General features: G+C 67.9%; 48 protein-coding genes, 1 tRNA gene and 1 riboswitch (2 of these 50 cut by a window edge). Of the genes, 18 read left to right on the top strand and 31 right to left on the bottom strand.

All coding sequences use genetic code 11. The annotated features are described in order from the left end of the window. A protein-coding gene (clpB, locus tag ACNKFW_RS01055; protein ID WP_418024475.1) for an ATP-dependent chaperone ClpB crosses the window boundary here: on the bottom strand, nt 1–2,009 show its 5' portion. 619 nt of this gene lie to the left of the window's left edge; 2,009 of the gene's 2,628 nt are visible here — the first part of the coding sequence; the start codon lies at nt 2,007–2,009; its stop codon lies off the left edge, out of view. Nucleotides 2,010–2,162: 153 nt separating this feature from the next. Here clpB and pyrF point away from each other — a divergent pair, with 153 nt between their 5' ends. Further along, complete coding sequence (pyrF, locus tag ACNKFW_RS01050; protein WP_418024473.1) at nt 2,163–2,855, top strand: orotidine-5'-phosphate decarboxylase; 693 nt, start codon at nt 2,163–2,165, stop codon at nt 2,853–2,855. On the opposite strand, the gene ACNKFW_RS01045 is transcribed toward pyrF, so the two are convergent. The 5 genes from ACNKFW_RS01045 to ACNKFW_RS01025 are packed head-to-tail and all read right to left on the bottom strand — an operon-like array spanning nt 2,856 to nt 5,992. Beyond that, nucleotides 2,856–3,485 (bottom strand): glutathione S-transferase family protein, encoded by a 630-nt coding sequence (locus ACNKFW_RS01045; RefSeq protein ID WP_418024471.1) that lies wholly within the window; start codon nt 3,483–3,485, stop codon nt 2,856–2,858. A 52-nt stretch (nt 3,486–3,537) separates the two neighbouring features. After that, nucleotides 3,538–3,933, bottom strand: a complete 396-nt coding sequence (locus ACNKFW_RS01040; RefSeq protein WP_418024470.1) for an NUDIX hydrolase — start codon at nt 3,931–3,933, stop codon at nt 3,538–3,540. Nucleotides 3,934–3,953: 20 nt separating this feature from the next. Further along, nucleotides 3,954–4,226, bottom strand: coding sequence for an NfeD family protein (locus ACNKFW_RS01035; RefSeq protein ID WP_024842879.1), 273 nt, complete (start codon nt 4,224–4,226; stop codon nt 3,954–3,956). After that, entirely contained in the window at nt 4,223–5,110 is an 888-nt protein-coding gene (locus tag ACNKFW_RS01030; protein WP_024842878.1) for an SPFH domain-containing protein, read from the bottom strand. The genes ACNKFW_RS01035 and ACNKFW_RS01030 overlap by 4 nt, the downstream gene beginning before the upstream one ends. A gap of 18 nt (nt 5,111–5,128) precedes the next feature. After that, a complete protein-coding gene (locus ACNKFW_RS01025; protein WP_024842877.1) occupies nt 5,129–5,992 on the bottom strand; it encodes an N-formylglutamate amidohydrolase in 864 nt (287 codons plus the stop codon). 183 nt (nt 5,993–6,175) lie between these two features. Between ACNKFW_RS01025 and ACNKFW_RS01020 the strand changes: the two genes are divergently transcribed. Both ACNKFW_RS01020 and ykgO read left to right on the top strand, forming a co-directional pair. Beyond that, nucleotides 6,176–6,250 (top strand) — tRNA-Val (locus tag ACNKFW_RS01020). Between the two features lie 84 nt (nt 6,251–6,334). Beyond that, the gene (gene ykgO / locus ACNKFW_RS01015) at nt 6,335–6,460 is read left to right on the top strand and encodes a type B 50S ribosomal protein L36 (RefSeq protein ID WP_024842876.1); all 126 of its coding nucleotides are present in this window, start codon (nt 6,335–6,337) and stop codon (nt 6,458–6,460) included. Between the two features lie 485 nt (nt 6,461–6,945). Here the strand turns inward: ykgO and ACNKFW_RS01010 are convergent, their stop codons facing one another. The 8 genes from ACNKFW_RS01010 to ACNKFW_RS00975 form a co-directional block, all read right to left on the bottom strand. Further along, on the bottom strand, nt 6,946–8,667 hold the full coding sequence (locus ACNKFW_RS01010; protein WP_418024467.1) for a peptidoglycan-binding protein: 1,722 nt from the start codon (nt 8,665–8,667) through the stop codon (nt 6,946–6,948). 28 nt (nt 8,668–8,695) lie between these two features. Further along, nucleotides 8,696–9,913 (bottom strand): phenylacetate--CoA ligase family protein, encoded by a 1,218-nt coding sequence (locus tag ACNKFW_RS01005; RefSeq protein WP_024842874.1) that lies wholly within the window; start codon nt 9,911–9,913, stop codon nt 8,696–8,698. Nucleotides 9,914–9,931: 18 nt separating this feature from the next. Then, the gene (locus ACNKFW_RS01000; protein WP_024842873.1) at nt 9,932–10,756 is read right to left on the bottom strand and encodes an ABC transporter ATP-binding protein; all 825 of its coding nucleotides are present in this window, start codon (nt 10,754–10,756) and stop codon (nt 9,932–9,934) included. Nucleotides 10,757–10,814: 58 nt separating this feature from the next. Further along, complete coding sequence (locus ACNKFW_RS00995) at nt 10,815–12,095, bottom strand: ABC transporter substrate-binding protein (RefSeq protein WP_024842872.1); 1,281 nt, start codon at nt 12,093–12,095, stop codon at nt 10,815–10,817. Nucleotides 12,096–12,142: 47 nt separating this feature from the next. After that, entirely contained in the window at nt 12,143–13,219 is a 1,077-nt protein-coding gene (locus ACNKFW_RS00990) for a branched-chain amino acid ABC transporter permease (protein ID WP_024842871.1), read from the bottom strand. Between the two features lie 143 nt (nt 13,220–13,362). After that, entirely contained in the window at nt 13,363–14,343 is a 981-nt protein-coding gene (locus tag ACNKFW_RS00985) for a branched-chain amino acid ABC transporter permease (protein ID WP_418024465.1), read from the bottom strand. Between the two features lie 10 nt (nt 14,344–14,353). Further along, nucleotides 14,354–15,163 carry an ABC transporter ATP-binding protein gene (locus tag ACNKFW_RS00980; RefSeq protein WP_177209323.1) on the bottom strand — a complete coding sequence of 270 codons (810 nt, stop codon included), beginning with the start codon at nt 15,161–15,163 and terminating at the stop codon, nt 14,354–14,356. 2 nt (nt 15,164–15,165) lie between these two features. Further along, the gene (locus ACNKFW_RS00975; protein ID WP_024842868.1) at nt 15,166–17,142 is read right to left on the bottom strand and encodes an AMP-binding protein; all 1,977 of its coding nucleotides are present in this window, start codon (nt 17,140–17,142) and stop codon (nt 15,166–15,168) included. 112 nt (nt 17,143–17,254) lie between these two features. Here ACNKFW_RS00975 and ACNKFW_RS00970 point away from each other — a divergent pair, with 112 nt between their 5' ends. Genes ACNKFW_RS00970 through aroQ form a run of 3 tightly spaced genes read left to right on the top strand, consistent with a single transcriptional unit; the run spans nt 17,255 to nt 20,291 of the window. Next, a complete protein-coding gene (locus ACNKFW_RS00970; protein WP_418024463.1) occupies nt 17,255–19,135 on the top strand; it encodes a PAS-domain containing protein in 1,881 nt (626 codons plus the stop codon). Next, nucleotides 19,128–19,829, top strand: coding sequence for a response regulator transcription factor (locus tag ACNKFW_RS00965; protein ID WP_024842866.1), 702 nt, complete (start codon nt 19,128–19,130; stop codon nt 19,827–19,829). The genes ACNKFW_RS00970 and ACNKFW_RS00965 overlap by 8 nt, the downstream gene beginning before the upstream one ends. Nucleotides 19,830–19,856: 27 nt before the next feature. After that, a complete protein-coding gene (gene aroQ / locus ACNKFW_RS00960) occupies nt 19,857–20,291 on the top strand; it encodes a type II 3-dehydroquinate dehydratase (RefSeq protein WP_024842865.1) in 435 nt (144 codons plus the stop codon). A gap of 31 nt (nt 20,292–20,322) precedes the next feature. Here the strand turns inward: aroQ and ACNKFW_RS00955 are convergent, their stop codons facing one another. Further along, a complete protein-coding gene (locus ACNKFW_RS00955; protein WP_024842864.1) occupies nt 20,323–21,195 on the bottom strand; it encodes a DMT family transporter in 873 nt (290 codons plus the stop codon). A gap of 242 nt (nt 21,196–21,437) precedes the next feature. Next, complete coding sequence (locus tag ACNKFW_RS00950; RefSeq protein WP_024842863.1) at nt 21,438–22,040, bottom strand: HAD family hydrolase; 603 nt, start codon at nt 22,038–22,040, stop codon at nt 21,438–21,440. 186 nt (nt 22,041–22,226) lie between these two features. Continuing rightward, nucleotides 22,227–22,330: riboswitch (TPP riboswitch) on the top strand. Nucleotides 22,331–22,397: 67 nt separating this feature from the next. On the opposite strand from ACNKFW_RS00950, the gene thiD reads away from it, so the two are divergent. From thiD to ACNKFW_RS00900, 10 genes are read left to right on the top strand one after another with little or no spacing between them, the layout of a single operon-like run. After that, nucleotides 22,398–23,225: a bifunctional hydroxymethylpyrimidine kinase/phosphomethylpyrimidine kinase gene (gene thiD, locus ACNKFW_RS00945; protein WP_024842862.1), complete on the top strand. Its 828-nt coding sequence runs from the start codon at nt 22,398–22,400 to the stop codon at nt 23,223–23,225. Beyond that, nucleotides 23,222–24,199 (top strand): FAD-dependent oxidoreductase, encoded by a 978-nt coding sequence (locus ACNKFW_RS00940; RefSeq protein WP_147427454.1) that lies wholly within the window; start codon nt 23,222–23,224, stop codon nt 24,197–24,199. The genes thiD and ACNKFW_RS00940 overlap by 4 nt, the downstream gene beginning before the upstream one ends. Then, complete coding sequence (gene thiS / locus ACNKFW_RS00935; protein ID WP_024842860.1) at nt 24,183–24,380, top strand: sulfur carrier protein ThiS; 198 nt, start codon at nt 24,183–24,185, stop codon at nt 24,378–24,380. The genes ACNKFW_RS00940 and thiS overlap by 17 nt, the downstream gene beginning before the upstream one ends. 1 nt (nt 24,381) lies before the next feature. Continuing rightward, nucleotides 24,382–25,146, top strand: coding sequence for a thiazole synthase (locus ACNKFW_RS00930; protein ID WP_024842859.1), 765 nt, complete (start codon nt 24,382–24,384; stop codon nt 25,144–25,146). Further along, complete coding sequence (locus tag ACNKFW_RS00925; protein WP_024842858.1) at nt 25,143–25,739, top strand: thiamine phosphate synthase; 597 nt, start codon at nt 25,143–25,145, stop codon at nt 25,737–25,739. Before ACNKFW_RS00930 ends, ACNKFW_RS00925 begins: the two co-directional genes overlap by 4 nt. Beyond that, on the top strand, nt 25,736–26,713 hold the full coding sequence (locus ACNKFW_RS00920; protein WP_418024458.1) for a ThiF family adenylyltransferase: 978 nt from the start codon (nt 25,736–25,738) through the stop codon (nt 26,711–26,713). Before ACNKFW_RS00925 ends, ACNKFW_RS00920 begins: the two co-directional genes overlap by 4 nt. Continuing rightward, the gene (locus ACNKFW_RS00915) at nt 26,710–27,666 is read left to right on the top strand and encodes an ABC transporter substrate-binding protein (RefSeq protein ID WP_418024456.1); all 957 of its coding nucleotides are present in this window, start codon (nt 26,710–26,712) and stop codon (nt 27,664–27,666) included. The genes ACNKFW_RS00920 and ACNKFW_RS00915 overlap by 4 nt, the downstream gene beginning before the upstream one ends. Continuing rightward, nucleotides 27,663–28,337: a thiaminase II gene (gene tenA / locus ACNKFW_RS00910; protein ID WP_418024454.1), complete on the top strand. Its 675-nt coding sequence runs from the start codon at nt 27,663–27,665 to the stop codon at nt 28,335–28,337. The genes ACNKFW_RS00915 and tenA overlap by 4 nt, the downstream gene beginning before the upstream one ends. Continuing rightward, nucleotides 28,334–29,128 carry an ABC transporter ATP-binding protein gene (locus ACNKFW_RS00905; RefSeq protein ID WP_024842854.1) on the top strand — a complete coding sequence of 265 codons (795 nt, stop codon included), beginning with the start codon at nt 28,334–28,336 and terminating at the stop codon, nt 29,126–29,128. Before tenA ends, ACNKFW_RS00905 begins: the two co-directional genes overlap by 4 nt. After that, nucleotides 29,125–29,856 (top strand): ABC transporter permease, encoded by a 732-nt coding sequence (locus tag ACNKFW_RS00900; RefSeq protein WP_418024452.1) that lies wholly within the window; start codon nt 29,125–29,127, stop codon nt 29,854–29,856. Before ACNKFW_RS00905 ends, ACNKFW_RS00900 begins: the two co-directional genes overlap by 4 nt. Here ACNKFW_RS00900 and mobA read toward each other — a convergent pair. The 7 genes from mobA to ACNKFW_RS00865 are packed head-to-tail and all read right to left on the bottom strand — an operon-like array spanning nt 29,853 to nt 35,368. After that, nucleotides 29,853–30,455: a molybdenum cofactor guanylyltransferase MobA gene (gene mobA, locus ACNKFW_RS00895; RefSeq protein ID WP_024842852.1), complete on the bottom strand. Its 603-nt coding sequence runs from the start codon at nt 30,453–30,455 to the stop codon at nt 29,853–29,855. The genes ACNKFW_RS00900 and mobA overlap by 4 nt on opposite strands. After that, the gene (locus tag ACNKFW_RS00890; protein ID WP_418024450.1) at nt 30,452–31,048 is read right to left on the bottom strand and encodes a hypothetical protein; all 597 of its coding nucleotides are present in this window, start codon (nt 31,046–31,048) and stop codon (nt 30,452–30,454) included. The genes mobA and ACNKFW_RS00890 overlap by 4 nt, the downstream gene beginning before the upstream one ends. Then, nucleotides 31,045–31,881: an ABC transporter permease gene (locus tag ACNKFW_RS00885; protein ID WP_028709799.1), complete on the bottom strand. Its 837-nt coding sequence runs from the start codon at nt 31,879–31,881 to the stop codon at nt 31,045–31,047. Before ACNKFW_RS00885 ends, ACNKFW_RS00890 begins: the two co-directional genes overlap by 4 nt. Beyond that, the gene (locus tag ACNKFW_RS00880) at nt 31,878–32,597 is read right to left on the bottom strand and encodes an ABC transporter ATP-binding protein (protein WP_024842849.1); all 720 of its coding nucleotides are present in this window, start codon (nt 32,595–32,597) and stop codon (nt 31,878–31,880) included. The genes ACNKFW_RS00885 and ACNKFW_RS00880 overlap by 4 nt, the downstream gene beginning before the upstream one ends. 37 nt (nt 32,598–32,634) lie before the next feature. After that, nucleotides 32,635–33,213 carry a hypothetical protein gene (locus ACNKFW_RS00875; RefSeq protein WP_147427450.1) on the bottom strand — a complete coding sequence of 193 codons (579 nt, stop codon included), beginning with the start codon at nt 33,211–33,213 and terminating at the stop codon, nt 32,635–32,637. 26 nt (nt 33,214–33,239) lie between these two features. Beyond that, nucleotides 33,240–34,211: a YVTN family beta-propeller repeat protein gene (locus ACNKFW_RS00870; RefSeq protein WP_024842847.1), complete on the bottom strand. Its 972-nt coding sequence runs from the start codon at nt 34,209–34,211 to the stop codon at nt 33,240–33,242. Nucleotides 34,212–34,219: 8 nt separating this feature from the next. Continuing rightward, the gene (locus ACNKFW_RS00865) at nt 34,220–35,368 is read right to left on the bottom strand and encodes an ABC transporter substrate-binding protein (RefSeq protein ID WP_244314562.1); all 1,149 of its coding nucleotides are present in this window, start codon (nt 35,366–35,368) and stop codon (nt 34,220–34,222) included. 190 nt (nt 35,369–35,558) lie between these two features. Between ACNKFW_RS00865 and ACNKFW_RS00860 the strand changes: the two genes are divergently transcribed. Continuing rightward, nucleotides 35,559–36,074, top strand: a complete 516-nt coding sequence (locus tag ACNKFW_RS00860; RefSeq protein WP_024842845.1) for a DUF3280 domain-containing protein — start codon at nt 35,559–35,561, stop codon at nt 36,072–36,074. Nucleotides 36,075–36,077: 3 nt separating this feature from the next. After that, nucleotides 36,078–36,629, top strand: coding sequence for an SRPBCC family protein (locus ACNKFW_RS00855; protein WP_147427447.1), 552 nt, complete (start codon nt 36,078–36,080; stop codon nt 36,627–36,629). Nucleotides 36,630–36,638: 9 nt separating this feature from the next. Here the strand turns inward: ACNKFW_RS00855 and ACNKFW_RS00850 are convergent, their stop codons facing one another. The 8 genes from ACNKFW_RS00850 to ACNKFW_RS00815 form a co-directional block, all read right to left on the bottom strand. Next, complete coding sequence (locus ACNKFW_RS00850) at nt 36,639–37,169, bottom strand: PQQ-dependent catabolism-associated CXXCW motif protein (protein ID WP_147427446.1); 531 nt, start codon at nt 37,167–37,169, stop codon at nt 36,639–36,641. Beyond that, nucleotides 37,166–37,978 carry a substrate-binding domain-containing protein gene (locus ACNKFW_RS00845; RefSeq protein ID WP_024842842.1) on the bottom strand — a complete coding sequence of 271 codons (813 nt, stop codon included), beginning with the start codon at nt 37,976–37,978 and terminating at the stop codon, nt 37,166–37,168. The genes ACNKFW_RS00850 and ACNKFW_RS00845 overlap by 4 nt, the downstream gene beginning before the upstream one ends. Beyond that, complete coding sequence (locus ACNKFW_RS00840; protein ID WP_024842841.1) at nt 37,975–38,655, bottom strand: c-type cytochrome, methanol metabolism-related; 681 nt, start codon at nt 38,653–38,655, stop codon at nt 37,975–37,977. Before ACNKFW_RS00840 ends, ACNKFW_RS00845 begins: the two co-directional genes overlap by 4 nt. Before the next feature lie 101 nt (nt 38,656–38,756). Beyond that, the gene (locus ACNKFW_RS00835; RefSeq protein WP_024842840.1) at nt 38,757–40,559 is read right to left on the bottom strand and encodes a methanol/ethanol family PQQ-dependent dehydrogenase; all 1,803 of its coding nucleotides are present in this window, start codon (nt 40,557–40,559) and stop codon (nt 38,757–38,759) included. 187 nt (nt 40,560–40,746) lie between these two features. Next, nucleotides 40,747–41,586, bottom strand: coding sequence for an S-formylglutathione hydrolase (gene fghA, locus ACNKFW_RS00830; protein WP_147427445.1), 840 nt, complete (start codon nt 41,584–41,586; stop codon nt 40,747–40,749). Continuing rightward, nucleotides 41,570–42,103 carry a GNAT family N-acetyltransferase gene (locus ACNKFW_RS00825; RefSeq protein ID WP_028709796.1) on the bottom strand — a complete coding sequence of 178 codons (534 nt, stop codon included), beginning with the start codon at nt 42,101–42,103 and terminating at the stop codon, nt 41,570–41,572. The genes fghA and ACNKFW_RS00825 overlap by 17 nt, the downstream gene beginning before the upstream one ends. 10 nt (nt 42,104–42,113) lie before the next feature. Further along, entirely contained in the window at nt 42,114–42,749 is a 636-nt protein-coding gene (locus ACNKFW_RS00820) for an ATP-dependent Clp protease proteolytic subunit (protein WP_024842837.1), read from the bottom strand. Nucleotides 42,750–42,824: 75 nt separating this feature from the next. Further along, on the bottom strand, nt 42,825–43,207 hold the end of the coding sequence (locus ACNKFW_RS00815; protein WP_024842836.1) for an S-(hydroxymethyl)glutathione dehydrogenase/class III alcohol dehydrogenase. The gene runs 745 nt beyond the window's last position; the window shows 383 of its 1,128 coding nt (coding positions 746–1,128); its start codon lies beyond the right edge, outside the window; its stop codon occupies nt 42,825–42,827.

Genomic DNA, 43,207 nt, shown 5'->3' with positions numbered 1-43,207 from the left:
TGATAGGGACGCCGCCGCACCGCCTCGGTCAGCACGCCGCCCTCGTCATAGCCGACATAGCCCGGAGGCGCGCCGATCAGCCGCGCGACCGAATGCTTCTCCATGAACTCGGACATGTCGATGCGGACCATGGCGCTGTCGTCGTCGAACAGGTATTCGGCGATCGCCTTGGTCAGCTCGGTCTTGCCGACGCCGGTCGGGCCCAGGAACAGGAAGCTGCCCAGCGGCCGCTTGGGATCGTTCAGCCCGGCCCGCGCCCGGCGCACGGCGTTCGACACCGCCGTCACCGCCTCGGACTGGCCGATGACGCGCTTGCTCAGCACGTCCTCCATCTTCAACAACTTCTCGCGCTCGCCCTCCAGCATCTTGCTGGTGGGAATGCCGGTCCAGCGTTCCACCACCTCGGCGATCTGCTCGGGGCGGACGGTCTCCTCGACCAGCAGGCCGTCGTTATGGCCCTCGGCCTCGGCCAGCTGCCGCTCGAGTCCGGGGATGATGCCATAGCTCAACTCACCCGCACGGGCCAGGTTGCCCTCGCGCTTGGCCTGGTCCAGTTCGGCGCGGGCACGGTCGAGCTGCTCCTTCAGCGTGCGCGAGCCTTCCAGCTTGTCGCGCTCGGCCTGCCAGCGGGCGGTCAGCGAGGCGGATTTCTCCTGCAGTTCCGACAGCTGCTTCTCCAGCTTCTCCAGCCGGTCCTTGGAGGCGGCGTCGTCCTCTTTCTTCAGCGCCTCGGCCTCGATCTGCATCTGCAGGATCTGCCGATCGAGCTGGTCCAGCTCCTCGGGCTTGCTGTCCACCTCCATGCGCAGCCGGCTCGCGGCCTCGTCCACCAGGTCGATGGCCTTGTCGGGCAGGAAGCGGTCGGTGATGTAGCGATGCGACAGGGTCGCCGCCGCCACCAGCGCGGCGTCGCTGATGCGCACGCCGTGATGCAGCTCATACTTCTCCTTGATGCCGCGCAGGATGCTGATCGTGTCCTCGACCGTCGGCTCCTCGACCATGACCGGCTGGAAGCGCCGGGCCAGCGCCGCGTCCTTTTCGATATACTTGCGGTATTCGTCCAGCGTGGTGGCACCGACGCAATGCAACTCGCCCCGCGCCAGCGCCGGCTTGATCAGGTTCGCGGCATCCATGGCGCCGTCGGTCTTGCCGGCGCCGACCAGCACATGCAGCTCGTCGATGAACAGCACGATCTCGCCGGCGGCATCCTCGATCTCCTTCAGCACCGCCTTCAGCCGCTCCTCGAACTCGCCGCGATATTTCGCGCCGGCGATCAGGGCACCCATGTCCAGCGCCCAGAGCTGCTTGTTGCGCAGGCTTTCCGGCACGTCGCCGTCGATGATGCGCAGCGCCAGCCCCTCGGCGATGGCGGTCTTGCCGACGCCGGGCTCGCCGATCAGAACCGGGTTGTTCTTGGTGCGGCGCGACAGCACCTGCATGGCGCGGCGGATTTCCTCGTCCCGGCCGATGATCGGGTCGATCTTGCCCTCGGCCGCGGCCTCGGTCAGGTTTCGGGCGTATTTCGACAGCGCCTCATAGCTGTCCTCGGCGCTGGCGGTGTCGGCCGTCCGGCCCTTGCGGACGTCGTTGATGGCGCCGTTCAGCGCCTGCGCCGTCACCTTGCCGGCCGCCAGCGCATCGCGGGCATTGGTGTTGACGATGGCAAGCGCGGTCAGCACCCGCTCGGCGGGCACGAAACTGTCGCCGGCCTTCTTGGCCAGCTTCTCGGCCTCGTCCAGCACCCGCACCATCGAGGGATCGACATAGACCTGCCCCTGCCCGCCGCTGACCTTGGGCTGCTTCGCCACCGCCTGGTCGACGGCCTGGCGCACGGCCTGGGCATCGCCGCCGGCCCGCGCGATCAGGTTGCTGGCAAAGCCCTGGTCGTCATCCATCAGCGCCTTGAGCAGATGCTCGGGCATCACGCGCTGGTTTTCCTCGCGGATGGCGATGGTCTGCGCCGCCTGCAAAAAGCCCCGCGACCGTTCCGTGAACTTTTCCATATCCATATGAAAATCCTTTCCTCAGCCCCCGCTTTGGATCGCCCGCATTGGCACGATCCGGCTCGGGTCTTGCCAGTCACATGGGCAGGAACAAACGGGGTTTCAAGACAGAGGGTTCCCGCCTATAAGCGGCCCGTTTGTCGCAGGCTGAGGTGGAACATGGACGACCGTCTGATCGTGGCGCTGGACGTGCCGAACGCGCTGGCCGGGCTGGAACTGGCCGAAAGGATCGGCGACGCCGCCAGCTTCTACAAGATCGGCCTGGGCATGCTGACCGGCGGCGGCCTGGCGCTGGCCAACGAGCTGAAACAGGAACATGGCAAGCGCATCTTCCTGGACATGAAGTTCTTCGACATCGGCGCCACGGTCGAGGCGGCGGTGAAAGGCATCGCGCAATACGACCTGGATTTCCTGACCGTGCATGGCGACCCGCATGTGGTCAGGGCGGCAAAACAGGGGGCAAGCGGCTCGGGGCTGAAGATCCTGGCGGTGACCATCCTGACCTCGCTGGACCGCGCCGACCTGGATGCCGGGCTGATCGTGCCGGGCGACGTGGCCGAGATCGTGGCGACCCGCGCCGCCCGCGCCTTCGAGGCCGGGGCGGACGGCGTCATCGCCAGCCCGCGCGAAGCAGCCCTGATCCGCGCCCTGCCCGAGGCGGCGGGCCGGCTGATCGTGACCCCCGGCGTGCGCCCGGCGGGCAGCGATGCCGGCGACCAGAAGCGGATCGAGACCCCGGCCACGGCCATCGCCAGCGGCGCCGACCATATCGTCGTCGGACGGCCGATCTGGCAGGCCGCGGACCCGCGCGCCGCGGCTCAGGCGATCCAGGCCGAACTGGCCGGGCTGTGATCAGCCGAAATTGCGCTGCATGACCGGCGCCAGATCCTCCCGCGCCGCCGTGGCGCGGGCGATGGACCAGACCTTGGGCGCATGGCCCTCGAACCATTCCGGGCCGGGCTTCCAGTTGGTCATCACCGCCAGGTAGATATCCAGCGCCGAGAACCGCTCGCCCAGGAACCAGGGCGCGCCCACCACGCCTTCAACGGCGGCCCAAAGCTGCTGCAACCGCGCCGTGGTGGCATCGCCCAACTCCTTTTGCGCCGCCGGGTCGCTCAGGAACCGCGCCGGATCGTCGCCAAAGGTAAAGCAGGGATAGACCTGCGCCACCAGGAAGATCAGCCAGCGCAGGAAACGCGGCCGCTCGGCGGCCCCGGCCTCGGGCACCAGGTCGTCCCTGCCCGTCATGTCGGCCAGGTGCAGCGTGATCGCCGCGCTTTCCGACATGACCCGGCCATCGGGCAGGATCAGCACCGGGATCTGCCCCGCCGGGCTGATCCGCATCAATTCGCGTCTGGCGGCCGGGTCCAGGAACAGATCCGCGACCTCGACCCCCTCGGCATCGAGCCCGTAATGCGCCAGTTGCGCCTCGACGATGGCCGAGCCCCAGCCGTTGCGACGATAAAGCTGCATGCGGGACATGGCTGCCCTCCTTGCTGCGGGTGGCCCGATCATGCACGCCGCGGGGCGATTCTCAAATCCCGCAGCCGGCACCGGCAAGGACAAGCCGCACTCGGTCGCGGAAATGCGGCACGGCGCGCGGATGGGCGACGAATTCCGCAACCGGCATCATCCGCCATTCCTGCCCCTCGCCGCCAAAGCGGATCGCCGCGATCTCGGCCGCGGTGATCGTGCCGGAAAACAGCCAGGACAGCCGACCGGGCTCCGAGACCGAGGGAAAGGCCCGCCCCGCCAGCCGCCCGGCCGCAAGGCGCAGCCCGAATTCCTCGTCCAGTTCGCGCAGGGCGCATTCGACCGGCGACTCGTCCGGCTCGGCCCCGCCGCCGGGCAGATCCCAATGCGCCGGAAAGGGGATCCAGCCGTAATCGTCGCGCAGGCAGGTCAGCAGGCACGCGCCATGGGTCAGCACCAGCTTGGCGCCGGCAAAGCCTAGTTGTCGTTGATGTCGCGGGTCCAGCGCCGCACCTCGCCGCGGTTCTTGCCGAAGATGCGCCGCAACGCCAGCCAGATCACCCCGGTCAGGACCGCCGTGACCACCAGCGCCATCGGCAGCCCGCCGGGCCACAGGCCCAGAAGCAGCGCCAGCCCCATCAGCAGCACCGCGCCGGCCAGGCCCAGGAAGAACCAGCCCGGCAGCGCCAGTTCCACCGCCGCCAGGATCAGCGCCGCGATGATCCAGATCCAGCCGTTCGCCCAGCTCATTTGCCACCCCGCAGCATGCGGAAGGCGTCGCCCAGCGCCTCGACGGCCGAGGCGGGGACGATCACCGTCTGCTTGCCCTGCCCCTTGCCGACCTCGGCCAGCACATCGACCTGGCGCATGGCGACCTGGTATTGCGCCGCCTCGATCCCGCCCTCGCGGATCGCGGTGGCGATGGCCGCGGTGGCATAGGCCTCGGCATCGGCCAGCAGGCGCTTCGCCTTGGCCTGCTGCTCGGCGGCGTAAAGATCGCCGTCGGCGGCCAGTTCCACGGCGCGGCGGCGGCCCTCGGCCTCGGTCACCTGGGCGCGGCGGGCGCGTTCAGCATTCAGCTGTTGCAGCATGGCGGCCCGCGTCGCCTCGTCCAGGTTGACGTCCAGAATCTCGGCCCGCGTCACCTCGATGCCCCAGTCATCGACGATATTGGCCAGCGCGTCGCGGATGCGCTCGATCAGCTGGGCGCGGTTCGACTGCACCTGGTCCAGCTCCATCGCGCCGATTTCCGAGCGCACGATCCCCGCCACCGTGGTGGTGATCGCCGCATCCACGTCGCGGATGCGATAGACGGTCTTTTCCGGCTCGATGATGCGATAGAAGACGCTGGTTTCCACCTGCACCAGCACGTTGTCGGCGGTGATCGCATCCTGGCGCGAAGTCGGCAGCTGGCGTTCCAGCACCGAGATCCGATGCGCCACCCGGTCGAGGAAGGGAACGATGAAATTGATCCCCGGCCCCAGCACCGCATGCAGCCGGCCGAAACGCTCGACGACGTATTTTTCCGATTGCGGGACGATGCGGACGGCGCGGCTGACGGCGAACAGGATCACCACCGCCAGCACGATCAGGGCGATGTTCTGGCCGATCATCTCGGCGATTTCGGGCGGCATCGCATTTCCTTTCCTTGGTCACTCGGCGGCGAAGGCCGCGTCGCTGGCATCCGGGCGCAGCCGCGCCAGCCGGGCGACGACGCGGCCAAAACGGGTCCGGAACAGCTCGAAATCCGGGCGCGGCTCGATCCGCCCCTCGTCCATGTAGAGCGAGCGGTCCAGTTCCAGTTGCACGACATGGACATTGTTGCGCGGCCGGCCATAGGTCTGGGTGATATAGGCGCCGGAAAAGGGCGAGTTGCGCCGCAGCCGGAAGCCCTCGGCCGCCACCGCCTCGGCCACGCCGGCGCTGATCCGCGGCGCGGCCGAGACGCCGTTGCGGTCGCCCAGCACCATGTCGGGGCGCGGGCGCGGCAGATGGGTCAGCGCATCGCGCGGCATGGAATGCATGTCGATCAGGATGGCGCCGCCGAACTGCGCCACCGCCTCGTCGATCAGCGCCGAAAGCGCCCGGTGATAGGGATGCCACAGCCGGGCGATGCGGCTTTCGGCCTCGGCCCGCGGGATCGGCCGGTCGTGGATGACGCGCCCCTGCGAGACGACGCGGGGAATCACCCCCAGCCCCGCCATGATCCGCGGATTGCTGATCCCCGGCGCGGCGCCCGACACCACCAGGGGGTCGATCTCCTCGGGGCCGCGGTTCAGGTCCACCACGCAGCGCGGCACCCGCGCGGTCAGCATCATGGCGCCATGCTCCAGCGCCGGAGCGATCAGCCGGTCCACGAAGGCATCCTCGGACGAGCGCAGCTGCTGCGCATCCAGCCGCGATTCGGCCAGGAACCAGTCGGGATAGGCGCGGCCGGAATGCGGCGAGGCAAAGATCACCCCGCCCAGCCACGATTGCGGCCGCATCAGATCGAAGGTCGGCTCTTCCCTGGTCATCCTGGCTTTCCCCGGCGGCGCAGACGGCGCCATTCTGGACGGTCGAGACAGGAAGATTTATAAACCATGATCGAGGAAGGCCAATAGCCGTCGATTGAGGGCTTGAAACCCCTGGGCGAGGTGGCTATAGACACGCCGATCCAGGCGATCTGGCGGCGCAGGCCGGCAGAATCACCTGACGGGGGGCGGTTAGCTCAGCGGTAGAGCACTACGTTGACATCGTAGTGGCCACTGGTTCGATCCCAGTACCGCCCACCATTCATTTCGCGCCCCCGAGGCTTTTTCGGGGGTATTTCGTTTTCAAGGCGCGACCTAGCGATGCGCCGCGATAGGAGAAGACCGATGAAGGTTCGCAATTCGCTCCGCTCGCTCAAGAGCCGCCACCGTGACTGCCAAGTCGTGCGCCGCAAGGGCCGCATCTACATCATCAACAAGACCAACCCGCGCTTCAAGGCCCGCCAGGGCTGAGAACGGCCGGTCGGCTGAATCCCGGAACGCCCGCAGGCCCTGTGCCGCGGGCGTTTTCGCATTTCGGCCCTGGTGCGCAGCAAGTGGGGGCTGACTGCCCCCACACCCCCGTGGATATTTCCACAAGGAAGAAGATGGGAAGCGCGACAGGGCCGACCCGCCGTCAACGCGGCAGGGATCCGGGCGAGATCCTTGGGCCACCGCAGCGGTCCGGCAGGATCGCCGCGGCGGCGCGGCAGGGGGCGGCGCGCAAACCGCGGACAGATGCCGGCGAGTGGCTGGCTGGCGGCAAGCGTTCACTCCCCCAGTCGGAGCAAGGCGGCACGGCGCATGCCCTGGCCCAGGGCGGCCATCGGTGCAAGCAGCACGAACCCCGCGAAGGAAATAAGCACCGCCAGCTCGCCTTGCAGGCGTTGCAGGGCACCTGCGCCGCGATGCAGCCCCTGCCGGCATGACGAAGGCGCGATGCTTCCCGTTGTCAGCGACTAGCGCAGGACATCCGCCAGCAGGCCCGAGATCGTCTGCCGGGTGACATAGCCGGTGACGCGCAGGTTGCGCGCCGCCTGGTAGCGGCGCAGCGCCGCGCGGGTTTCCTCGGTGAACTCGCCCTCGGCCGGCCCCGGCTGCATGCCGGCGGCGCGCAGCCGCTCCTCGATCAGGCGGCGGGTCGCGGGGGTGAGGTCAAGCCCCGCCTCTTCGCGCCGCGCCGCCTCGACGCCGGCGCGCAGGGTGGCAAGGCGTTCCCGCGCGGCCGGCGCATGGATGCCCGAGGGGAAGCGTTCCAGATAGGTCTCATAGGCCGCGGCCGAGCCCTGGCGGCGGGCCCAGCGCCATGTCGCCTCGTCGCCATGGGGGGCGTCGCGACCGGTGCCGGCCCCGGCCAGCTGGCGTCGCGCCGCCTCGGCATGGATGCCCTGGGGATAGCGGTCGAGATAGGCGCGCAGCCCCCCCGCATCGCCGCTTGCGCCGCTTTGCCGCCAGAAGGCGCGATCCTGGGCGGCGGCCTCGGTGGCGCGGCCTTCGGCCTGCTCGGCGATCATCCGCACCTGCGGCCCGGTCAGGTGGCCGGTGACGGCCAGCCCGTTGGCGCGCTGCCAGCCCGAAATCGCCAGGCGCGTGCGCGGGCCGAAGACGCCGTCGGCCGCGCCCGGCTGCAGGCCAAGCCGGGACAGGTGGCGCTGAACGGCCGCCCGGCCGGCCGGGCCGAGGGAAAGCGCCTGTTCGGCCGCCACCGCCGGCGCGGGCTGCGAGGCGGGCCTTGCGGGTGGGACGGGGCGCAATTCGGCCAGCCGCTTGTGGGCGGCGCCGGCATGGGGCCCGGCGGGAAACTGCTTCAGATAGGTCGCATAGGCGGCGGCCGTATCGGTCGCGGCAGCCAGGCTCCAGGCGGCGCGGTCGGCATGGCGCACCCCCGGCGCACGGCCGATCTGCGCCAGCCTGTCGCGCGCATCCGCGGCGTAGATCCCCTGCGGAAAGCGCGCCAGATAATCCCGATAGGCCAGGGCGGTATCTGCCACCGCGGCCTCGGCCCAGGCGTCGCGGTCATCGGCCAGGGCGTCGGCAGCCTTGCGCGGCGGCACCGGGCGCAGGTCGCCTGCAGCCTCGGGCAGCAGGGAAAGCGCCCGGCCGGCGCTGGCCTGGGCCAGCGTCGCCCCGTCCAGCAGCCGGGCCAGGGCGCGGGCGCCGGCCTCGGGCGGGCCGGCGACGACCGAGACCCCGGCCGGCGGCCGAAGCGCGCCGATGCCGTTTTCCAGCCCCGGCCGGTGCGGCATCTGCTGCGCATCGGTGCCCAGGATCAGCACCGCGCCCGGATCGCCCCCCGCCATCAGCCGCATGACCAGCGACAGCGGCACGCCCTGCCCCCCGGCCGCCGCCGGGCCGGGCGTATCGGCATCGGTGCCCATGAACCAGGTTTCCTCGGCATCATGCAGGAAGCGGCCGTTCAGCGCCACGATGCGCGCGCCGGGATCGGCATCGGCGCGGGCCAGCGATTCAAGCAGCCGGCGCAGCGGCCGGGCCTCGAGATCGAGGCCCTGCTGGGTGGTGAAGCCCGCCTCGCGCAGCGCCTTTGCCAGCGCCATGGTATCCGAGCCGGCCAGGTCGGGGGCGCTGCGATAATCGGCATTGCCGATGATGACGGCGCGATTCTCGGCCCAGGCGGGCGCGGCCCCGACCAGGGCGGCAAGCAGGACGGCAGCGATGCGCATCGGGCAACCTCATTCCGGGGGGCCGGAATCAGTCGTAGCTGCGCCGATCCTCGATCACCTTGCCGTCGTTCGGCAGCGAGCCCGGCGCAACCAGTTCCACCCGGCCGCGAAGTTTCAGTGTATCCAACACCGTTCCTTCGTATCTTGCCGCATCATCGGCCCCGGTTTCCAGCAGCACCGTCATCACATCCATGTCCCCGGCGCGGTCTGCGACCACACGAGCGCGTGAGATTTCCGGGTGGCGGGCCACCAGCGCCGCCACCTGCTCGGGGCGCACGAACATGCCCTTGATCTTGGTGGTCTGGTCGGCGCGGCCCATCCAACCCTTGATGCGCATGTTGGTGCGCCCGCAGGGGCTGGCCCCCGGCAGCACCGCCGAAAGATCTCCGGTGGCAAAACGCAGCAGCGGATAATCCGGGTTCAGCGTGGTGACGACGACCTCGCCCACCTCGCCATCCGGGACCGGGGTGCCGGTGCCGGGGCGGACGATCTCGACGATCACCCGCTCATCCACGATCATCCCCTCCATGGCCGGCGATTCATAGGCGATCAGGCCCAGGTCGGCGGTGGCATAGCATTGCGTCGTGGCGATGCCGCGATCCGCGTAACCCTGCCGCAGGCTGGGAAACAACGCCCCGCCCGAGACCACGGCGCGGGTCAGGCGCAGCCGCTCGCCCAGTTCATCGGCCTTGTCGAGCATGATCTTCAGGTAATCCGGCGTTCCGGCATAGACGGTGGTGCCGATGTCCGCCGCGGCGCGGACCTGCAATTCGGTCTGGCCGGTGCCGGCCGGCAGGGTCGCGGCCCCGACGGCGCGGGCGGCGCTTTCGAACATCATCCCCGCCGGCGTCAGGTGATAGCCGAAGCAGTTGTGGACGATATCGCCCCGGCCCACGCCCGCCGCATGCAGGAAACGCCCCAGCCGCCACCAGTCCTCGCCGCGCCGGCCGGGCTCGTAGATCGGCCCGGGGCTCTGGAAGACATTCTCGAAATCCGGAGCCGGCCGGGTGGTGAAGCCGCCAAAGGGCGGCATGGCCTTTTGCGCGGCCGAGAGTTCGGATTTGCGGATCACCGGCAGCCGGGCCAGCGCCTCGCGCGTGGTGATCCGGCCGGGCTCGACATCGCCCAGAAGGCGCGCCAGCCCCGGCGCCGTGCCGGCGCGGGCGACGGCGGCGGGCAGTTCGGCCGCCAGCCATGATGCCCGCTCGTCGGCGCTGCGGGTTTCAAGCTTGTCATAGAATGCCATGGGGGTGCCTTTCTGCGCTCAGGCCAGCCAGCGCTTGCGCCGGCGATAGGACCGCACGTCGCGAAAGCTCTTGCGGCCCTGGTCGGACATGCCGAGATAGAATTCCTTGACGTCCGGGTTCTCGCGCAGCGCATCCGCCGGCCCGTCCATCACCACCCGGCCGCTTTCCAGGATATAGCCGTAATGGGCATAGCGCAGCGCGACATTGGTGTTCTGCTCGGCCAGAAGGAAGGTCACGCCCTCGCCCTCGTTCACCGCCTTCACGATCTCGAAGATCTGCTCGACCAGCTGCGGCGCCAGGCCCATCGAGGGCTCGTCCAGCAGGATCGTCTCGGGGCGCGACATCAGCGCCCGGCCCATGGCGCACATCTGCTGCTCGCCGCCCGAGGTATAGCCGGCCTGGCTTTTCCGGCGCTCCTTGAGGCGGGGGAAATAGGAATAGACCATCTCGAGATCGCGGGCGATGGCGGCGCGCCCGTCGCCGCGGGTATAGGCGCCGGTCAGCAGGTTCTCCTCGATGGTCAGGTGCTCGAAGCAATGACGCCCCTCCATCACCTGGATCACGCCCTTCCTGACCAGGCTGGCCGGGTCCAGCTCCTGCACCCGTTCGCCGCGATAGCTGATCGTGCCCTTGGTGACCTCGCCGCGCTCGGAATGCAGCAGGTTCGAGATCGCCTTCAGCGTCGTGGTCTTGCCCGCGCCATTGCCGCCCAGAAGCGCGGTGATGCCGCCCTTGGGCACCGACAGGCTGACGCCCTTCAGCACCAGGATGACGTGATTGTAGATCACCTCGATATTGTTGACCTCAAGCAGGGTCTCGCGTTGCGGCGCGGCGTCGAACATGGACTTTCCCTCCAGGCGCGGGTGAAAGGCCCCGGCGGCGGACCGCCGGGGCAAGGGATCAGCAGCGCGGCGAGATGCCGGCTTCCTTGGCATAGGCCTCGCTGTCTTCCAGGATCAGCGGGTCCAGCACCTCCTGGTCCGGCTCGGTGAACTCGGTGATCAGGCTCCACTTGCCGGCCGAGGCGTCCCATTGCTGCAGCCGCGCCATGCCGCTGCCGCCGTGGTTGTCGCAGGTCATCTTGATCTCGGGACCGAAGTCCGGCAGGCCCAGCTCGGCCAGGCGCTCGGGCGTGATGTCCAGCGCCTCGAACCCGTCGCGCAGCTGCGCCGGCGTGATCTGCGGCGTGCCGGCCAGTTCCTGCGCCTTCTTGATCGCCTCGGCAATCACCACCGCCGCATACATGCCGCGCGAATACAGCACCGAGCCGACGAACTGCCCGCCCTGCGAGGCCTTGCCCGGCTCGATGACATGTTTCTTCATGTCCTCATAGATCGGGTAGTCCATGCCGACGCCGTGGAAGGTCAGCGCCTTGTAGCCGTTGGCGCCGGCGCCCACCGGCTTCACGTCCACTTCCGAGCCCGACCAGTAGGTGCCGATGAAATTCTCCATCGGGAAACGGATGTTGGCGGCCTCCTGGATGGCGGTCTGGTTCATCACGCCCCAGCCCCACATCAGCACGTAATCCGGCTTGTCGCGGCGGATTTGCAGCCATTGGCTCTTCTGCTCCTGGCCGGGCGGATCGACCGGCAGCTCGGTCAGGGTGAAGCCGTGCTTCTTGCCAAGCTCCTGCAGGGTGCGGATCGGCTCCTTGCCATAGGCCGAGTTGTGATAGACTAGCGCGATCTTCTTGCCGTTCAGGTCGCCGCCGTTCTGGTCCAGCAGATACTTGATCGCCACGCTGGCACCGTCCCAGTAGTTCGCCGGGGCGTTGAACACCCATTCGAAGACCTTGCCGTTCTTGGCCGAGGTCCGGCCATAGCCCGGCGTGTAAAGCGGGATCTTGTCCGCCGCGACCTTGGGGATCAGCTGATAGGTGATGCCGGTGGACAGCGGGTTATAGACCAGCGCGCCCGAGCCCTTGGTCGCCTCGTAGCACTCGACGCCCTTTTCGGTGTTATAGGCGGTCTCGCATTCCGGGGTCCGGACCCTCTCGCCGCCGATGCCGCCGTCGCGTTCGTTCAGCAGGGTGAAGTAGTCGTTGAACCCATCGGCATATTGCGTGCCGTTCGCGCCATAGGGCCCGGTGCGATAGCTGAGATTGGGCACCACCAGGTCGGCCATGGCCGGGGCCGCCGCCATGACGGCGCCCAATGCGACAGTTGCGAGTTTCAGTTTCATCTTGGTCTCCTCCCCAAGGGTTTTCTGGTCCGCCGGTTGTCCGGTCGTTAATGCGGGAACGGCCAGAGCCGCAGCTTTTCCTTCGTCAGCGCCCAGAGACGCGCCAGCCCGTGCGGCTCGACGATCAGGAAGAACACGATCAGCGCGCCGACGATCATCAGCTCGATATGGGCGGCCAGGTCGGTCGGCCAGCCGAACTGCGCCACCAGCACGTTCTTGAGAAAGACCGGCAGCAGCACCAGGAAGGCGGCGCCGGCAAAGCTGCCGAAGATGCTGCCCAGCCCGCCGATGATGATCATGAACAGCACCAGGAAGCTCTTGTTGATGCCGAAGGCCTCGCTGGCCTCGGCCGCGCCCAGGTAGACCGAGAACAGCAGCGCCCCGGCGATGCCGACGAAGAAGCTGGAGACGGCAAAGGCCGACAGCTTGGCGGTCAGCGGGTTCACCCCGATGATCTCGGCGGCGATGTCCATGTCGCGGATCGCCATCCATTTGCGCCCCACGCTGCCGCGGGTCAGGTTGCGCGCCACCCAGGCCAGAACGACGGCAAAGACAAGGCAGATCAGGTATTTCGCCGAAGCGGTGGTGGCGGGCCCGGTCACCGCCCAGCCCAGGATGGTGCGCTCGGGCGCGTTGATCTGGCCCGAGGCCGAATAGTTGTAAAACCACGGCACCTTGTTGAAGAGCCACACCAGGAAGAACTGCGCGGCCAGCGTCGCCACCGCCAGGTAGAAACCCTTGATCCGCAGGCTGGGCAGGCCGAAGAGCATGCCGACGACCGCCGTGATCGCGCCGGCCAGCACGATATGGATGACGATCGGCACGCCCGGAAAGGCGACCATCAGCTTGTAGACGGCATAGGCCCCCACCGCCATGAAGCCGCCGGTGCCCAGGCTGACCTGCCCGGCATAGCCGGTCAGGATGTTCAGCCCGATGGCGGCGATGGCATAGATCAGGAAGGGCACCAGCACCGCATTGGCCCAGTAGCTGTCGATGACGAAGGGCACGACCAGGAAGGCCACCGCCAGGATCGCGTAATAGCCCCAGCGATCCAGCCGGATCGGAAAGGTCTGGCCATCGTCGCGATAGCTCGTCTTGAAATCACCCGCCTCGCGGTAAAGCATCCGTTCCTCCCAGCGTCACGCCTTGCCCGTGGGGGCTTCGCGCCCCCACACCCCCGCGGGATATTTCTCCAAGGAAGAACGCGAGATTCCGCCCTTCTTTCTTGCCCAAATATCCCCGCCGGAGGCATAGAATCTTTTCATCGTCAGACCCGCTCGATGATGCGCTCGCCGAACAGCCCCTGCGGCCGGAAGACGAGGAAGATCAGCGCCAGCACATAGGCGAACCAGTTCTCGGTCGCGCCACCGACCATGGGGCCGACGAAATATTCGAACAGCTTTTCGCCCATGCCGATGATGAGACCGCCGACGATGGCGCCGGGGATCGACGTGAATCCGCCGAGCATCAGCACCGGCAGCGCCTTGAGGGCGATCAACGAGAGGCTGAACTGCACGCCCGATTTCGTGCCCCACATGATGCCCGCGACCAATGCGACGAAACCGGCGATCGACCAGACCATGATCCAGATGAATTGCAGGCTGATGCCCACCGACAGCGCCGCCTGGTGGTCGTCGGCCACCGCGCGCATCGCCCGGCCCTGCTTGGTATATTGCGAGAAGCCGACCAGCGCCGCCACCAGCGCCGCCGCGATGACCGCCGCCCAGATGTCCAGCCGGTCGATGAAGAAGCCGTAGCCCAGCCAGTCATCGGTCATCGCCTCGACCGTCTCGGAAATGCCCTGCGGCAGGCCGACGTCCAGCACCTTCACGTCGGCGCCCCACATCACGTCGCCGAGCCCTTCCAGGAACCAGGCCAGGCCGATGGTGGCCATGAACAGGATGATCGGCTCCTGCCCGACCAGGTGCTTCAGTACCAGCTTCTCGATGGCGATGGCGAGGCCGACCATGATCAGCGCCGTGAGCAGGATCGCCAGCAATCCCGGCACGGTCCAGCCGAAGCTGGATACATGCACGCCGAAGGCGGCGCCGATCAGATGCGCGAAGGGCACCCGGCCCTCCATGATGCCCACCAGCGTCATGGCGGCGAACAGCGCCATCACCCCCTGGGCGTAGTTGAAGACCCCCGAGGCCTTGTAGATCAGCACGAAACCCAGCGCGACCAGCGAATACATCACCCCGGCCATCAGGCCGTTCAGCAGGACTTCGCTTGCATACAGAAATTCCATCGCCGTCCCCTTATTCGTGCGCCACGCCAAGATAGGCGCTGATGACCTCGGGATTGCTGCGCACCTCGTCGGGGGTGCCGTCGCCGATCTTGCGGCCGTAATCCATCACCACCACCCGGTCGCTGAGGTCCATGACCACGCCCATGTCATGCTCGATCAGGGCGATGGTGGTGCCGAACTCGTCGTTCACGTCCAGGATGAAGCGGCACATGTCCTCCTTCTCCTCGACGTTCATGCCGGCCATCGGCTCGTCGAGCAGCAGGATCTTGGGCTCGGCCGCCAGCGCCCGCGCCAGTTCGACGCGCTTCTTCAACCCGTAAGGCAGCCGGCCGACCGGGGTCTTGCGGATGTTCTGGATCTCCAGGAAGTCGATGATCTTCTCGACCTGCTCGCGGTTTTCCACTTCCTCGCGCTCAGCCCGGCCCCACCACAGCGCCTGGCTCCAGATCGGCGCCTTCATCATGTTCAGGCGGCCGGTCATGATGTTGTCCAGGACCGACATGCCGTCGAACAGCGCGATGTTCTGGAAGGTGCGGGCAATGCCCAGCCGCGCCACCTCATAGGGTTTCATCGGGCCGCGGCGATGGCCCTTGAACCAGATCTCGCCCTCTTGCGGGACATAGAAGCCCGAGATCACGTTCAGCATCGAGGACTTGCCGGCGCCGTTCGGGCCGATGATGGCGCGGATCTCGCCCTCGCGGATGTCGAAGCTGATGTCCTTGATCGCCGTGACGCCGCCGAAGCGCAGGGTGATGTTCTTCAGGTCCATCAGCACGCCGCCGATCTGGCGGCCGTCGGCGGTGGTATAGCCTTCTTGCATGGTCATTCCGCAGCCACCTTCTGCATGGTCCGGGTCGGGAAGGTCCGGGCCTCCTCGATTTTCAGCACCGCGCGGATCTCGCCCTTGCGGCCGTCCTCGTAGGTCACTTCCGTCCGGGTGCTGACCGTATCGCGGCCGTCATAGAGCGCCGCGATCAGGTCGGCATATTTCTCGGCGATGATGTTGCGGCGCACCTTGCGGGTGCGGGTCATCTCGCCGTCGTCGGGGTCCAGCTCCTTGTGCAGCACCAGGAAGCGGCTGATCTGGCAGCCCGACAGCATCGGATCCTGCGCCACGGATTCGTTCACCGCCTCGACATGCTCCTTGATGGTGGCATAGACCTGCGGATGGCCGGCCAGCTCCTGATAGCTGGCATAGGCGATGTTGTTGCGCTCGGCCCAGTTGCCGACCGCGGTCAGGTCGATGTTGATGAAGGCCGTGCACATGTCGCGGCCGGCGCCGAACACCACCGCCTCCAGGATGTTGGGATAGAACTTCAGCTTGTTCTCGACATATTTCGGCGCGAACATCCGGCCATCGGCCATGCGGCCCACGTCCTTGGCGCGGTCGATGATGCGCAGATGCCCGGTCGCCTCCTCGAAGAATCCGGCATCGCCCGTCGCCACCCAGCCCTCGGCATCCTTGGTCGAGGCGGTGCTGTCGGGATTGTTGTAATATTCCACGAAAGTGCCGGGCGAGCGGTAGAACACCTCGCCATTCTCGGCGATCTTCAGCTCGACGCCGGGCGAGGGCACGCCGACCGTGTCCGAACGCACCTGCCCGTCCGGCTGCTGGGTGATAAAGACCGAGGCCTCGGTCTGGCCGTAGAGCTGCTTCAGGTTGATGCCGAGGCTGCGGTAGAAATCGAAGATCTCGGGACCGATCGCCTCGCCCGCCGTATAGCCGACGCGGATGCGCGAATAGCCCAGGGTGTTCTTCAGCGGGCCATAGACCAGCAGGTTGCCCAGGGCATAGCGCAGCCGGTCCAGCGCGCCCACCGGCCTGCCGTCCAGGAGCGCCGGGCCGACGCGGCGGGCGATCTCCATGTAGTGCCGGAACAGCCAGCGCTTGAAGCGGCCGGCATCCTCCATGCGGATCATCACCGAGGTCAGCTGCCCTTCGAAGACGCGGGGCGGGGCGAAGAAATAGGTCGGTCCGATCTCGCGCAGGTCGGTCATCATCGTATGCGCGCCCTCGGGGCAGTTCACGGTGAATCCGGCCCAATAGGCCTGTCCGACCGAAAAGATGAAGTCGCCGACCCAGGCCATCGGCAGATAGGCCAGCACCTCCTCGCGCTCGGTCAGGCGATCGAAGGCGGCACTGTTCCTGGCGGTCTCGATGATGTTGCGGTTCGACAGCACCACGCCCTTGGGCTTGCCGGTGGTGCCCGATGTATACAGCATCACGCAGGTATCGCCGTAGCCCAGCGCGGCGATGCGCGCGTCCAGTTCGTGGCCCAGCCGCTGCTGGGCGGCGCGGCCCTCGGCCTGCACATCCGCCAGCGCGTTCATGTGGGAGTGGTCGTATTTCCGCATGCCGCGCTTGTCGGTATAGACGATATGCTCGACCGAGGGGGCGCGGTCGCCGACTTCAAGCACCTTGTCCACCTGCTCCTGGTCGCCGCAGACCACGAAGCGCGCACCGCAATGGTTCAGCACATAGGCCATCTCGTCGGCCACCGCGTCCTGATACAGCGGCACCGGCACCGCGCCGCACATCTGCGCCGCGACCATGGCCCAGTAATGCGCCGGGCGGTTGCGGCCGATGATGGCGACATGGTCGCCCCGGTTCAGGCCCAGCACCAGAAGGCCCAGCGCCAGATCGCGGATCTCGGCCGCGGCCTCGGCCCAGGTCCAGCTTTGCCAGATCCCGAATTCCTTTTCCCGATAGGCGGGCCGATTGCCGAAGCGTTCGGCATTGCGCGCCAGCAACGCTGGAATCGACTGCAAACCGGCCTGGGCCGCCTCAGCGTTCTGCATGTATCCTCCCCTTGCCGTCAGGGCTCCTCTTCCCTCTGGCAATCGCAGCTTACTGCGGCAATTCTTGCGTCAGTTTTTCCTGAATCCTACAAATTGTTACAGGGACCGCGCAATGCCAGGAATGGGCACGCCTTCGAACGACCGGCACGCCGAACTGACCCGCTCGGGGCTGAACCTGATCCAGCAGGCGATCTCGATCTTCGACGCCGAGCTGCGGCTGGCGGTCTGCAACCGCCCCTATCAGGCCATGTTCGGCCTGCCGGACGAGCTGACCCGCACCGGCGCCACCTTCGAGGATACGATCCGCTACCTGGTGCATCGCGGCGAATACGGCCCCCAGGACGACCCCGAGGCCGCCATCCGCGAGCGCGTGGACCAGGCCCGCACCTTCCAGCCGCATTACATGGAAAGAAAGCGCGCCGACGGCCGCTGGATCTCGGTCGAGGGGGCGCCGCTCAGCCAGGGCGGCTGGATCGCGGTCTATACTGACATCACCCATATCAAGCGGCAGGAGGCGCTGCTGCGCGCCCGGTCCGAGGAACTCTCCGAACTGGTGCTGGAAAATGCCGAGCGGCTGTCGGCCGCGAACCGGGCGCTGGCCGCGACCAATGCCGCGCTGGAGGAGGCCAAGCGCATCCTGACCGAATCCGAGGCGCGCACCCGCCATGTCACCGCCATGGTCCCGGCCCATATCGCGCATATGGACCGCGACTATCGCTATACCTTCTCGAACAACCAGATCTCGATGGTGTTTCCCGGCGCGAATCGCGCGATCATCGGCTGCCAATGCGAAACGGTGCTGGGCGCCGAGACCTTCGCCCGCATCCGCCCGCATCTGGACCGCGCCATCGCCGGCCAGCCGCAGGTGTTCGAGATCACGCACCCGCCCTCGGGACGGCGCATCCGCATCGCGCTGACCCCGGACCAGAACGGCCGCGGCGTCTATATCCTGTCCACCGACGTCACCGCCGAGGTGCAGGCCCGCGAGGCGCTGACCCATGCGGCGAAGCGCGCGGTGGCGGCGCAGATGACATCCGGGCTGGCGCATGATTTCGGCAACCTCTTGACCATCATCCTGGGCCTGCAGGGACGGCTGGCCCGCGCCGGGCTGGCGCCGGAACAGGCCGAGGACGTGCAGGCCACGCTGGCCGCCGCCCGGCGCGGGGTGCGGTTGCTCGACGGCATCTCGGCGCTGACCGGACGGCGGGAACACCAGCCGCAGCCGGTCGATCTGCGCGCCATGCTGGACGACCTGGCGGCGATGACCCGGCCGACGCTGGGCGCGGGCGTCACGCTCGACACCCGATTGGGCGATCTGCCGGCGCGGGTGATGCTGGACCCCGGCGTGCTTCAGGACGTGCTGCTCAACCTGATCCTGAACGCGCGCGACGCCATGCGGGGCCAGGGCCGCATCACGGTCGAGGCCCACCCCGCCGGCAGGTGGCTGGAGATCGCGGTGACCGATACCGGTCCCGGCTTCTCGGCCGAGGCGCTGGCGCGGGCGACCGAGCCCTTCTTCACCACCAAGGGCAGCCAGGGCACCGGGCTTGGCCTGTCCATGGTCTATGACCAGATCAAGCTGGCGGGCGGCACCCTGCGGCTGGGCAATGCCAAGGGCGGCGGCGCGCAGGTGACCATCCGCCTGCCGCTGCGCGCCGCCCGCCCGCAGCTGGTGCTGCTGGTCGAGGATGACGACGCCATCCGCGCCCATATCCGCGAGATGCTGACCGCCCAGGGCCATTCGGTGATCGAAGCCGGCTCGCTCTCCGAGGCACGCGGGTTGACCGACCTGTCCGGACTGACCATGATCCTGTCCGACCTGCAACTGGGCGACGGCTCGGGCGCCGATCTGCTGGGCCACGGCCTGCCCTTGGTGCTGATGACGGCGCTACCGCCGGGCGATCCGCGCAGATCGGGGCTTGACTGCCCGGTCCTGACCAAGCCCTTTGGCGACACCGAACTGGCCGTGGCCATGGCAGAGACAGATGACTGACGCCCCCCTGATCGCCATTCTCGACGACGAACCCGAAATCCGCCGCCTGCTGTCCGCGGCGCTGGAGGAGGCGGGCTTTCGCACCATAGGCTTCGCCCGCGCCACCGAATTCGAGGCGGCGCTGCGCCGCATCCAGCCCGATGCCTGCCTGATCGACCTGGGCCTGCCCGACCGCGACGGGCTGGCGCTGGTGCACCGGCTGGCCAGCGAATCCGGCGCGGCGATCATCATCATCTCGGGCCGCGCGCAGGTGCAGGACCGCGTGACGGGCCTTGAGCTGGGCGCCGACGACTACATCATCAAGCCCTTCGAGCCGGCCGAGGTCGTGGCCCGCATCCGCGCCCGGCTGCGCAAGCCCCAGCGCGATGCCGGCCCCGGCCGCCAGCAGGTCCGCTTTGCCGGCTGGTCCGCGGATTTCGACCGCTATACCCTGACTTCGCCCGAGGGCGCAGAGACCCCGATCTCCCATGCCGAGGCCGAGGTCTTGCGGCTGTTTCTCGACAATCCGCGCCGGCTGATCTCGCGCGCGCAGATGCTTGAGACGCTGGGCGGCACGGCGGGCGAAAGCTTCGACCGGGCGATGGACGTGCGCATCTCGCGCCTGCGCACCAAGCTGGGCGAGGATCCCAAGAACCCGCGGCTGATCAAGACGATCTACGGCGCGGGCTATATCTTTCTGGCCGAACTGGGCTAGATTGCCCCCATCGTCGCGGAGATTGCCATGCCCACCGTCTATGTCCTGAACGGCCCGAACCTGAACCTGCTGGGCCAGCGCCAGCCCGAGATCTATGGCAGCACCACGCTGGCCGACGTCGAGCGCGACTGCAAGGCGTTGGGGTCCGAGCTGGGGCTGGACATCGCCTTCCACCAGTCGAACCACGAGGGCGCGATCATCGACCTGATCCACGAGGCGCGGCTGAAGGCGCAAGCCATCGTCATCAACCCCGCCGCCTTCACCCATACCTCGGTGGCGATTCTGGATGCGCTGAACGCCTTCGACGGGCCGGTGATCGAGGTGCATATCTCCAACGTCCACAAGCGCGAGAGCTTCCGCCACCATTCCTATGTCAGCCTGCGCGCCGAGGGCGTGATCGCCGGTTTCGGGGTCAATGGCTACCTGCTGGCGCTGCGCCATGTGGCGAAGCTGGTGGGATAAGGGGTAAGCCCAAAGCTGGCCGTCGTGGTCATCACGATGCCGACAACAGGATCACGCCCACGATCAGCACGCCACACCCAGCCAGCCGCCACGGGCCGACCGCCTCTCGCAGGATCAACATCCCCATCAGCGCACCGACCATCATCGACATTTCACGCATCGGTGCGACAAGGCTGAGCGGTGCGCCACCCGTCAGTGCGGCAAGCACGAGAATATAGGACAGCGGCGACAGCAGCCCCACGCCGAAGGCGGTCCACCAATGGCCCCGCATCGCCTCCATGAAGCGGTAAGGGTTGGCGAGGACCAGCGGCAGCAGCAGGAAGAACCGCAAAAGGTTCGAGAACCAGTCCAACACCACCGGCGCGATGCCAAGGGCTTTTACCGCATAGGCATCCACCACCGTGTAGCTGGCGATCAGCCCGCCCGTCGCGGCGCCCCACCGAACACCCGCCTGCCCGCCAGGGCGGGTGAGTGCGGCAAGCTTTCCCTGCGTGGCGATCAGCATGATGCCGAGAACGACAAGGACCAGCCCGACCAGGCCCGTGCCGGTCGGGCTTTCCCCCAGGATCAGGAATGCGCCGATCGAGGACAGCATCGGCCCGGTCCCCCGCGCCACCGGATAGACCACCGACAAGTCCGCCACCCTGTAGCCGCGTTGCAGGCAGAGGCTGTAGGCCAGATGAATCAGCCCGCTGAACAGAACAAAGCCGATGCCTTCCCTGGTCCAGTTGATGCCTCCCTGAACCAGCAGCCAAGCCACCCATGGCGCATAAGCGACGCAGGCGACCAGATTATAGGCAAAGACGAACACCGGCCCGACCGAGGCGGCACGTTTGGCCAGCAGGTTCCAGCTGGCATGGATGAAGGATGCGAGAACGACAAGAAACAGCGAGGCAAGCGTCATTGAGACCCCCTTTGCGCCATCGGCGCGGTTGATCTCGACGTCTCCTCCCCTGGGCTTTTGTCCCTTGGGTGCAGCCAGGGAACTCCCCCGGTCTCTGCAACGCTCGGTCCTGCGGCGGCCCATATGGGTCGGCCCGGAACCCTAGTTGCCACTCGGTCGATGCCGGGATTCTAACCGTTGTGGGACAGGAACATCAAGAGCCGACCGACCGCTTCGCCCCGCAAAGCGGACTAGCCTCCCCCTTAAATCACCCCGCGCCGCGCCAGTTCCCGGCCCAGCGCCTCGGCGCCGGTAAAGTGAATCCCGTCCATGCCCAGCGCGCGGGCGCCCTCGACATTGGCCGGGCTGTCGTCGATGAAGATGCAGTCCCCGGGCCGCAGCCCGTTGCGGTCCATCAGCAGCCGAAAGATCGCCGGATCGGGCTTCAGCGCGCCGACCTGGCCCGAGACCAGGATGTCGGCGAACAGCCCGCCCAGCCGGGGATGCAGCTCCAGCGCATGCGGCCAGGTCTCGGCCGACCAGTTGGTCAGCGCATAAAGCGGCACGCCGCGCGCCAGCAGCGCCTCGGCCACCGCCCAGCTGCCGGGCACGGTCTTTTCTATGGTGACGGGAAAGGCCGCCAGATAGCCCGCCAGATGCCGCGCCTCGTCGCCATGCTCGGCGCGGGCGGCGGCCAGCCCCTCGGCAAAACTGCGCCCGCCGTCCTGCATCCGGTTCCAGCCGGGAAAGTCGATGCGGGCCATCCAGGTCTCGGCCTCGGCCCGGCTGGTGAAGACATCCGCAAAGGCCAACGCCGGATCCCAGTCGATCAGCACCCCGCCCAGGTCGAAAATCACGCTTTTCATCGCATCCTTCCGCATTTCGCCGCGCCCAGATCGGCCGGAATTCCGGGCGGTGTAAAGCCCGAAACCGCCGCCGCCCGCCGGCCATCTTGGCTGGCAAGGCGGACGGATGCATGACAGCGCCGCGACGGGCCGGCCGCGCGCAGCCCTTGCAATAAGGGGCGCCGGGGCCTAGTGTCACGCGGAAGACTCATACACTTGGGGAGCCCCGCACGGGGCTGAGAGGTGCCCGGCACCGACCCATCGAACCTGATCCGGGTCATGCCGGCGTAGGGAAGGGTAGAGTGACGCGGCCCGCAATCCCAGGCCGCCACCCATCCGCCCCGCGTCCCCATGCCCGGCCGAAACGAAAGGCGGGCCATGTCGGGATTGCAGCCCCATCCCATCGCGCTGACCATCGCCGGCTCGGACAGCGGCGGCGGCGCCGGAATCCAGGCCGACCTGAAGGCCTTCTCGGCGCTGGGCGTCTATGGCGCCTCTGTGATCACGGCGATCACCGCGCAGAACACCCGCACCGTCGCCGCGGTCGAGGCGGTCAGCCCGGCCATGGTCGCGGCGCAGATCGACGCGGTCTTCGGCGATCTCGAGGTGCGCGCGGTCAAGATCGGCATGGTCGGCGGCGCCGATGTGATCACGGTCGTCGCCGACCGGCTGGCGGCGCTGCTGGCGGACAATCCGGTGCCGGTGGTGCTGGACCCGGTGATGGTGGCGAAATCCGGCGACGCGCTTTTGCCGGACGATGCCGTCTCGGCGCTGCGCGAGCAGCTGATCCCGCTGGCGACCGTGCTGACCCCGAACCTGCCCGAGGCGGCGCGGCTTCTGGGTCGCCCCCCCGCCGCGACGCCCGAGGAGATGCGCGAGCAGGGCGAGGCGCTGCGCGCCCTGGGCGCCGACCATGTGCTGATGAAGGGCGGTCATGCGACCGAAGACAGCTGCACCGACCTTCTGGTCGGGCCCCAGCCGCTGACCCTGACGGCCCCGCGCCAGCAGACGCCCAACACCCACGGCACTGGCTGCTCGCTGTCCTCGGCCATCGCGGCAGGGCTGGCGCAGGGGCTGACGGTGGCGCAGGCCGTGACCCGCGCCCATGGCTGGCTGCAGGCCGCCATCGCCCACGCCGACGAATTGTCGGTCGGACTGGGGCACGGCCCGGTGCATCATTTCCACGAGTTCTGGAGGCAGGCATGAACCAGATCACCATCCTGGGCGCCGGGGTCATGGGCCTGTGCATCGCCACCGAACTGGCGGCGCGCGGCATCCTGCCGCGCATCATCGACCCGGCCGGCAAGCCCGGATCCCAGGCCTGCAGCTGGCGCGCCGGCGGGATGCTGGCGCCCTATTGCGAGGCCGAAAGCGCCGAGCCGGCGGTGCTGCGCCTGGGCCTCGATGCCGCCGACTGGTGGCAGGCGAATGGCGCCGAGGTCATCCGCCGCGGCACGCTGGTCCTGGCGCCCTCGCGCGACCGGGCGGAACTCGACCGCTTTGCCCGGCTGACCGAGGCGCATCAGCCGGTGAACGGCGAGGAAGTCGCGGCGCTGGAGCCGGAGCTGGCCGGCCGCTTCCCGCGCGGCCTGCATTTCGCCACCGAGGCGCACCTGAACCCGCGCGCCGCCCTGCTGGCCCTGCGCGACCGGCTGGAGGCGCAGGGCGTCGCCATCGAAACCGAGGGCACGCCCACCGGCCTTGTCGTCGATGCCCGCGGCCTGGCCGCCAGGGACGAACTTTCCGACCTGCGCGGCGTGCGCGGCGAGATGCTGGTGATCCGCTGCCCGGAAGTGGCGCTGACCCGCACCATCCGCCTGCTGCATCCGCGCATCCCCCTGTATCTCGTGCCGCGCGGCGATGGCGTCTACATGATCGGCGCCACGATGCTGGAGACCGGCGGCAAGTATCGCGTCACCGCGCGCTCGGCGGTCGAGATGCTGTCGGCCGCCTATGCGCTGCATCCCGGCTTTGCCGAGGCCGAGATCCTCGAGCTTGGCTCGGATGCCCGCCCCGCCTTCCCGGACAACCTGCCCCGCCTGCGCCGGCGCGGCGGCACGCTTTACGCAAACGGCCTTTACCGCCACGGCTATCTTCTGGCCCCCGCCGTGGCCCGCATGGCCGCCGATTACCTTGTCGAGGGCCGGAAACCGGAGTTCATGGATGAAGATCACCCTTAACGGAGCGGCGCGCGACCTGACCGGCCCGACCGTGCAGGACGCGCTGGCCGAGATCGGATTGGGCGCGGCCAAGGTGGCGACGGCGCTGAACGGCGCCTTCCTGCCCGCCGCCGCCCGGCCCGCGACCACGCTGAAGGATGGCGACGCGCTGGAAGTCGTGGCGCCGATGCAGGGGGGCTGAGATGCCGGTCTTTTACGGAACCGAAGTCGCAAGCCCGCTGATGCTGGGCACGGCGCAATACCCCTCGCCCGCCATCATGGCCGAGGCGTTCCGCGCCTCGCGCGCCGGCATCGCCACCGTCAGCCTGCGGCGCGAAGGCGGCGAAGGCCAGGACTTCCATCGCCTGATCAAGGAGCTGGGCATCCCCGTCCTGCCCAATACCGCCGGCTGCCATTCGGTGCGCGAGGCGGTGACGACCGCGCAGATGGCGCGCGAGCTGTTCGAGACGCCCTGGATCAAGCTGGAAGTGATCCGGGACGACGACACGCTTTGCCCCGACGTGATCGCGCTGGTCGAAGCGGCGCGGCTGCTGTCCGAGGACGGCTTCCAGGTCTTTCCCTATTGCACCGAGGACCTTTCGGTCTGCGGCCGGCTGCTCGATGCGGGCTGCCAGGTGCTGATGCCCTGGGGCGCACCCATCGGCTCGGGCCGGGGGCTGAACAATCCTTACGGGCTGCGCAGCCTGAGGGCGCATTTCCCCGATGTGCCGCTGGTCGTGGATGCCGGCATCGGCCTGCCCAGCCACGCGGCGCAGGCGATGGAGCTGGGCTATGACGCCGTGCTGCTGAACACCGCCGTCGCCAAGGCCGGCGATCCGGTGGCCATGGCCCGCGCCATGGCGCTGGCGATCGAGGCCGGGCAGCTGGCGCATGGCGCCAACCCGATCGAGGCCCGCGACATGGCCGCCCCTTCCACCCCCCTCTTCGGCATGGCGGTGCTGGGATGAGATTGCCGCGCTTTTACCCGATCTTCGACAGCAGCGACTGGCTGCGCCGCGCCCTGCCTCTGGGCGTGAAACTGGTGCAGATCCGCATCAAGGACCAGCCCCCCGCCCGGCTCTTGGGCGAGCTGGCGCTGTGCCAGGAGCTGTGCCGCGAACATCGCGCCACGCTGGTCGTCAATGACCACTGGCAGGCCGCCATCGACCTGGGCTGCGACTTCATCCACCTGGGGCAGGAGGATCTGGATACCGCCGACATTCCGGCGATCCGCAAGGCCGGGCTGCGGCTGGGCGTCTCGACCCACGACCATGCCGAACTGGACCGGGCGCTGGCGCTCAGGCCCGATTACGTCGCGCTGGGACCGGTCTGGCCGACGATCCTGAAGAAGATGAAATGGGAACAGCAGGGGCTGGACCGGGTGCGGGAATGGCGCAAGCTGGTCGGTGCGACGCCGCTGGTCGCCATCGGCGGCGTCACCCCGGAGCGCGCGCTGGAAGCCTTCGCCGCCGGCGCCGACCTGGCCTCGGCCGTGACCGACATCACGCTCAACCCCGACCCCGAGGGCCGCATCCGCGAATGGCTGCGGGTGGCGGCATGAACCGCTATGTTCGCCAGATGGTCCTGCCCGAGGTCGGCGCCGAGGGGCAGGAGCGCATCGGCGCCGCCCATGCGCTGGTCGTCGGCGCCGGGGGCTTGGGCGTGCCGGTGCTGCAATACCTGGCCGGCAGCGGTATCGGCCGCATCACCCTGATCGACCCCGACACGGTCGAGGAGACCAACCTGCACCGCCAGCCGCTCTACCGCATGAAGGATATCGGCCAGCCCAAGGTCCGCGCCGCCGCACAGGCCGTGGCCCGGCTGAACCCCGCGGTGGAGATCGAGGCGCTGGTGGACCGGCTGACACCCCTGAACGCCCCGGCGCTGGTTGCGGCGGCGGATGTGGTGCTGGACTGCGCCGACAGCTATGCCGCCAGCTACACGCTCTCGGACGCCTGCCTGGCGGTGGGCAAGCCGCTGATCTCGGCCTCGGCGCTGGGGCTTTCGGGCTATGTCGGCGGCTTCTGCGGCGACAAGCGGCAGGGGGGCGCCCCCAGCCTGCGCGCCCTGTTCCCCGACCCGCCCGACAGCGGCCAGACCTGCGCCACCGCCGGCGTGCTGGGCCCGGTGGTCGGCATGCTCGGCTGCATCCAGGCGCAGATGGCGCTGCGGCTGCTTCTGGGCATCACGCCGTCGCCGCTGGGCGAATTCATCCGCTTCGACAACGGCCGCTTCAGCCAGTTCCGCTTCGACACCGCCCCCGAGGCGACCGGTCCGCGCTTCATCGCCCGCGACGAGATCCGCGCGACCGACCTGGTCATCGACCTGCGCCCCGAGGACGAGGCGCCGCGCAAGGCCACGCCGGACGCGCTGCGCATCCCCGATTACGGTGCGGCGGGCCCCCTGCCCGATCCCGGCGGCCGCGTGGTGCTGGCCTGCCGTTCCGGCCTGCGCTCGTGGCGCGCCGCCGACGCCCTTGCCCGCCGCTGGAGCGGCGAGATCACCCTTCTGGCCCTTGGAGACGACGACCGATGAAACACCTTGCCCTTGCCGCCGCCTTCGCCATGCTGGCCTTGCCCGCCCATGCCCAGGACAAGGTGACGCTGATCCTGGACTGGTTCGTGAACCCCGACCACGGCCCGATCATCGTGGCCCAGGAAAAGGGCTTCTTCGCCGAGGAAGGGCTGGAGGTCGAAGTCATCGCCCCCGCCGATCCCTCGGATCCGCCGAAACTGGTCGCCGCCGGCAAGGCCGATTACGCCATCAGCTACCAGCCGCAACTGCACCTGCAAGTGCATGAGGGCCTGCCGCTGAAACGCGTCGGCACCCTGGTCGCGACGCCCTTGAACTGCCTGATGGTCAAGGCCGACGGCCCGGTGCAGGAGATCGCCGACCTCAAGGGCAGGAAGATCGGCTATTCCGTCTCGGGCGTCGAGGAGGCGCTGGTCGGCCAGATCCTCAAGACCGCCGGCCTGACCATGCAGGATGTCGAGATGGTGAACGTGAACTGGTCGCTGTCGCCGGCGCTGATCGCCGGCCAGGTCGACGCCACCATCGGCGCCTATCGCAATTTCGAGCTGACGCAGATGCGGCTGGAGGGCGCTCAGGGCAAATGCTTCTTCGTCGAGGAACAGGGCGTGCCGACCTATGACGAGCTGATCTTCGTCGCCAACCCGGCCGATCTGGACCTGGACCGCACCCGCCGCCTGCTGCACGCGGTCGAACGCGGCGCGCAATACATGGTCAACCACCCGGACGAGGCCTGGGAGCTGTTCTCGGCCACCGCGCCCGATCTCAAGGACGAGCTGAACGCCGAAGCCTGGAAGGACACGCTGCCGCGCTTCTCGCAATCGCCGGCGGCGCTGGACCAGGGCCGCTATGCCCGGTTCGAAGCCTTCCTGCACGAGGCCGGGCTGGTCGACAGCGTGCTGCCGGTCTCGGACCTGGCCCTGGACGTGGCGGCGCAGGACATGGGGGCGGCGCAATGAGCCGCTACGGAGACGCCTTCGCCGCCTGGCGGGCCGCGGCGCAGCCCGACTGGGACGCCTATACCCGCCACCCCTTCGTCGAAGGGCTGCGCGACGGCACGCTGCCGCAATCGCGCTTCCTGACCTATCTGGTACAGGATTACCTGTTCCTGCAAAACTTCTCGCGCGCCTGGGCGCTGGCGGTGGTCAAGGCCGGAGATCTCGACGAGATGCGGGCCTGTTCGGCCACGGTCCACACGCTTCTGGATCACGAGATGGGCCTGCATGTGCAGACCTGCGCCCGCGCCGGCATGGGCCCCGAGGTGCTGGCCAATGCGCAAGAGGCCGTCACCAATATCGCATATACCCGCTATGTTCTGGAATCCGGCTATTCGGGCGATTTCCTTGACCTCTTGGCAGCGCTGATGCCCTGCGTGCTGGGCTATGGCGAAATCGGACTGCGGCTCCAGGCCGAGGCGGCACCCGACACGCCCTATCGCGAATGGATCGACACCTATGCCGGCGCCGAATACCAGACCGCCTGCATCTCGGCCGGCGAGCTGCTGGACAATGCCCTCCGCAAGCGGCTGGGCGATACGCCCCGGCAAAGCCCGCGCTGGGCCGCGCTGTCGGATCGCTTCGCCACCGCCACGCGGCTCGAAGTCGCCTTCTGGGAGCTGGGCCGCGCATGACCGCCGCGGCGGCCTCGGTTCGCGGCCGCGCCTGGGTCGGCGAGGCGCCGCTGTTCGCGCCGGTGGACCTGGTGCTGGAACCCGGCGGTTGGACCTGCCTGCTCGGTCCCTCGGGCGTCGGCAAATCGACCATCCTGCGGCTGATCGCCGGACTGGAAACCGGCGCGCGCTTCGAGGGCGAGGTGACGCGCAACCAGCCCGTTGCCCTGATGGCGCAGGATCCGGGCCTGATCCCCTGGCTGGACGTGACCGGCAATGTCACGCTGGGCGCGCGCCTGCGCGGCACGCTGCGGGCTTCTTTCTTGTCCAAATATCCCGGGGGACGCCCATCCGGCCCCATCGAGGGGCCGGATGGGCGGGGGGCAGAGCCCCCGGCCGACCCCGCCACCCGCGCGGCCCGTCTGATCAAGGCCGTGGGCCTGGCCGACCGCGCCCATCACCTGCCCGCCAACCTGTCGGGCGGCCAGCGCCAGCGCACAGCCCTGGCCCGGACGCTGTTCGAGGACCGGCCGCTGGTGCTGCTGGACGAGCCCTTTTCGGCGCTGGACGCGCGCACGCGGGCGCAGATGCAGGATCTCGCGGCGCGGCTGCTCGACGACCGCACGGTGCTCCTGGTCACGCATGACCCCGCCGAGGCCGCGCGGCTCGGCGACCGCATCCTGCTCTTGCGCGGGACGGGGCTGACCGAATGGCCCCGGCCCGCCCCGCGCCCGAAAGGCGCCGCCCGGCCCTATGACGCGCCCGAGGTGCTGGCGCTGCAAGCCGAGCTGATGCGGGGGATGATGGCATGAGAACCGTCGTGACCCTGGCCGTCACCATCCTGGCCCTGTGGCAGGGGGTGATCTGGCTGGCCGGCATGCCGCCCTTCCTGCTGCCCTCGCCGCTGGCCGTGACCGAGGCGCTGTGGCTGAACCGGGCCGAGATCGCCCGCCATGCCGGCTTCACCCTGACCGAGGTGGTGCTGGGCTTCATCCTCGGCTCCACGCTCGGCGCCGCTCTCGCGGTGGCGATGGGGTTCTCGCAGAGGCTGGCCGGCGTGCTGCGGCCGATCCTGACCTTTAGCCAGACCATCCCGGTTTTTGCGCTCGCGCCGATCCTGACGCTGTGGCTGGGTTTCGGCATGGCGCCCAAGATCGCCATGACCGTGCTGATCGTATTCTTCCCGGTGGCCAGCGCCTTCCTGGACGGGCTGATGCGCACGCCGCAGGCGGCGCTGGACCTGGCGCAGGTCATGGGCGCCGGCCGCATCCGCATCATGCGCCACCTGCGCATCCCGGCGGCGCTGCCCAGCCTGGCCACCGGGCTGCGGCTGGCGGCGGTCTATGCGCCCATCGGCGCGGTGATCGGCGAATGGGTCGGCGGCGCGCGCGGCCTGGGCGCGCTGATGATCCATGCCAACGGCCGGATGAAGACCGACCTGGTCTTTGCCGCGCTGCTGGTCTTGTCGGTGATGACGGTGATCTTCGCCAGGGCGGTGGCCATCGCGCTGCACCGGCTGCTCAGCCGCTACGGCGTCTAGAGCAGGCGCGCGGCGCGGGCCAGATCCTCGGGAGTGTTGAGGTTCAGGAACGGGTCCAGGGGGCGGCTGTCGAACACCGCCCGCCCCGGATCATGCGCGGCCGCGAACTGGCCGATCCGGTGCAGCCCCGATTCCAGCGCCTCGCGCAACTCCCCGCGCAGCGCGACCGGCCAGAGCGCGCAGGTCGGATGGTCGCGCAACTGCCCGCTGTCATCCGGGCTTGCGGCGATGGCCATGCCCGAGCGGCCGGCCGCCTCGCGCAGCCGATGCACCAGATCCTCGGGCAGAAAGGGCGTGTCGACGCTGACGCTGACCACGCTCTGGGCCCCCTCGCCCGCCGCCCATTCCATGCCGGCCAGGACCCCGGCCAAGGGCCCGGCGAAGCCGCCGATGCCGTCGGCAATCACCGGCAGCCCATAGGCCGCGAATTGCTCCGCCTCGCCATTGGCGTTGAGCGCCAGCATCCCGCATTGCGGCGCAAGCCGCGCGATCACCCGCGACAGCAGGGTCTCTCCCGCCAGCATCCGCAGCGCCTTGTTGCCGCCGCCCATGCGGCGCGACAGGCCCCCGGCCAGGATGACGGCGGGAACCGGGTTCATCGCAGCCCCGCCGCGATGGCGCGGGCCAGCGCGAACACCCGCTGCTCCAGGATCACCGGCGTCTCGCAGACATAGGTCAGGGCCTGCTGGCGGTCCTGGAAGATGCGCATGTCCCAGTCGAGCCGCTCTTCCTCGGCGTCGATGGCGTCGAAATCGGGCGTTTCTGCCTTTTGCATCTGTTCCATCTTGGCACGGTGATCCTCGATCCTTTGTGCCAGATCGACCTGCTTGTGGCCATAGCGCGCGATACCGGCGATCAGCGCCGCGCGATGCGGCTCGATCCGGTCGAAGATCGCCACCATCAGCGCCGTCAGCTTCTGGTTGTCGGCATCCCTGGCAAATTCGGCGATCTCGGCCTCGGCCTCGGCCAGCGGCAGGCGGCGCTGCTCCAGCCGGTCGGCCAGGGCGGCGATCTCGGGCGCGCGGGCCAGCTCGCGCGCGGCCTCGTCCGGCTCGGGCCCGCTCCACATCTGGCCCAACGACAGGTGCGGCTGCTTGCGCTGCACGCAGGGCCAGTCGGGATCGGTGCCGTTTTCCGCCCGCGCCGCGCCGGCACCGGCGGCCAGGCAAAGCGCCAGAACCAGGTATCTCATGCTCCCCCCTTTCGCCGGGCCCAGAGCCCCTTGGCCGGATCATACATGATGACGGCCCCTGCAAAGAACAGGATCAGGCAACCCGACACCACCAAGAAGGACAGAAGATCGAAGCGCGCGTAAAGGGCAAAGCGGATCAACTCAACCGCATGGGTGAAGGGATTGGCCGCGCAGATGTCGTGCAGAAGCGGCGAGCTTTCGTTCATCCGCCACAGCGGGTAAAGCGCGCTGGAGGCGAAAAACATCGGGAAGATGACGAAATTCATCACGCCCGCGAAGTTTTCCAGCTGGCGGATGGCCGAGGACAGGAACAGCCCCATCGCCCCCAGCATCAGCCCCGACAGGAACAGCGCCGGCAGCACCGCCAGATAGCCGACGGGCGGCGGCTCGACCCGCCAGAACCAGGCAATGACCAGGAAGGCATAGACCTGGATGATCGACACGATCACCCCGGCGACCAGCTTGCTGGCCAGCAGGAACCAGCGCGGAAACGGGCTGACCAGCAGGGTGCGCATCGCCCCCGTCTCGCGGTCATGCACCATCGAGAGCGAGCTTTGCATGCCGTTGAACAGCTGGATCATCGCGCAAAGGCCGGGGGTCACATAGACCTCGTAAAGCACATAGGTCTGGTAGGGCGGCGTGATCGACAGGCCCAGCACGGCGCGAAACCCGGCGGCAAAGATGAACAGCCAGACCAGCGGCCGCACCAGCGCCGCCAGGAAACGGCCGCGCTGGTTGACGAAGCGCAGGGTCTCGCGCCGGGCAATGCCCAGGAAAGCGGTCAGCCACATGCGCGGGGTCAGGCGCGGTCCGGCCGGATGGGGCGCGCTCATACCTGTTCCCCCGTCAGGCGCAGGAAGGTCGCGGTCAGGTCGTCGCCGCCGATGGCGCCGGCATTGCCGCGGGCCAGCACCTCGCCCTTGTGCAGGATGACCAGCCCGTCCTCGGGGCGGATCTCGTCCAGGATATGCGTGGCCCAGAGCGCCGAGACCCCGCCGCGGGTCAGCTCACGGGTCAGCGCCACCACCTCGGCGCGGGATTTCACGTCAAGCCCGACGGTCGGCTCGTCCAGCAGCAGGATCTCGGGGCGGTGGATCAGGGCGCGGGCGATCTCGGCCCGGCGTTGCTGGCCGCCCGACAGCGCCGAGACCCTGGCATGCAGCCGGTCCGACAGATCGACCTGCGCCAGCACCTCGATGCTGCGCGCCCGCGCCTCGCGCCGCGGGATGCCGTGCAGCGCGGCGTGATAGTCCAGGTTCTGCGCCACGGTCAGGTCGGCGTCCAGCGCACGGGACTGGAACACCACCCCCAGCCGCGCCAGCGCCGCGCCGGGCTGGCGGCGCAGGTCGTGGCCCGCCACCTCGATCCGGCCCGAGCGGTTGTCGTAAAGCCGGGTGATCAGCGAGAACAGCGTGGTCTTGCCGGCGCCGTTCACCCCCAGCAGCGCGGTGAAGCCGCCGCGCGGCACGGTCAGCGACACATCCTTCAGCGCGGGGAAGCGGCCGAAACTGTGGCTGACATGCTGGATGGAAAGCGCGTCCTGCGGCATCTGGCAAAGGGCGGGGCCGGGGCTCCGCCCCTCCTGCTTACTGGATATTGAACACCGCCTGCTGGGTTTCGCCCTGCGAGCCGGGGATCGACAGCGTATAGCGGCCCGGAACGATGGCGATGAAGCTGATCGTCGCGGTGCCGGCATCGTCGAATTCCAGCGAATGCACGCCCATCGGCCGGATCTCGATGTCGTTGATCACCACCTCGTTGATCCAGATCGCGCGGAAGAAGTCGCCGCCCGACAGCGCCAGTTCCTGGCTGCCATCCGCATTGATGTCGAGGCGATAGAAGCCGCCCGATTTCAGCTTGTATTCCGCGGTTGCCACCGGCTTGCCCGAGGCCAGCGTCAACGGCGCCAGGTCGGTGCGGTTGTCGCGCGCCATGATCCCCGAGAAGCCGTAATCGAACTTGGCCCCCGCCTCGTGCACGCCCCCGGCGGCATCGGCTGCTTCGCCGCCATCATCATCGTCGTCGTCATCGTCATCCTGCTCGGCCGCGGCCGCGCCGTCGGTTGCGGCGCCGGCCTCGGGGCTGGCTTCGGGCGCGGTTTCCTGCGCCGCGGCAGGGGCGGCCAGCCCGGCCATGATTAGCAGGATGGTCAGCAAACGGGTCATGGTTCTTCCTCCCTCTTGAACGCTCATCAGTTGGGCGCGACGACCACGCCCCAGGGCTGCTGGCCCACGGGCACGGATTTGACGACCTTCAGCGCCGCCACGTCGATCACCGAGACATCGTTGGAATTGCCGTTGGTGGTGAACAGGTATTTCTCGTCCGGGGTAAAGGCCATCTGCCAGACCCGCTGGCCGACCAGCAGGTAATCCTGGACCTCGTCCGTTTCGCCGTCGATCACGGCGACGCGGTTGGCCGGGCCCAGGGCGACGAAGACCTTGCTGCCGTCGCCGGTGACGCGCACGCCGACCGGCTGGATCGCCTCGGGCAGCACGCCGGGGATCTCGAAGCCGATCTTCTTGGTGATCTGCTGCGTCGCCGGGTCGATCACGCTGACCGTGCCGCCGATTTCAGAACTGACGTAAAGCTTGGTCCCGGCATCGTTGAACTGCGCGAAGCGCGGGCGCGAATCCACCAGCACATTGGCAAAGATCTCGAAGCTTTCGCTGTCGATGAAATGCGCCATGTTGGTGGTTTCCGAGGTGTTGATGACCACCTTGCCATCGGGGCTGACGCCCATGCCCTCGGGTTCGACCCCGACCGGGATCTCGGCCAGCACCTTGTGGGTCTGGGTATCGACCACGGTCACGAGGTTGTCGTCCTCGTTCGCGATGTAGAGCGGGTTGCCCGAGGGGTGCAGCACGAACAGCTCGGGGTCGGGGCCCGAGGGCAAGGTATGCATCTCCTCCATCGTCTCGGGATTGAAGACCCGCACCAGGTCGTCATCCGAGGCGCAGACGTAAAGTTCCTTCCCGTCCGGGCTGATGGTGATGCCGCGCGGGCGGGCGCCGACCGGATAGGTGCCGATCACCTCCAGCGTCTCGCTGTCCAGCACGGTGACGTCATTGCCCTTTTCGTTGCTGACGAAGACCCGGTTGGCAGCGGCGGGCAGGGCGAAACCCAGGCACAGGGCCGAGGTCAGGATGGCGGTTGCAGCTTTCATCTTTCACCTCAGAACTTGCATTCGGTTTCGGGCCGGTCGAAGCCCAGCGTGTCCAGTGCCGAGCTTTGGTGCAGATACTGGTCTTGCGGGCTGACCGAGGCGGTAACGGAATCGGTGGCCAAGAGGATCGGCTGGCGCAGCTGGTGGTCCCAGTCGCGGATCGTCAGCTTCTGGCCCTTGAAGCCCGCCACCTCGAAATTCTCGGACAGCATGAATTCTTTCAGCGTGGCCGGATCGGTGCTTTGCGTGCGCGTCGCCGCCTCGCCGATCATGCGCAGCGCGATCCAGGTCTGGTAATCCTCCTCGCGGATCGGGCGGCCGGCGAGCTTTTCGAAACGGTTCTGGAACTGCGTCGCCCCCCAGGCCTCCAGCGAGGGCGCCCAGCTGCGCGGCACCAGCCCGGCCGAGCCGGCGACCGGACGCGGATCCCAGGTCGCATAGGGCAGCCAGTCGGCAAAGACGCCGTTCTCATCCGCCGCGATCAGCACGTCATGGGCCGGCGCGCGCTGGGTGAAGACCGGCATCTGCTGCTGGACCTGCACATGGCCGCTGTCGCTGCGCCGGCTGCCGCCGGTATCCTCATAGGTCCGCGTCTCGACAATCCTGGCGCCGAACTTGGTCGCGGCGCGGCGATAGGCATCGGCCAGAGCCACGTCCTCGGGATGGCTGCCGGCGATCAGAAACCAGTTGGACCACTTCTTCCACATCAGGAATTGCGCCAGCGCATCGGCCAGCATGGCATGGCTGGGCGCGGCATGGATCACGTTGAAGCGGCAATCCTGGCCGCGCAGGTGGTCGCCGCGTGCCCGCGCATTCAGCACCAGCGCACCGTCGCCAGCCTGGTCGGCGAGGGCCAGCGTCTGCGCATCATCGGCCAGCGTGACGATGAAGGGGATGCCCGCGGTCAGCAGCTTGTCCATCTCGGCCGCCGCGGTCTCGGGCGTGGCCGTGACCTCCAGCGCCTCGAAATCCTGGTTCATGAAGCGGCCGGTGGTGTCGTTGTCCTCGATGGCGAGCCGCGCGCCGGCAAAGCCCAGATCCTCGGGCGGGGCATCCAGCCGCGAGATCGGCGGCAGGCTGGGCACATCCACCCGCAGCACGGCGGCATGCACGGTCTGCGGGGCCGCGGCATCTTGCGCAAGGGCCGGATTTGCCATGGACAAACCAGCCAAAAGTATGATGATTCTGCCTGTCATGGCTGTCCTCCCACCCGCATCATGCCGGGTCAATCCGCCTGCGCCAACCCGGCAGATACCCCGGATCCGGCTGGGTAAAATCACCTGATACCTAAGTCTTAGGGACTTTCGTCCTATGGACGGATGCGGGGGTCGGGGGCATGGTTTGCGCATGGGATTTCCGCGGCTCATCCTGATTGCCTGTGCCGTCGCCCTGGCCGGATCCGGCGCCGGGGCGGACCAGCGGCTTGGCCCCCCGCCGCCCGACAGCGCCGCCTGGTTCGGCCTGCATTTCATCGACACCTCGATCGAGGGCGCAATCGACGGCGTGCGCGAGGACGAGACCCGCCGCGTCGAGATGGCCGAGCAGGTCATCGCCGAGGATCTGCGCAGCCGCGGCTTCACCCTGCTGGACCCTCCCGCCGAGCAGGTCGCGCCGATCAAGAACCCCACGCAATCGAATGGCAGCGACAGCCGCATCGCGCGCGAGATGGGCGCGCATTACGCGATCTCGGGCGAGGTGCAGAAGGTTTCGAACCTGATCCTGTCGCTGAACCTTTACATTCGCGACGCAGCCAGCGGCGACACGGTCCGCGCCGGCGTGGTCGACATTCGCGGCAATACTGACGAAAGCTTTCGCCGCGGCTATCTTTATCTGTTGAAAAACATCATCTTTCGGGAGGAGTGACGGATGATCCGACTGTTGGCCCTGACGGTGGGGGCAACCATGGCAATGGCCCCGGCGGCCGAGGCGCATGGCCCGCCGCGGCTGAAGCTGGAGATGCAGCAAAAGCTGGATGCCACCCCGGATGAGGTCTGGGCCGCGATCGGCAGGTTCGACGACATGAGCTGGCATCCCGCCATCGCCAGCCTGGAACTGGCCGGCGATGGCTCGGCCGACCAGCCCGAGACCTCTACCCGCGTGCTGCATCTGAAAGCCGATGCGGGCGATCCGACCATCACCGAGGTGCTGTCGAGATGGCAGCCCGAGAAGCGCTGCTATGCCTATCGCATCGAAGCGGTCGAGGTGACGGTGCTGCCGGTGACGAACTACGCCGCGACGCTTTGCGTCACGGACGAGGGCGGCAAGGCGCTGGTCAACTGGAAGGGCGGCTTCTATCGCGGCTATCCCAACAACGAGCCCCCGCCCGAGCTGAATGACGAGGCCGCGATCCAGGCGATCACCGGCGTCTATCAGGCCGGGCTCGACGCACTGGCCGAGCGGTTCGGCAAGGCGGAGTAAGCGAAGGAATCAGGGGCCGGCCGGGCCGATGGGCTCCAGCCGGCCGCCTTGTTCCTGCCAGCCCTCGACCCCGTCGGGAAACCAGATCACGCCGCGATAGCCCAGCGCCACGGCGCGCTTGGCGGCATTCCAGCTCATCCAGCAGTCGCGCTTGCAAAGGATCACCAGGGGCGCGGCCTTGTCGCCGCCCGACAGGCGCGCCAGCCCCTCGGCCAGCCGCGCCTGTTCTGCCGGGGCAAGCCGGTCATAGCCGGTATCGTAAAGCCAGATCGCGCCCGGAATGGAGAGATGCGGCGGCGCGTTCCACAGCGTGCCTTCGGGCAGGCCCTCGGGGCGGGCCTGGCGCGGCAGCACGTCGATGAAGGGCACGCCCTGCCCGTGCAGCCGCATCGCCTCGGCCGCGTCGATCACCTGCGCGCCGGCCAGGGTCGCCGGGGTTTCCGAGCGATAGGGCTCGCCATGGAAACCCTGCGGCTCGGGCACCTGGGCCTGGACCGCGCCGGCCATCAGGATCGCCAGCGCCGCCCAGGAAGGTTTCATGGTTTCAGCCCCTTGCCGTAATCGTCCAGCAGCGGCACGCCGGCATCGCGCAGGATGGCGTCGATCTCGTCCTGGTGGCGGCGAATCAGGCTGTTCAGCTGCCGCTTCCATTCCTGTTCGTCCAGCCGCACCCCCATGGTGATGCGATAGAACATGCGCGGACCGCCGGTTTCCTTTAGCAGCGGGGTGAATTGCAGCTCGGGATCCTGCTTGACCAGCGGACCGGCCAGCGGGCCCCAGATCACCGCGGCGGCCAGCTCGCCGGATTTCACCTGGGCCAGCATCTCGCCCGCCGGATCCTCGACCCGGCGATCCACGAACAGATCCCAGCCGCGCATGTCCTTGGCCAGCCCCGCCCGCGCCAGGTTGGTCGCCGGCGGCGTGCCCGCCACCACGCCGATCGGATGGCCGCGAAGCGCCGGATCCTCCAGCATCTCGACCGAGGCCAGCGGGCTGTCCAGCCGCGTCACGATGCCATAGGCCGAGGTATAGTAATGGTTGGTGTTCTGCACCATCTCGTCGCCCTGGGCATAGCCGATGACGACATCGCAAAGCCCGGCGCGCAGGGTCTTGCGGATGAAGCCGGGGCCCTGCGGGAACCAGGTATAGGCCACCGGCAGGCCCAGCTTTTCGGCGAAAAGCCGGGCGATTCGATTCTCGAAACCCTGTTCGTCCTGCGAGGACATCGGCACCGCGGCCGGATCGGCGCAGACCCGGAACTCGGTCTTGGAGCGCAGGTCGGCAACCTGCGCCGCCGCGGGCAGCGCGGCGCAGGCCAGAAGCGCGGCCAAGGCAAGCGCGCGCCTCATCCGCTCATGCAGGAATCTTCCTGCGCCACGAATTCGTCGGACTTGTCCTCTCTTTTCGCGGGGCGGCCGCGCGGCAGTTCCTCCAGGCCGCGTGCCAGCAGATAGGCGTAGATGTCGTCGATATAGCACCAGACGTTCTTGTTGGTACCAAAGGCCGGCATGACCAGGTTGGCAGCCACATTGACCTCTTGCTTGCCCGAGGCGGCGATTTCCAGGAAATCGTAATAGCCCAGCGTCAGCACCGATTTCTTCAGCGCCGGCGCATAGGTCGAGCCCTCGCCATCCGGACCGTGGCAGACATGGCATTCCGCCGAATAGCGGCGATAGCCCGAGAAGGTCGCCCAATCCACCGTGCCGTCCTCGGCGATCTTGAAGGTGGGGATGTCCTCGGCCGTATACCAGCGGCCGTTCTCCATGTGGTCGGGGGTGATGTCCTGGCCGTTCGGCAGCACAAGCTTGCCATCCGCCTCGGCGACCGCGGGCGCCTCCTCCGCCTCGGCCGGGGCCCCTGCGGCCGGCTGCTGTTGCTGCGCATCGCCCGATACGGCGGCGGCAGCGCCGGCCCCGGCCTGCGCCGGGGGCGTGTCGGCGGTCTGTGCAAGGGCCGTTCCGGTGATGGCAAAGGCCGCGCATGCGACACGGATCGCCATCAGGCTGGCGGTCGTCTTGCTGGTCATGAATTTCCTCCCTGGCTGTCACCCGAAGATGATGGCTCGCCCCAAGGTTACCCCTGGGGCGGCCAGTTTCGAGTCACAGTTTGCTTTCCGGCACCAAAGTATTAGCCCGGCAGTTCGAACACGGTCAGCTGGCCGCCCAGCTCGGTATATTGCGACAGCGCGGCATAGCCGCCCACCGCACCAAGCCCGTCGTTGGGATTGGTCAGCCCCGCGGCAAGGCCGATGCCGGCCCAGCCGCCGACGCCCGACAGCACGCCGATATACTGCTTGCCGCCATGTTCGTAGGTCATAACGTTGCCGATGATCCCCGAGGGGGTCTTGAACTTGTAAAGCTCTTCGCCCGTCTGGGCGTCGACGGCCTTCAGATAGCCTTCCAGCGTGCCGTAGAAGACCACGTCGCCCGCCGTCGCCAGCGCGCCCGACCAGACCGAGAACTGTTCGGGGATGGACCACTTGATCTCGCCCGTGGTGTTGTCCCAGGCGATGAAATTGCCCATGCCGCCATGGCTGTTCGGCGCGGGATACATGGACAGCGTGGCGCCGACATAGGGCTGGCCGGCGGTATAGGCCACCCGGAAGGGCTCGTAATCCATGCAGACATGGTTGGTCGGCACATAGAACAGGTTGGTCTTGGGCGAGAAGGCCGCCGGCTGCTGGTCCTTGGTGCCCAGCGCCGCCGGGCAGACGCCGGTGGTGTTCACGTCCTCGCCGTTCTGGGCGGTCGAATATTCGGGCACCACGGCCGGGCGGCCATAGGTTTCCGAATTGGGGTCCATGTCCACGCCGGTGGTCCAGTTCACCACCGGGTCGTATTTCTCGGCCACCAGCAGCTCTCCGGTCTCGCGGTCCAGCGTATAGGCCAGGCCGTTGCGGTCGAAATGCGTCAGCAGCTTGCGTTCCTGGCCGTCGATGGTCTGGTTGGTCAGGATCATCTCGTTGACGCCGTCATAGTCCCATTCGTCGTGGGGCGTCATCTGGTAGAACCACTTGGCCATGCCGGTATCGGCATCCCGCGCCATGATGGTCATCGACCACTTGTTGTCGCCCGGCCGCTGCGAGGGGTTCCAGGTCGAGGGGTTGCCGGTGCCGTAATAGACCAGATTCAGATCCGGGTCATACGAGAACCAGCCCCAGATCGTGCCGCCGCCGATCTGCCACTGATCGCCCTCCCAGCTGCTCAGCGAGCTGTCGGCGCCGATGGGCTTGCCCAGATGCGTGGTGTTCTCGGGATCGACCAGCAGTTCCTCGTCGGGGCCGGTGGACCAGGCTTTCCACGCCTCGGAGCCGTCGGCCAAGTTCAGCGCGGTCATCCGGCCGCGCACGCCGTATTCGCCGCCCGATATGCCGACCAGAACCTTGTCCTTGACCGGCACGACGGTCGCGGTCAGCGTCTCGCCGATGGCGGGATCGCCGATCTTGGTCGACCATTTCGGCTCGCCGGTATTGGCATCCAGCGCGACCACCGTGGTATCGGCCTGTCCCAGCAGGATCATGCCGTCGGCATAGGACAGGCCGCGATAGACCGTGTCGCAGCACATCACCGCGATGACGTTCGGATCCTGCTGCGGCTCATAGCGCCACAGGATCTTGCCGCCGTCGTTCAGGTCCAGCGCAAAGACCTTGTTCGGGAAGGGGGTGTGGACATACATCACGTCGCCGATCACCAGCGGCGAACCTTCGTGCCCGCGCAGCACCCCGGTCGAGAAGGTCCAGGCAACGCGCAGATCCTTGACGTTGTCCTTGTTGATCTGATCCAGGGTCGAATAGCGCGTGTTCGCGTAATCGCCCATCTGGATCGCCCATTGCTGGGGCTTGGCGATCTCGGCCAGCACGCTGTCATTGGCCAGCACCGACGTGCCGGACATGAGCAGCGCAAGGCAGGCGCCGTTCATCAGGGTTTTCATGAATTTTCCTCCGCATGCCGGTGGTCGCGCTTCTCCTCATGCGCAAGCACCTACTGCTGGAAGGTTCGGGTCCGGCCGCATTTGCGTCAACGCGGCCGGCAGGCTCCTTGGACCAAAGTATTAGGGAAATTCGGCAATAGGTATGGGGCAATCGCCCCGCCCCAGGCCGGCGGGCGGTCCCGGCCGCCTAGGCCAGCCGCTCGGCATGCCAGCGGATATGGTCCTCCATGAAGGTCTGCACGAAGAAATAGCTGTGATCATAACCCTGTTGCATGCGGAAGCTGCCGGGCTGGCGGCGCTCGGCCATGGCATGGGCCAGTGCCTCGGGCTTGAGCAGGTCCAGGAACTGATCGCTGGCGCCCTGATCGACCAGCACCTCGCCGGGATAGCCGCGCTGCCGCATCAGCAGGGTCGAATCGTGGCGTTCCCAGGCATCGCGATCCTCGCCCAGATAGGCGGCGAACTGCTTGCGCCCCCAGTCGGATTCGCTGGGATGCGCGATCGGCGAAAAGGCCGAGACGGATCTGTAGCGTTCGGGCAGGGTCATGGCGATGGTCAGCGCGCCATGGCCGCCCATGGAATGACCGGTGATGCCCTGCGCCTCGCGCTCCAGGGGAAAATTGCCGAAGACCAGTTCGGGCAGTTCATGGGTGATATAGTGCCACATGCGGAAATGCGGCGCCCAGGGCGCCTGGGTCGCATCGACATAGAAGCCGGCGCCCTGGCCCAGGTCATAGGCCTGATCATCGGCCACGCCCTCGCCGCGCGGCGACGTGTCGGGAAAGATCACCGCGATGCCGTATTCCGCCGCCCATTGCTGCGCGCCGGCCTTGGTCATGGCGTTCTCATGCGTGCAGGTCAGGCCGGACAGATACCACAGCACCGGCACCTTGCCGTGCCGGGCGTCGGGCGGCAGGTAGAGGGCAAAGGTCATCGGCGTGCCGGTCGCCTGCGACTGGTGGCGATAGACGCCCTGGATGCCGCCGAAGCTGCGGTTTTCCGATACGGTCTCATAGGCCAGCGTCATGGGTTTTCCCTTCTGTCAGGTCGTGAAACATGACCAGCGCGTCCACATAGCCATGCCGGGGATGAAGAAACGCACCCGGCAGGCGGCCGACAATATCGAAACCGGCTTTCTGCCACGAATGAACGGCATCGGCATTGGTCGAGACGACGAAGTTGAACTGCATCGCCCGGAAGCCCTGCGCCCGCGCCCAGTCCTTGGCATGGGCGACCAGCCGCCCGGCGATGCCGCGGCCCCGCGCATCCGGGTGGGTGGCAAAGCTGGCATTGGCGACATGGCCGGCCGGGCCGGGCCGGTTGCGGCCGACATGGCTGGTGCCCAGCACCCGGCCGTCCCGCTCGGCCACGAAAGCGGTGAAGGGCGCGGCGAACCAGTCGGCCAGCGCCTCCTCGCGCGAGATGTCGGGCGGGATGCAATAGGTCTCGCCCGCGCGATAGACCGGTTCAAGGATCGTCCAGATCGCCTCGTGGTCGGAAGGCGTGGCGGGACGGATCAGGATGTCAGCCCCGCCCGCCATCATTGCAGGCCCGTCATTTCAGCTCGTCCACGGTGCGGATGACCCTGCCCAGAAGGCCGTAATCCAGCGCCTCTTGCGTGTTCAGCCAGAAGTCGCGCTGGGTGTCCTTTTCGATCCGCTCGACGGTCTGGCCGGTCGCCTCGGCAAAGATCTGGTTCAGCCGGTCGCGCATCAGCCGCACCTGCTCGGCCTGGATCATCATGTCCGTGGAGGTGCCGCCGATCCCGCCCGAGGGCTGGTGGATCAGGAACCGGGTATTGGGCAGGCAATAGCGGTTTTCCTTGTCCGCGCCGACGAAGATCAGCGCCCCGGCCGAGGCCACCCAGCCCGAGCCGATGGTGCGCACGGTCGGACGGATGAACTTGATCACGTCATGGATCATGTCGCCGGATTCGACATGGCCGCCGGGCGAGGAGATCAGCATGTTGATCGGTTCCTCGCTGTCCTCGGCCAGGGCCAGCAGATGCGCCACGGTGCGCTGCGCCAGCTTGTCGGTGATCGGCCCGGCGACGATCACCGTGCGCGACTTGAAATAGAGCTTGCCGATCCTGTCGCCCTCGGGCAGGCCGAGACCCTCGTCCTTCTGGCCCTCCTGGCGGCGCTCGTCTTCGTCGTCGTCATCGTCGTCCAGGTGGAAATGCTTTGCCATGATCGGTCCTTTCATGTTGACGGCGGGGCCGGTCGCCCGCCCCCGCCGTCCTTTTAACTAAGCAGCCCTTGACGATCAGTAAAGCACGACCGAGCGGATGGACTTGCCCGCATGCATCAGGTCGAAGCCCTTGTTGATCTCGTCCAGCGTCAGGGTGTGGGTGATCATCGGGTCGATCTCGATCTTGCCGTTCATGTACCAGTCGACGATCTGCGGCACGTCGGTGCGGCCGCGGGCGCCACCAAAGGCCGTGCCCTTCCAGACCCGGCCGGTGACCAGCTGGAACGGCCGGGTGCTGATTTCCGCCCCCGCGGGCGCGACGCCGATGATGATCGACTGGCCCCAGCCCCGATGGGTGCATTCCAGCGCGTCGCGCATCACCTTGACGTTGCCGGTGCAGTCGAAGCTGTAATCGGCGCCGCCGATCTGGTCGAAGGGGGTCTTGGTCAGGTTCACGA

This window comes from Paracoccus sp. TD-10 (genome assembly GCF_048270675.1).
Lineage (GTDB): Bacteria > Pseudomonadota > Alphaproteobacteria > Rhodobacterales > Rhodobacteraceae > Paracoccus > Paracoccus pantotrophus.
This window is presented reverse-complemented; position numbering and strand designations above follow the sequence as displayed.

Coding starts and splice junctions, on each gene's coding strand:
- tenA (WP_418024454.1), top strand. CDS start 27,663: ATGAGCCGCTACGGAGACGCCTTCGCCGCCTGGCGGGCCGCGGCGCAG.
- ACNKFW_RS00930 (WP_024842859.1), top strand. CDS start 24,382: ATGCCGGTCTTTTACGGAACCGAAGTCGCAAGCCCGCTGATGCTGGGC.
- aroQ (WP_024842865.1), top strand. CDS start 19,857: ATGCCCACCGTCTATGTCCTGAACGGCCCGAACCTGAACCTGCTGGGC.
- ACNKFW_RS00840 (WP_024842841.1), bottom strand. CDS start 38,655: ATGACCAGCAAGACGACCGCCAGCCTGATGGCGATCCGTGTCGCATGC.
- ACNKFW_RS00825 (WP_028709796.1), bottom strand. CDS start 42,103: ATGATGGCGGGCGGGGCTGACATCCTGATCCGTCCCGCCACGCCTTCC.
- ACNKFW_RS00955 (WP_024842864.1), bottom strand. CDS start 21,195: ATGACGCTTGCCTCGCTGTTTCTTGTCGTTCTCGCATCCTTCATCCAT.
- ACNKFW_RS00950 (WP_024842863.1), bottom strand. CDS start 22,040: ATGAAAAGCGTGATTTTCGACCTGGGCGGGGTGCTGATCGACTGGGAT.
- ACNKFW_RS00835 (WP_024842840.1), bottom strand. CDS start 40,559: ATGAAAACCCTGATGAACGGCGCCTGCCTTGCGCTGCTCATGTCCGGC.
- ACNKFW_RS01035 (WP_024842879.1), bottom strand. CDS start 4,226: ATGAGCTGGGCGAACGGCTGGATCTGGATCATCGCGGCGCTGATCCTG.
- ACNKFW_RS00905 (WP_024842854.1), top strand. CDS start 28,334: ATGACCGCCGCGGCGGCCTCGGTTCGCGGCCGCGCCTGGGTCGGCGAG.
- ACNKFW_RS00965 (WP_024842866.1), top strand. CDS start 19,128: ATGACTGACGCCCCCCTGATCGCCATTCTCGACGACGAACCCGAAATC.
- ACNKFW_RS00890 (WP_418024450.1), bottom strand. CDS start 31,048: ATGAGATACCTGGTTCTGGCGCTTTGCCTGGCCGCCGGTGCCGGCGCG.
- ACNKFW_RS00875 (WP_147427450.1), bottom strand. CDS start 33,213: ATGACCCGTTTGCTGACCATCCTGCTAATCATGGCCGGGCTGGCCGCC.
- ACNKFW_RS01000 (WP_024842873.1), bottom strand. CDS start 10,756: ATGTTCGACGCCGCGCCGCAACGCGAGACCCTGCTTGAGGTCAACAAT.
- ACNKFW_RS00845 (WP_024842842.1), bottom strand. CDS start 37,978: ATGAGGCGCGCGCTTGCCTTGGCCGCGCTTCTGGCCTGCGCCGCGCTG.
- ACNKFW_RS01005 (WP_024842874.1), bottom strand. CDS start 9,913: ATGGCATTCTATGACAAGCTTGAAACCCGCAGCGCCGACGAGCGGGCA.
- thiD (WP_024842862.1), top strand. CDS start 22,398: ATGTCGGGATTGCAGCCCCATCCCATCGCGCTGACCATCGCCGGCTCG.
- mobA (WP_024842852.1), bottom strand. CDS start 30,455: ATGAACCCGGTTCCCGCCGTCATCCTGGCCGGGGGCCTGTCGCGCCGC.
- ACNKFW_RS00865 (WP_244314562.1), bottom strand. CDS start 35,368: ATGGCAAATCCGGCCCTTGCGCAAGATGCCGCGGCCCCGCAGACCGTG.
- ACNKFW_RS00975 (WP_024842868.1), bottom strand. CDS start 17,142: ATGCAGAACGCTGAGGCGGCCCAGGCCGGTTTGCAGTCGATTCCAGCG.
- ACNKFW_RS00995 (WP_024842872.1), bottom strand. CDS start 12,095: ATGAAACTGAAACTCGCAACTGTCGCATTGGGCGCCGTCATGGCGGCG.
- ACNKFW_RS00920 (WP_418024458.1), top strand. CDS start 25,736: ATGAACCGCTATGTTCGCCAGATGGTCCTGCCCGAGGTCGGCGCCGAG.
- ACNKFW_RS00925 (WP_024842858.1), top strand. CDS start 25,143: ATGAGATTGCCGCGCTTTTACCCGATCTTCGACAGCAGCGACTGGCTG.
- ACNKFW_RS00860 (WP_024842845.1), top strand. CDS start 35,559: ATGGGATTTCCGCGGCTCATCCTGATTGCCTGTGCCGTCGCCCTGGCC.
- ACNKFW_RS01025 (WP_024842877.1), bottom strand. CDS start 5,992: ATGACCAGGGAAGAGCCGACCTTCGATCTGATGCGGCCGCAATCGTGG.
- ACNKFW_RS01030 (WP_024842878.1), bottom strand. CDS start 5,110: ATGCCGCCCGAAATCGCCGAGATGATCGGCCAGAACATCGCCCTGATC.
- ACNKFW_RS00870 (WP_024842847.1), bottom strand. CDS start 34,211: ATGAAAGCTGCAACCGCCATCCTGACCTCGGCCCTGTGCCTGGGTTTC.
- thiS (WP_024842860.1), top strand. CDS start 24,183: ATGAAGATCACCCTTAACGGAGCGGCGCGCGACCTGACCGGCCCGACC.
- ACNKFW_RS00940 (WP_147427454.1), top strand. CDS start 23,222: ATGAACCAGATCACCATCCTGGGCGCCGGGGTCATGGGCCTGTGCATC.
- ACNKFW_RS00855 (WP_147427447.1), top strand. CDS start 36,078: ATGATCCGACTGTTGGCCCTGACGGTGGGGGCAACCATGGCAATGGCC.
- pyrF (WP_418024473.1), top strand. CDS start 2,163: ATGGACGACCGTCTGATCGTGGCGCTGGACGTGCCGAACGCGCTGGCC.
- ykgO (WP_024842876.1), top strand. CDS start 6,335: ATGAAGGTTCGCAATTCGCTCCGCTCGCTCAAGAGCCGCCACCGTGAC.
- ACNKFW_RS00820 (WP_024842837.1), bottom strand. CDS start 42,749: ATGGCAAAGCATTTCCACCTGGACGACGATGACGACGACGAAGACGAG.
- ACNKFW_RS00850 (WP_147427446.1), bottom strand. CDS start 37,169: ATGAAACCTTCCTGGGCGGCGCTGGCGATCCTGATGGCCGGCGCGGTC.
- ACNKFW_RS00915 (WP_418024456.1), top strand. CDS start 26,710: ATGAAACACCTTGCCCTTGCCGCCGCCTTCGCCATGCTGGCCTTGCCC.
- ACNKFW_RS00880 (WP_024842849.1), bottom strand. CDS start 32,597: ATGCCGCAGGACGCGCTTTCCATCCAGCATGTCAGCCACAGTTTCGGC.
- ACNKFW_RS00900 (WP_418024452.1), top strand. CDS start 29,125: ATGAGAACCGTCGTGACCCTGGCCGTCACCATCCTGGCCCTGTGGCAG.
- ACNKFW_RS01010 (WP_418024467.1), bottom strand. CDS start 8,667: ATGCGCATCGCTGCCGTCCTGCTTGCCGCCCTGGTCGGGGCCGCGCCC.
- fghA (WP_147427445.1), bottom strand. CDS start 41,586: ATGACGCTGGCCTATGAGACCGTATCGGAAAACCGCAGCTTCGGCGGC.
- ACNKFW_RS00990 (WP_024842871.1), bottom strand. CDS start 13,219: ATGCTTTACCGCGAGGCGGGTGATTTCAAGACGAGCTATCGCGACGAT.
- ACNKFW_RS00970 (WP_418024463.1), top strand. CDS start 17,255: ATGCCAGGAATGGGCACGCCTTCGAACGACCGGCACGCCGAACTGACC.
- ACNKFW_RS00980 (WP_177209323.1), bottom strand. CDS start 15,163: ATGCAAGAAGGCTATACCACCGCCGACGGCCGCCAGATCGGCGGCGTG.
- ACNKFW_RS01045 (WP_418024471.1), bottom strand. CDS start 3,485: ATGTCCCGCATGCAGCTTTATCGTCGCAACGGCTGGGGCTCGGCCATC.
- ACNKFW_RS00885 (WP_028709799.1), bottom strand. CDS start 31,881: ATGAGCGCGCCCCATCCGGCCGGACCGCGCCTGACCCCGCGCATGTGG.
- ACNKFW_RS00985 (WP_418024465.1), bottom strand. CDS start 14,343: ATGGAATTTCTGTATGCAAGCGAAGTCCTGCTGAACGGCCTGATGGCC.